This window comes from Paenibacillus sp. N3.4 (assembly GCF_008017805.1).
Lineage (GTDB): Bacteria > Bacillota > Bacilli > Paenibacillales > NBRC-103111 > Paenibacillus_E.
Genome location: NZ_VRTT01000036.1, coordinates 1 through 57,671 on the forward strand (window position 1 = coordinate 1; position 57,671 = coordinate 57,671).

35 protein-coding genes and 3 pseudogenes (1 of these 38 running past the window's edge) are annotated in these 57,671 nt (G+C 44.5%); 6 read left to right on the forward strand and 32 right to left on the reverse strand.

Translation table 11 applies throughout. The annotated features are described in order from the left end of the window. Positions 1-12: 12 nt before the first annotated feature. The 10 genes from FU659_RS18530 to FU659_RS18575 form a co-directional block, all read right to left on the reverse strand. The gene (locus FU659_RS18530) at positions 13-1,200 is read right to left on the reverse strand and encodes a HupE/UreJ family protein (RefSeq protein ID WP_147948934.1); all 1,188 of its coding nucleotides are present in this window, start codon (positions 1,198-1,200) and stop codon (positions 13-15) included. 91 nt (positions 1,201-1,291) lie between these two features. Beyond that, positions 1,292-2,212 carry an S-layer homology domain-containing protein gene (locus tag FU659_RS18535; protein ID WP_147948935.1) on the reverse strand — a complete coding sequence of 307 codons (921 nt, stop codon included), beginning with the start codon at positions 2,210-2,212 and terminating at the stop codon, positions 1,292-1,294. Between the two features lie 32 nt (positions 2,213-2,244). Next, positions 2,245-2,967: a cohesin domain-containing protein gene (locus tag FU659_RS18540; protein WP_147948936.1), complete on the reverse strand. Its 723-nt coding sequence runs from the start codon at positions 2,965-2,967 to the stop codon at positions 2,245-2,247. A 79-nt stretch (positions 2,968-3,046) separates the two neighbouring features. Further along, on the reverse strand, positions 3,047-6,358 hold the full coding sequence (locus FU659_RS18545) for a DUF4073 domain-containing protein (RefSeq protein ID WP_147948937.1): 3,312 nt from the start codon (positions 6,356-6,358) through the stop codon (positions 3,047-3,049). Continuing rightward, on the reverse strand, positions 6,355-10,734 hold the full coding sequence (locus tag FU659_RS18550) for a CehA/McbA family metallohydrolase (RefSeq protein WP_147948938.1): 4,380 nt from the start codon (positions 10,732-10,734) through the stop codon (positions 6,355-6,357). Before FU659_RS18550 ends, FU659_RS18545 begins: the two co-directional genes overlap by 4 nt. 480 nt (positions 10,735-11,214) lie before the next feature. After that, the gene (locus tag FU659_RS18555; protein ID WP_147948939.1) at positions 11,215-11,805 is read right to left on the reverse strand and encodes an S-layer homology domain-containing protein; all 591 of its coding nucleotides are present in this window, start codon (positions 11,803-11,805) and stop codon (positions 11,215-11,217) included. A gap of 98 nt (positions 11,806-11,903) precedes the next feature. Continuing rightward, positions 11,904-13,718, reverse strand: a complete 1,815-nt coding sequence (locus tag FU659_RS18560) for a cohesin domain-containing protein (protein WP_147948940.1) — start codon at positions 13,716-13,718, stop codon at positions 11,904-11,906. Between the two features lie 69 nt (positions 13,719-13,787). Beyond that, positions 13,788-15,020, reverse strand: a complete 1,233-nt coding sequence (locus tag FU659_RS18565) for a cohesin domain-containing protein (protein WP_147948941.1) — start codon at positions 15,018-15,020, stop codon at positions 13,788-13,790. Positions 15,021-15,085: 65 nt separating this feature from the next. Further along, positions 15,086-18,511: a DUF4350 domain-containing protein gene (locus tag FU659_RS18570; RefSeq protein WP_147948942.1), complete on the reverse strand. Its 3,426-nt coding sequence runs from the start codon at positions 18,509-18,511 to the stop codon at positions 15,086-15,088. A 41-nt stretch (positions 18,512-18,552) separates the two neighbouring features. Beyond that, positions 18,553-20,394, reverse strand: a complete 1,842-nt coding sequence (locus FU659_RS18575) for a hypothetical protein (protein WP_147948943.1) — start codon at positions 20,392-20,394, stop codon at positions 18,553-18,555. A gap of 547 nt (positions 20,395-20,941) precedes the next feature. Between FU659_RS18575 and deoB the strand changes: the two genes are divergently transcribed. Genes deoB through FU659_RS18595 form a run of 4 tightly spaced genes read left to right on the forward strand, consistent with a single transcriptional unit; the run spans position 20,942 to position 25,097 of the window. Then, positions 20,942-22,120, forward strand: a complete 1,179-nt coding sequence (gene deoB / locus FU659_RS18580) for a phosphopentomutase (protein ID WP_261807904.1) — start codon at positions 20,942-20,944, stop codon at positions 22,118-22,120. A gap of 10 nt (positions 22,121-22,130) precedes the next feature. Then, a complete protein-coding gene (locus tag FU659_RS18585) occupies positions 22,131-22,949 on the forward strand; it encodes a purine-nucleoside phosphorylase (RefSeq protein WP_147948944.1) in 819 nt (272 codons plus the stop codon). A gap of 20 nt (positions 22,950-22,969) precedes the next feature. Next, positions 22,970-23,794: a purine-nucleoside phosphorylase gene (locus FU659_RS18590; protein WP_147948945.1), complete on the forward strand. Its 825-nt coding sequence runs from the start codon at positions 22,970-22,972 to the stop codon at positions 23,792-23,794. Between the two features lies 1 nt (position 23,795). Further along, positions 23,796-25,097 carry a pyrimidine-nucleoside phosphorylase gene (locus tag FU659_RS18595; RefSeq protein WP_147948946.1) on the forward strand — a complete coding sequence of 434 codons (1,302 nt, stop codon included), beginning with the start codon at positions 23,796-23,798 and terminating at the stop codon, positions 25,095-25,097. 53 nt (positions 25,098-25,150) lie between these two features. On the opposite strand, the gene FU659_RS18600 is transcribed toward FU659_RS18595, so the two are convergent. From FU659_RS18600 to FU659_RS18655, 14 genes and pseudogenes are all read right to left on the reverse strand, one after another. Continuing rightward, positions 25,151-27,361 carry a bifunctional 2',3'-cyclic-nucleotide 2'-phosphodiesterase/3'-nucleotidase gene (locus FU659_RS18600; RefSeq protein WP_147948966.1) on the reverse strand — a complete coding sequence of 737 codons (2,211 nt, stop codon included), beginning with the start codon at positions 27,359-27,361 and terminating at the stop codon, positions 25,151-25,153. Between the two features lie 1,038 nt (positions 27,362-28,399). Next, a complete protein-coding gene (locus FU659_RS18605; RefSeq protein ID WP_147948967.1) occupies positions 28,400-29,410 on the reverse strand; it encodes a LacI family DNA-binding transcriptional regulator in 1,011 nt (336 codons plus the stop codon). A 93-nt stretch (positions 29,411-29,503) separates the two neighbouring features. Continuing rightward, a pseudogene (iolB, locus tag FU659_RS18610) lies at positions 29,504-30,321 on the reverse strand (5-deoxy-glucuronate isomerase). Positions 30,322-30,337: 16 nt separating this feature from the next. After that, the gene (iolG, locus tag FU659_RS18615) at positions 30,338-31,381 is read right to left on the reverse strand and encodes an inositol 2-dehydrogenase (RefSeq protein ID WP_147948947.1); all 1,044 of its coding nucleotides are present in this window, start codon (positions 31,379-31,381) and stop codon (positions 30,338-30,340) included. After that, on the reverse strand, positions 31,378-32,259 hold the full coding sequence (fba, locus tag FU659_RS18620; RefSeq protein ID WP_147948948.1) for a class II fructose-1,6-bisphosphate aldolase: 882 nt from the start codon (positions 32,257-32,259) through the stop codon (positions 31,378-31,380). Before fba ends, iolG begins: the two co-directional genes overlap by 4 nt. 38 nt (positions 32,260-32,297) lie before the next feature. Next, positions 32,298-33,743, reverse strand: a complete 1,446-nt coding sequence (locus FU659_RS18625) for a CoA-acylating methylmalonate-semialdehyde dehydrogenase (protein WP_147948949.1) — start codon at positions 33,741-33,743, stop codon at positions 32,298-32,300. Between the two features lie 59 nt (positions 33,744-33,802). Beyond that, a complete protein-coding gene (iolC, locus tag FU659_RS18630; RefSeq protein ID WP_147948950.1) occupies positions 33,803-34,813 on the reverse strand; it encodes a 5-dehydro-2-deoxygluconokinase in 1,011 nt (336 codons plus the stop codon). Next, positions 34,810-35,733: a myo-inosose-2 dehydratase gene (iolE, locus tag FU659_RS18635; protein WP_147948951.1), complete on the reverse strand. Its 924-nt coding sequence runs from the start codon at positions 35,731-35,733 to the stop codon at positions 34,810-34,812. The genes iolC and iolE overlap by 4 nt, the downstream gene beginning before the upstream one ends. A 21-nt stretch (positions 35,734-35,754) precedes the next feature. Continuing rightward, on the reverse strand, positions 35,755-37,620 hold the full coding sequence (iolD, locus tag FU659_RS18640) for a 3D-(3,5/4)-trihydroxycyclohexane-1,2-dione acylhydrolase (decyclizing) (RefSeq protein WP_147948952.1): 1,866 nt from the start codon (positions 37,618-37,620) through the stop codon (positions 35,755-35,757). Positions 37,621-38,053: 433 nt separating this feature from the next. Beyond that, positions 38,054-38,221, reverse strand: a complete 168-nt coding sequence (locus FU659_RS36420) for a hypothetical protein (protein WP_222708576.1) — start codon at positions 38,219-38,221, stop codon at positions 38,054-38,056. Positions 38,222-38,496: 275 nt separating this feature from the next. Continuing rightward, positions 38,497-39,285 (reverse strand): SWIM zinc finger family protein, encoded by a 789-nt coding sequence (locus FU659_RS18645; RefSeq protein WP_147948953.1) that lies wholly within the window; start codon positions 39,283-39,285, stop codon positions 38,497-38,499. Positions 39,286-39,310: 25 nt separating this feature from the next. Next, positions 39,311-39,997, reverse strand: a complete 687-nt coding sequence (locus FU659_RS36425; RefSeq protein WP_222708577.1) for a DEAD/DEAH box helicase — start codon at positions 39,995-39,997, stop codon at positions 39,311-39,313. Further along, a complete protein-coding gene (locus FU659_RS18650; RefSeq protein WP_222708578.1) occupies positions 39,997-41,997 on the reverse strand; it encodes an SNF2-related protein in 2,001 nt (666 codons plus the stop codon). Before FU659_RS18650 ends, FU659_RS36425 begins: the two co-directional genes overlap by 1 nt. 360 nt (positions 41,998-42,357) lie before the next feature. Continuing rightward, a complete protein-coding gene (locus tag FU659_RS18655; protein ID WP_147948954.1) occupies positions 42,358-42,984 on the reverse strand; it encodes an SGNH/GDSL hydrolase family protein in 627 nt (208 codons plus the stop codon). Positions 42,985-43,121: 137 nt separating this feature from the next. On the opposite strand from FU659_RS18655, the gene FU659_RS18660 reads away from it, so the two are divergent. Both FU659_RS18660 and FU659_RS18665 read left to right on the forward strand, forming a co-directional pair. Next, positions 43,122-43,769 carry a LacI family DNA-binding transcriptional regulator gene (locus FU659_RS18660; RefSeq protein ID WP_147948955.1) on the forward strand — a complete coding sequence of 216 codons (648 nt, stop codon included), beginning with the start codon at positions 43,122-43,124 and terminating at the stop codon, positions 43,767-43,769. Then, entirely contained in the window at positions 43,700-44,164 is a 465-nt protein-coding gene (locus tag FU659_RS18665) for a substrate-binding domain-containing protein (RefSeq protein ID WP_147948956.1), read from the forward strand. Before FU659_RS18660 ends, FU659_RS18665 begins: the two co-directional genes overlap by 70 nt. A 33-nt stretch (positions 44,165-44,197) precedes the next feature. On the opposite strand, the pseudogene FU659_RS39345 reads toward FU659_RS18665, so the two are convergent. The 8 genes and pseudogenes from FU659_RS39345 to FU659_RS18700 form a co-directional block, all read right to left on the reverse strand. Then, positions 44,198-45,604 (reverse strand): annotated as a pseudogene (locus tag FU659_RS39345) (Ig-like domain-containing protein); the annotation flags it as partial. A 21-nt stretch (positions 45,605-45,625) separates the two neighbouring features. Then, positions 45,626-49,654 (reverse strand): annotated as a pseudogene (locus FU659_RS18670) (discoidin domain-containing protein); the annotation flags it as partial. A gap of 192 nt (positions 49,655-49,846) precedes the next feature. Then, on the reverse strand, positions 49,847-51,406 hold the full coding sequence (locus FU659_RS18675) for an extracellular solute-binding protein (protein ID WP_147948958.1): 1,560 nt from the start codon (positions 51,404-51,406) through the stop codon (positions 49,847-49,849). 95 nt (positions 51,407-51,501) lie between these two features. Then, positions 51,502-52,380, reverse strand: coding sequence for a carbohydrate ABC transporter permease (locus FU659_RS18680; RefSeq protein WP_261807905.1), 879 nt, complete (start codon positions 52,378-52,380; stop codon positions 51,502-51,504). 18 nt (positions 52,381-52,398) lie between these two features. Further along, on the reverse strand, positions 52,399-53,361 hold the full coding sequence (locus tag FU659_RS18685) for an ABC transporter permease (protein WP_147948969.1): 963 nt from the start codon (positions 53,359-53,361) through the stop codon (positions 52,399-52,401). Between the two features lie 164 nt (positions 53,362-53,525). Continuing rightward, positions 53,526-55,340, reverse strand: coding sequence for a cache domain-containing sensor histidine kinase (locus tag FU659_RS18690; protein WP_147948959.1), 1,815 nt, complete (start codon positions 55,338-55,340; stop codon positions 53,526-53,528). A gap of 22 nt (positions 55,341-55,362) precedes the next feature. Continuing rightward, the gene (locus FU659_RS18695; RefSeq protein WP_147948960.1) at positions 55,363-56,973 is read right to left on the reverse strand and encodes a response regulator; all 1,611 of its coding nucleotides are present in this window, start codon (positions 56,971-56,973) and stop codon (positions 55,363-55,365) included. 246 nt (positions 56,974-57,219) lie between these two features. Further along, positions 57,220-57,671, reverse strand: partial view of an FAD-dependent oxidoreductase gene (locus FU659_RS18700; protein WP_147948961.1) — the final stretch only. It continues 952 nt past the right edge of the window; only the last 452 of its 1,404 coding nucleotides appear in the window; its start codon lies off the right edge, out of view; it ends in the stop codon at positions 57,220-57,222.

Sequence of the window (57,671 nt, forward strand, 5' to 3'; positions counted from 1 at the left end):
GCCAATTTATAATTACGCGAAGAGCCTTTCTACCAGCCAAATCCCGCCTAATACAAGCACGATACCGGAAGCAGCTACAACAGCCCGTCTCGATAATTTCCAACGATGGAAGAAATACAGCAGCGGTAATAATATCGCAACGATAGAAATTTGCACCGCTTCGATCCCCAGATTAAAACTGATCAAATCTACGGCTAATTCATTTTTGGGAATGACCATTTCCTTCATAATGTCGGCGAATCCCATTCCATGAATCAATCCAAATAAGAAAGTCAACACCCAGCGGTGACTGACATTTTTACGAATCATGTTATCCAAAGCCACATAGCAAATACTAAGCGCAATGGCAGGTTCTACAATGTAGGCTGGCACATTAATGATCCCCAGCACGGTTAGCGTCAATGTTAAGCTGTGAGCAACCGTAAATGCGGTAATCATGGTAGCATATTGTTTAAATGTTTGTCTGGCAATAAGCAAAGAAAATAAAAAAAGCAAATGGTCGTATCCAGATAAAATATGATTCATTCCAAGTTTGAAAAATGACAACCATCCTGAAGTCGATTGCGAATTGGTACTATTTGCATCGCTAGCCGATTGGTCATGATGATTCGCAGCTTGCGCTTGTTGAATATCTTGGTACAAGGTTGCATACTCATCAGATGTCATTAACATAAGCCAGCTGCGGTCTTTTCCGGATAAAGCTGCAGTGCTCTTTTGAGGCCCGTACTCAATGGTCAGCAAATCGACATAATTGGTTTTCACATCATTTTCATATAGTTTATCCGTTAAGGAAATGGCATCCGTTTCAGCTGCGGCGGGATACAATACTTTTAAAATCACCTTCGTCGCATCGCCTTTACGATCAAGAACAAAGCTCTCTACTTGCGTCCAAGCTTTCGGTTGATCGTTGATCTTCAAGGTAACATTCGCCTTGATCATCGCTTCCATCTTGTCTTTCATGGCGTCGAATTCTTCCTGTTCAATCATATGATTGTTGTTGAGATCTCCACCGACCAATTCGATCACGGACAATTCATCTAATGCATATGTCATTTCTATTTGCGTTTTCGTCATTGTCAGCGTCGTATAGGCAGCGCTGTAGGCATGAGCTTCAACCATTTGCTTGAAAGGAAGCACAAACAGAAATGAGAACAGCAGCAACGACAATGCGATACGAAGCAAAGGTTTAAACGAAAACATGATATTCCCCCAGTATACAAATGAATGGTTGTTAAGAATGAGAATGCCATTCTTACGAATGGCATTCTGTTTCTTTATTTATCTTAAACTTTTATTTCAGCAATAAATTGTAAATCACTTGAGCTGCTTCTGCGCGTGTTGTAATGCCCTTCGGCTCGAACACACCCGCTGTGCGTCCTTGAACCAAAAGAAGTTCAGCCGCTTGATTCACATACGAGATTGCCCAAGTCGAAACTTCAGCTTCATCTGTAAACGTTGCGCTGGCATTACCGGATGTTTGATTGCCATGAATGGATCCATAAGCCCTCATCATCATTGTAACCATTTCCTCACGGGTAATTTGTGCATTTGGATCAAATACTGTTTCGCTCTTACCGTTTACTACTCCTGCTTTTACCGCGATGGCAATTGCTTCCGCATACCAATCGGTTGACTTCACATCCGTAAATGAAAGCTGTCCGGTTGCGGTAAGCTTCAACGCTCTTACGAGCAGTGAAGTGAATTCTGCGCGAGTTACGTTGCGTCCTGGTTCAAACGTTGTTGCGCTCGTTCCGTTCACAATTTGTTTCGCTGCCAATTCCTTGATGACATTAGCTGCCCAATGACCGCTCGGAACATCGGTAAAGCCCTTTGTCACTTCCAGAACAGCATACTTACTGAAGTGGCTGATTTGCGCTACCATTTCGCCGTTGTCATATTGTCCGCCGATGTATTCCAGCTTGCCATCATCTGCCAAATAATAAACTGCGGCTTGTTTCGGATTTACCGAAGCGCCCACTTTCAAGCGAAGCGTCATCGGTTGATCGAATTTCGACAACACCGCTCCTGTAGAACCATCCGCAAGTGTAATCGACAGCTTGAAATCGTAAATTTCACCGGCGAGCTTAATGTCCGCTTGCGCCTCGCTTTGTCCTTTGACGATAGCATCCTTCGCGGCAGACGCTGAGAGCGGCTCTAATTTCAGTGAAATTGAACTGTTTATTAGGGCTTCTGCCGATAGCTGGCTCGTCAATTGTTTGATTACATTAACAGGTATGTCTATGGTTAATTTATCTGTTTTAATCTCAAGTTGATTTTGTCCGAGCAGTTGGGCTGCGTTGGAAGGAAGTGCGATTTGCTTCGTATCTGCTGAAACTGGGATAGATACTTTACCATTTGCGCCTGTTTATTTAAATCCTCGGATGTTACAACATATTTCCCATCTTTATCGGGATCCGGGTTGTTGTTGTTTATAGGACCTGGACCACCACCGCCACCAGGTCCCGTAACAGCTTTATTCCTGATCTCAATCGTCTTACTAACGTTTGCCTCTTGTAAGGTTTTCTCATTTTTACTATTCACTAGCTTTACATTTTCAAGTTGAATCGATAACGATCCTTTTTTCATAACCTCAAACGTTAATTTGGCCAAAGATACCGTTCCGTTTTCACCCGGTTTTTCCCCATATTCAGCATGCAAAAATTTGATGTGACCATCTGCTTGTTCAACCGGTGTAGAAGTCGAAAAACCGGAATCATTAGCTTTCTCGCTTTCTTTAAACTTCAGCAGACTAGCATCATAAGCAATGGATAAATCGTAAGCATGCACATCGATTAGGTTGCTTCCCTTAATAACAACACTTACTTGATCACCTACGGTAGGTTTGTCGTTGGATACCTCTAGGGTATACGATGCTTCATTCACCGCGAAAACAAACTGTGGAAGCAGTAATAATAGGAGCAGCGACACTAACGCACTACATGAAAGCAGTTTACGTACATGTATCATTTAAATTGTCCTCTCTTTAAAGCTTTAGAGGATGGCATATCAGCCATCCCCCAAAGTCAAGGATGATAGTATAAAAACGTTACTTGGAAGAAAGAATTTTTCTGGATATGAACGCTAAATCAACAATATCTACCTTACCGTCATTGTTAACATCCGCTATTTTGTAGGTATCCCAGTTAGGATCCGTGGACATTTTACCATAATATTTTCCTGCAATGGCCAAATCGACTATATCAATTACTCCATCGCTATTCAAATCTCCCGGCTCACGCTTTATGACAGAAGAAGTAAAGGTTAGCACAGCATTATTCAATGCAGCAACAGCTTGATCAACTTCTGATTGTGCAACAGCTTGATTGTCATAAACCGCTTGAGCACTTGTAATAGCTAATAGCAATACGGCTTTCGTACCTGCAGGATATTGACCAATTACGGTTCCTTCTACTGCAGAAGCATACTTCGCCTGAGCATCCTTTATTGCCGCGCTTAATGCCGCCTTATCCACACTCGCAAATATCTGTAAGCTGTGTGAAACTCCGATTACATTCGTCGCTCCGCCATCCCCTTCAGTGATCCTTAAATTCGAAAGATTAATTGCTGTATTCGTCAATTCAGTAATCGATGATTTTGTTTTCCAGTGGAGCACCAATAAATCACCATTTCTTATGTCGGTTGCACCATAACTTGCAGCAATGAAACGAATTTGACCCGGCTTCAATTGTTGATCCACAATCTGGAATTGATTGTTTACCGAATCAGCAGCAATAAATTCGACTTGATTCTGATCATAAGTGAATGTGATATCCTGGGCATAAACATTGCTTGTTACATTCGATAATCCATATGCTAGATCGAACGAACCGCCGGCTATAACATGGCTGGATCCGGTTAATGTCGCACGTACGGAATCTAATGAACCGGATACGGTTATATCACTTGTTGCCTTTTTGCCGCCATCTGCCGCGGCCGCCGTAATTGTAGCTGTTCCGGCTCCGACTGCTGTAACTTTACCATTATTATCTACGGTTGCTACGTTTAGATTATTTGACGTCCAGATGATGGCTTGATTCGTCGCATTCACTGGTGCAACCGTCGCGAGTATGGTTTGTGTTCCTCCTACAATAAGAGCAATTGTTGTTGGAGTCAGTGTCACGCCTGTTACAGCAATCTCATTCGGCGTAAATATAAGCAGCGTAGATTGACCTGCAGGAATCGCTCCATTCGCTTTCACACGCACTTGCACGCTATGGCTGCCGCTTAGGTCCGGTGCCGCGGATGCGTTATATGCCGTCCAAGCCCCACCATCAATGCTGTACTCCATCGTCGAATTAATCCCTACAATGATGTTGTTCACATCGTCGGCTGTTACATTAGGAGCTGCAGGAGATTGTCCATTCGCAGTAAATGTTAATGTCGTCGATTGGCCTGCCGGAACTGCTCCATTCGCTTTCACTCGCACTTGCACAGTGTGGTTACCGCTTAAGTCAGGTGCCGAAGATGCGTTATATGTCACCCATATGCCGCTGTCAATGCTGTACTCCATCGTTGCATCAATACCTAAGATAACGTTATTCACATCATCTGCCGTTACATTAGGCGCTGCCGGAGATTGTGCATTCGCCGTGAATGTCAACGTCTTGCTTAGACCTGCTAAGACGTCTCCCATTGCACTCACACGAACCTGAACAGAATAATTGCCATTTAAATCAGGTGGAGTTGCCGAGTTGTAAGTTATCCAGCCTGCGTTATTGATGTTGTACTCCATCGTTGAATCAATACCTGTTACAGCCTTATTCAAATCATCTGCGCTCACATTTGGCGCTGACCGCAGCAAAATACCAGTAACGACAACATCATCAAGTCGGCTTGTTCCGGTTGTTGCTATAAGTGTACCGTTAACCGCATTACTCGAAGCCAAAAGCCACCTTACATACAAAGTAGATTGGTTATTAGCTGAGGCTGGTAAAGTCGCGTTATCCAAGCTGACAAAAGTGCTCGCAGTAGTTATTGTAATTGCGGCATTAGGAACGTTCGACCAAGACGTGCCATCCAAACTATACTGAAGCTTAAATTCTTTGGGTCCGGTACCTGAGCTGGTTTGTTTCGAAGTCACTTGGATATAGGAATATCCCGATGCATCGAATGATGCCAACCAGTACCTATCTCCTGACCCATCCCATCCAGAAGTGCTAACGGCTTTACTTCCGCTAGTTGTCGGATAACTAAATGCACCTGTTGGCCCCACAACGGATATAGGCTTAGCCGCAGCTTTTTTCAGACCACTTGAAGCATTAGTCGTACTGTCTTCAAAATCCCATTTCACCAAAGTCGGTGGCGTGATTATGTTGCTATTCGTCACCGCAACATCGGTCCATCCGATAATTTTGTTATTTCCATCCACAGATACAATGTAGATATGCTGGCTCGGACTTACGAAGATATCCGCATTAGCAACTAAAACTTTGTTATAATCCGTCGCCAATTCCCCTACTGCAGGTTGATACAATGAATTCACTGGACCAACTGCATATTTCAGCGTACCCGCAGGCACTGCTGTAGCCTTAGTTCCCAGCGCACTGCCTAATGCCCAGGTAAACCCAGTTAAAGCTGGTGCAGCTGTACTAAAATACAAATTCTTAATTTGACCTGCAAGCACACTACCAGTCGCTTTAACACGTACCTTAACATTATGCTCGCCGCTCAAGTTGGGAGGAGTGGCTGCAACATAAGGCGTCCAACCCAACTCATCGATATTATATTCCATGGTTGTATCGATACCCACGATAATTTTAGCGCCAATATCGGCTCTTACGTTAGGTTGCAAAGGTATTACATTAATGATGGCAGAAGCTCGGAAGCCTCCATCCAGCGTCTCCGCATTAATCGTTGTTGTTCCGAGACCCACAATTGATACAACACCGTTTGTTACCTTAGCGATTGCTTCATTGTTTGAAGACCAAATCACCGATGCAATCGTTGCATTAGCTGGCAACACAGTAGCTGCTAGCGTAATATCCGGATTACCTATCGATACTGTAGCTGAATTTTTATTTAGCTGTACGCCAGTTACCGGGATAAGAGCATCGGTTTTTATCAATTCCCTGGTATCACGAACACGAATCCGAGTACCTTCAGAAAATGCCCCCGACAGACCTATCGCAGATAGTTTATCTCCAACTTTAAGCTTTGGTATCGGTACTCCGCTTTGACTGGCAATATAACCATCAATGAAAACCAGTACATCTCCAGAACCATCATTAATAACGTAGGAGCTGTCATCAGGAATCGCCGTAACCGGACCAAATACTTTTACCAATAGTCCTAAGTTTTCATCAATAGTCGAATTCTTTGTCGAAACGGATTTCGGTTGAATCGGTGAACCCGAGCTCACTTTAACAATACTATTGGCAAATTTGTCAAACTCAAGTTCAAATTGTTCTCGAAAATTTTGATATGACCATAAGCCCTAATCGTATCTCCGACTTTCAAAGAACCTTCCGGAATTTCACTAAAGGCCATGATTCCGCCGGTTTCATCCTGTACATAAACGGCATCGTAAAACACCCCTGCCCCGGAAGTTACTTTACCTTGAACCACTACATCCGTATCAGGAGCAAGTTTACGGGCATCGCCGATTGTGGTAACCTTCGTATCTCGGTGTCCGAGCCATTTCATCGCGTTAAGAGCAAAATCCCCATTATTATTAGGGTCCGTACTCACTTTCAACTGATTATCATTGAAGATATTCATCCCAGCAATGAAAAGTCTACCACTGCCGATCTGTTCAGTGACTACCAATGGAATCTGCGAACCTCCTGCGCTTCCCGAACCAACCTTATAGGAAACACCTGCTGATGGCGCGCTTTGCTGAAACGTAGATTCATTACCGCGAACCAATATGGAAACATTGCCGCCATCCACAAGCGCGGCTTTTCCACCGGCAAGGTTATTTCGAGCAAGGCTCGTGCCGCTGTAAAAATCCATGACAGAAACAAAATCTGTCAAGTAATTGGCTAGAGGAACCGGGCGAGTTCTTACCGCATACTCATTGCCTGTAATCGTAGCCCAGAAATTCCCTGCTCTAGAATCATCATAAATCGTATCACCATTAAACAATACGGTAGACCCTACACCTGATAGTAAACTATTGAGGGCAGTACCATTGCTTTTTTCGGATACATAAACCGATCCGCCACCAGTTATAAAGTCTTTGACAGCATTAATCTCCCCAGTTGAATACGAAGTTGCCGGATGGGTCAACATAAGAATCTTAGTCCCTGCTAAAGCTGCTGAAGTAAGGGTTGCTCCCGTATTTTCAGCTAATGTATAGCCTTCTTTTCGCATCACTGAGGTAAATGTGGTTAGATTATTCGCATACTTACCCGTATCTGTCGTCGTATTCTCGTTTTGATGCGAAGAATCGATTAATACCTTGATTCCCAAGGACGGCTTAATCGTAAACGCCTGTTCGAACTTATTGTCTCCAATATTATTTCCGTCGCCTGCTGTCAGCACGACAATAATCTTGTGGTTCCCTGCAATTGGATTGGCCCACGTCACTTGAGCTGTAGCGGACTTATTGGTAGGAAGCGAGCTAATGACAGCTTCACCAATCTTATTCCCCATCTCTACGCTATCATAGTAAAAGCTTGCGTTGAGATTGTTGACATTAATAACACCAAGATTGCTGATGCTAGCCGTAAGAGTAGTTGGAACCGCACCTGTAATAGATCCTTCCGACGCAGTCACGCCGCTAACCTTCACATACAGATCATCAGTCGGAGACCAAATCGGAGCAGAGTAAATTCTATCTCCATCTTTTTGTGTCACACGTACAACAAACCATTGTTGCCCGCCTACGACATTGATCGTATTCTTCCAATTAAAAGATGTCTTCGATCCGGATGGGCTAATTGAATCAACAACTCTTCCGCCATTGCTGACGATTTCGATTTTGTCTATGTTATCGTTAGACGGTGTCTTTAAGTAGCTGTATTTAGGATCACTGCTGCTTTCTAAGACAGGATCGCTTACATTGATGTCAAATTGTAACGTCTTCGTATCAGTTGTAGAACCCATGTACCAACCGCTAGCCGAAACATCCAATTGAGCATTGGGATCTTCGCTGAAATAAACGCGCATTTTACGCATGGAATCAAGCAAAGATTCTTGGGTTAGATCTTTTGACACGATTACCGTACGTTTTTTCGTTTGTCCCCAAGTGGCATCATGGTTGTCTTCCCCGTAAGTAGGCGCTACATGCCATCCCAAATCAAGCGCGCTGAACAGTTTATCTTCTGCGTTCGCATATCCGTAATGACCGGAGCCATTCCCTACCTCGAGCATTGTAAAGAGCTTATCCACATTCTTGTCATATGGAATAAAGTTATCGAAAGCATTTGCTGACATCGCCGGATGATTAAACTGGGCTACGATATTATCGTAAGTCAGAACCCATGCGTAATAATTTTGCAAATTCTGATATTTGCTCCCATCTTCCATGCGATCAATAAAGTTCGATGTTCCAAAAACGTTGGAGTGCCCCCACGTCGTTGAAGTCATCTCAAAAGCAGGAAATACGACAAAACTTCCGTCTTTTGTATATTTTTTCGCTAAATCTTTCGTTAATTGCCAATCCGATCCACCTGAACGTTCAGGCATACCTTTGTGATCAACGGTATCTTTATTCACCAAAGCGGAATCGATATCGTGCGAATGGTCAGAGAAAGCAAAAAAATCGTAATTATTATTCTGCGAGGCCTTCAAAGCATCCTCTGGACTACCAGTCGCATCATGTGAGATATTCGTATGATTATGTGTCGTCCCACGATAATGATTACCGCCTGTGAACCTTTGTGCAACCGTGAATGTCCAAGAATAGGTTGATAAATTTCCAACCATATCTTTTGCTTCAACGGTTACTAGATTAGGACCTTCATCTAAATCATCCGCTGTAGTCAAAGTCAACCTGATTTGATCGTCTTTCACAATCGCTTTATTCGTGAAATCTTTATCGCCTATTTTTATTTTAGCGGTTGCTGCATTCACACCGCTTAAATCAAACATGGAAACAGAGATTGTCGGATGTTTGGTCTCGATGGTATCTCCTTTGGCAGGAAGTGCATTCGAGAATGTAGGTCCTTCCGTATCTTCGCCAACTTCCACCGTATATGGACCGGCTGCAATGGTTTTGCCATCTTCCCCTTTGGCCTCAATATAATAAACAAATGCCGGAGTCGGAACATTTGCCGCTGGAATCGATCCATTGTAATTCATTGCGTCAGCTGTATCCATAACAATCGATTTATACGCTGCATCATTAACAGCTTTGTAATATAAGGTTACAGAATCCGCATTTTTGGCAATTGCCGAAAAGGGAAGATTGACATCCGGAATACCTTTCGTCAAGGGGGTATGCGTTAATGCCAGTTCTCCTCTAATATCGGCGACGTTTCTGATTTGTAAGTAATAGCCGCTTGTATAAGGAGGGGTAATTTGTGATTGTCCAATTATACCTGTAAATGTATAAGATGAATTCAAAGCTAGCGTTGTATTAGGGTCAATTCCGGTTACTCCAAGAACTTTTACAATGGCTGTTTTTTCTGAATCATCAGCAACCGTTACATTGTAATCCGAGCCTAGTTTATTAATAGCCATTACTTTCCCGTAAAATTTAACTAAATTCCCTTCTAAAGGCTCTGCTGAATTAAAAGAAGTTAAATCAACAATACGGATGTTCTGTGGAGTAGGCGCTGCGGCAACTCCTTGGTCCGTAATGCTGTCCGCAATAAATCGCGTTTGACCTTTCGTGAATGCAACACGTCCAGAAATTTGTAATTTGTGGCCTTTTGTAATGGTTATAGAAGGTTTATTTAAACCGATGACATTTATTCCGCCACTGGAATCCTGCATATAAAAATTGGTACTTTCTGTTCCAAGCACATTGTTCTCAGCCGTTACTACACCGGTAATCGTAGCTGATTTCCCTAAATTTGTTGCCAAGCCAGTAGCATCGACTGTGTGAAGCACACCAATTGTCGTGCTTCCCAAATCAACAGTACTCGGACCAACTGGATAGGAGGAGTTTCTAGGATTAGGCGATGCTAAAACAAAATCATTCTTGTTGTTTTTAGAATCCCAACCGTTCCCATCACCAGATACATCTGGTTGCAAACCTGTGTTGGTTAAACGAAAATAAGACATTGTCGCAACACTTGTATTAGCGTCAGCAGGTGTAGTCCATGAATCATTTGTTCCACTTCCTCCATATCCGAGAAAGTCAACGACTGCAGCATCCGTACTGCCGCTAATCGCCGTCTGTTTGGAGGCAATAGCAAGTTTTGCACCACCAGCACCAAAATTCACTGAGCCAGTGACAATAACATTAGGGGTTGGCAGATCCAAACCCACTGTATTGGTTTGAGCTGTACACTGGATCAGGTAATAACCGTAAGCAGGAATCGAACCTGTTAATTTCGTTATCGTAGAGAAAGTTCCAGCCGCTGATGTGTTCTGCAACGACCATGTACTTACATCTACTGGACTACTGGTCGGGTTGTATAGTTCAACGAACCTGTTTTTATAAATACTGCTTCCGTTACCGATGAAAACCTGGCTTATCACTACATGGTTCGCTTTTCCAGATACTGCTGCTTGCGCTTGTTGCACATTGACTATCAAACTCGTCGGTAAAACCATTGTTAGCAGCAAAAGAATGGTTAGCGCAAGACTATACCATTTCTTGTTCTTACCTGTGATATGTAACAATCTATTTCCCCCTCACAAATTTCTTTTTTTGAATATTCAAACATTTGCAAAAATAACTGAAATTTGGTAAGTTTAGGAAGGCCTCCTTTTGCATGGAAAAAAACCTTGACAAAAGATGCCGCCATAGCCGTCTATCAAAGCGCCTCGCCAAAAGCCTATTGATAGCGGCTTGTTTTTGTTGAAATCAACTCCTTTGAGAACGTTTACTTGTTAAATAATCTCATGATTGGAAAAATTTCAAACTTTTGAAAAAAGTATTTTTTACATTTGATTATATTTTAACTATAAGACATATTAAGTTGATTGTAAACCGATTTTTCCGCCTAATCCCTTTACAATTCATTAATATTTTGAAAATTTGAACTACTTAAATTTTACATATGTTCATACTTATTTTTAACAGCGTACAAAAATGTCAAGATGCCAATCATGCGATTGGCACCTAAACTTTCAACAAGTGTTTTGAAACAAAACAGATGATTATTTATTCAATAAATTGTAAATGACTTGAGCTGCTTCTGCGCGTGATGTAATGCCTTGAGGTTCGAATACTCCAGCTGCGCGACCTTGCACAAGATGAAGAGCTGCTGCTTGATTGACAAACGCTACAGCCCAAGAAGAAATCTGCAGTTCGTCTGTAAACGAAGCACTTCCATTTCCATTGGCTGGGTTGCCGGTAACCGACGAATAGGCGCGCATCAACATCGTCACCATTTCCTCACGGTTAATTGGTGCATTCGGATCGAATACTTTGTCGCTTTTCCCGTTCACAATACCCGCTTTTACAGCAATAGAGACTGCTTCGGCGTACCAATCATCGGACTTCACATCCGTAAATGAAAGCTGTCCAGTTCCGGTTAGCTTCAGTGCCCTTACAAGCAAAGAAGTGAATTCTGCGCGAGTTACACTGCGCTCCGGTTCAAACGTCGTTGCACTTGTTCCATTCACTATTTGTTTAGCAGCCAATACCTTAATGACGTCTGCTGCCCAATGACTGTTCGGAACATCAGCGAAGGCCTTCGTCACTTCCAGTACGGCATACTTACTGAAGTGGCTGATTTGCGCAACCATTTCACCATTGCTATATTGTCCGCCAATGAATTCAAGTTTGCCACTATCAGCAATATAGTAGATGCCGGCTAATTTGGGATTTATCGAAGCATCTACTTTTAATGGATCGTTATCGGCTGGTCGAATTTCGTGAGTACCGCAGCCGATGAACCATCTGCATTGGTGACGGACAGCTTGAATTCGTATATTTCACCAAAAAGTTTAATATCCGCCTGGGACACACCTTGTTCTTTGGTGATCAATGCTTTGGCCTCAGATGCAGACAGCGGATCAAATTTCAGCGAAATCGTGCTGTCTTTCAATGCTTCTGCAGATAATCCACTCGTTAATTGTTTAATTAAATCAACAGGTATGTCTAAGGTTAATTTATCCGTTTTAATCTCAAGTTGATTTTGTCCAAGCAGTTGGGCTGTATTATAAGGAAGCGTGAGTTGTTTCACGGCTCCTAAAACAGGAATGATGACCTTGCCATTTTCCGCCGGCGTGTTCATTTCTCCAAGCGTTACGATATGGTTACCATCTTTATCTGTGCTTGGTGTGTTGTTGCTGCCTGACGAACCATTGCCAGTTTCGGTGCCTGAGCCTCCGTTGTAGCTTTTCGCTGGCACTTTCACCTGAATGCTCACAGTGCTCGCTTTCGTATTATCGGATGTTCTGGTCACTTCCAAAACGAGATCAACCGTTGTTGCTACACTTGGCGGAACTATCATTCCGTCTGTTTTAATAACGGTTGCGTTACTTGAACTCTTGATCGCTATGGTGAAACCTTCTGGTACCATCGGCAGCGTTAACACAGTTCCATCTTTGACAGGTTCCTTGATCGACGTAATTGCCTTTGCAATATCCGCAGCCTGTGTCGATTCAACTACGCTTTTCGCAGGTACTACTACTGAAATACTTGAACTACTCGCCTTGGTACCATCAGATGTTCTCGTTACTTCCAATACAAGATCTACCGTTGTTTCTATTATAGGCGGAACAATTGTTCCGTCTGTAGCAATAACAGTTGTGTTACTTGAACTCTTAATCGCTAAGGTGAATCCTTCCGGTACCTTAGGCAGTGTTAACACTGTTCCGTCTTTCGCAGGTGCGGTGATCGTTGTTATTGCCTTTGCAATATCCGAAGCCGTTGTCGATTGCGTCGTGCTTTTCGCAGGCACTACGACCGAAATGCTTGGACTACTTGCCTTTGCACCATCAGCTGTTCTTGTTACTTCCAATACTAAATCTACCATTGTTTCTAGTATAGGCGGAACAATCGTTCCATCATTTGAAATAACAGCTGCATTGCTCGAACTCTTAATCGCTAAGGTGAAACCTTCCGGTACGCTCGGCAGTGTTAAAACCGTACCGTCTTTCAGAGGCGCGGTAATCGACGTAATTGCAGAAGCAAGAGTTTTAACCGATTTGGCGATATTTATAGATTTCTTAACCACTGCCGTTTGTACGGGTACGGTAGCGTTCAATTGGCTATCCACGAGCTTTACATCTTTCATTTCAATTGAGGCTGTTCCTGACTCCTTCGCTATAAACGTTAACGTGAACAAACTTTGATCCCCATTGACGCCTGGTACTGGTCCAACTTTCGAAAAGGCAAATTGAAAATGTCCATCTGTTAAACCATCGATTACGGGAACTGAAAAACCATACATAGAGGCACTTGCACTTTTAATTTGATATTCTAACAAACTAGGATCAAAATCAAGGTTCACTTCATAAGCAAACACATCGGTAAGGTTAATCCCCTTCACCTCTACTTTAATCTCATCGCCTACAGAGATTGGTTTGTCGTTTATAACTTCTAGGGAGAAGGAAGCAGAATTCGGATTCGCTGAAGCAAACTGAGGAAGCAGCGAAAATAACAGCAGCGATGCTATCAGAATATAAGAAAGTAATCTATGAATCCTTATCATTGTAAATTTTCTCCTTTCTGTTAAACAATAGGAGGAGGGCATTGCTGCCTTCCTCCTATTGTTAAGTTATTATTTAGATTCAAGAATTTTTCTGGCAACTATCGCAAGATCTTGAATGTCAACCTTACCGTCATTGTTGACATCTGCAATCTTGTAAGTATTCCAGTTTGGATCTGCGGACGTTTTGCCATAATACTTCGCTACAATGCCCAAATCTGCGATATCAATTTCTCCGTCTCTATTGACATCTCCAAGTGCCGGCTTAATAACAGAGTCCGTAAATGTTTGCTTCGCGGCATTCAGTACCACTACAGCCTGATCAACCTGCTGTTGAGTAGCCATTTCATTATCGGAAACTATTTTTGCGTTGTTAATGGCTGCAAGCAGGGCCGCTTTCGTCCCAACAGGATATTGGTCGATTTTGGTGCCTTCTACTGCTGTATTATACAGATTTTGCGTGCTAGTCATTAATGCGTTCAAGGCCGACTTATCTGAGTCAACTGGTTTAATAACAGAGTCCGTAAATGTTTGCTTCGCGGCATTCAGTGCCACTGTAGCATCATCCACCTGCTGTTGAGTAGCATTTTGATTATCGGAAACTGTTTTGGCATTGTTAATGGCTGTAAGCAGGACCGCTTTCGTTCCAACAGGATATTGGCCGATTTTGGTGCCTTCTACTGCTGTATTATACAGATTTTGCGTGCTAGTCATTAATGCGTTCAAGGCCGACTTATCTGCAGCCATGAGGATCTGTAGATTGAAGGAAGTACCCTTTACTTGCGTTCCCACTTCTCCATTAGATACTTTCATATTTGAGATGGTTATCGATGTCGTCTGAGCAGCTTTATTTTTGGCTTTCCAATGGAGAACCAACAAATCGCCACTTGAATTAACAGCATTTGTATCTCCGAAGCTTGCACCAATGAAGCGGATTTCACCTTCTTTTTCCTTTTTGTCAACAAGCTGGAATCCGTTTCTCACAGAATCGGCGGAAACAAATTCCACCAGATCAGGATCATAAGTAAATGTAATATCCTGTGCATAAAGACTGCTCGTGACATTCGTCAATCCAAAAGTAAGATCAAACGAACCGCCAGTGATCACATTATTCGTTCCTTTTAATGCGGTGCCTAAGCTATCGCCTTTCTCCGTCACTATCAACTCTTTGGTATCCCGAACACGAATTCGAGTTCCGTCAGAATACTTACCTGCAAGTCCCACAGCCTGAAGCGTATCTCCTACTTTTGCACTCGGTGTCGGACCTGATTGGGTAGCAATATAACCGTCTGTGAATACAAGCACCGGCCCGCTGCCGTCGTCAAGTACAAAGGAAAGTCCGCCATCCTCTACAGATTGAACTTTACCTTCTACTTCACCAGAAGTCCTTGATTGGTTTCATTTGTAGAATCTTTGGTACTTGCCAGTTTTGGCGTAATCGGCGTTCCTGTTGTTTTATTCAACTTAATGAAACTATCAAGGAATTCGCCAAACTCCAATTCTTTATTGTTTTCGAACGTTTTAGTATGCCCATAAACACGAACTTTATCACCTAATTTAAGCGAACCTGCCGGAATCTGATTAAATGCCATGATTCCTCCGGTCTCATCTTGAATGTACGCAGCGTCATAGAATACACCCGCCGCGGAAGTGACCGTACCTTCAATTACTGCATCCTTTTCATCAGGTAAATTACGAACATCCCCAATTTTGGAAACTACCGTATCTCGACCTGCCAACCAGTTATAAACGTTTAACGTAAATCTTGGATTGCCTTTGTATTCAAAGGTAGCATCTTGTTGTTTGTCGTTAAATACGTTCATACCTGAAACGATGACGCGACCTTGCCCAACCTTCTCAGATGCGATCAACGGAATTTGCGCACCATTATTGCTGTTGGTATCCGTGTTGTAAGTGACCGCTCCGGCTTTAAGGTTGCCTTGATAGGTCGTTTTATTTCCTTTAATCAACAGTGTGACCTTATCACTGTCCGTCAACTTCGTTCCGTCAGCTTTAGATAAACTTGCGCCGCTGTAATAATCAAGCGACCTTACAATGTCTGTAACATAGTTATTTACAGGTTCTGGATAAGCCCTTACAGCAAATGGACTAACCTTAGGATCCCCCCAGAAGTTACCTGTTTTACTATCATCAAATACGCCATCATTATTCACTCGAATATCTGATCCAAGGGCTTGTAAAAGCGGATTATTAATCGTTGGATCTGTGCTGTTGTTACTTTTCCCAGTAATCAACAAGGATCCGCCAGCTTTTACAAAATCCACAATCGCGGTTTGCTCAGCAGTTGTTAAAGCTGTTTTAGGATGCGAAATCATCAGCACTTTAACCCCTGCTAATACTGCGGCAGTAAACGGAACTTTATTCTCTATAAATGAGTAGCCTTCCGTTTGCAAAATCTTAGTCATGATTTTGAATTGATCTTTATACGTCCCTGAATCTCCGGAAGAATTCTCGTTTCCGTGCGCACCATCAAGCATGACTGTGATGCCTAACGGAGGCTTGATTTTGAACGGCTTTTCAAAGGTGTTATCTTTCGTGTCATCACCAGCAGGAGGGTCCACGACTGCAATAAATGTAATATCACCACTGACTGGATTACTCCAATTAAACGTCGCATATCCCATCGTTTTAGCCGCTAAATTAGCGATTGTAAAATCACCAATTTTGTGAGCAGCATCTGCTTGATTGTAATAAAGATGAACGTTCAAATTGCTTGCAACTGTTTTTCCAAGATTGCTTACGAGCGCTTTAATCGTTGCAGGGCTTCCGCCTGTGATGGCATCGCCAACAACTTCAATTCCGCTCAAGCGTACATCTGGATTCACTTCTTTGGTCCAGATCGGTGAAGAGTAGGCATGATCGCCGTCTTTTTGTGTTACTTTAACGACAAACCATTGCTGTGCTCCAACAACATTTATTGTAGTATCCCATGTAAAGGAAGTAGAATCTGTGGTTGGAACCAGTGTTTTAACTACTCTACCACCATTCGTGATAATTTCTACTTTGGCAATGTTGTCGTTGGACTTGTAGTCTTTCGGTAAAAATTTATAGTCTGGATTTGTTGGTGATTCAGCCAGTGAATCACTGCCTGTGATATGGAAATCAAGTGTTTGTCTGTCAATAATTGAACCCATATAATAACCATTTGCCGAAACGTCCAAGGTCATGTTTGGATCTTCCGTAAAATAAACATGCATGTTTTTCATGGACTCTAACAATGATTCTTGAGAAAGATCTTTGGCAACGATGACTGTACGCTTCATCGTTTGCCCCCAAGTAGCATCATGGTTATCCTCACCGTAGGTAGGAGCAACATGCCATCCAAGATCCAATGCATTAAAGAATTTATCCTCTGCATTCGCATATCCATAGTGACCTGAGCCATTTCCTACTTCAAGCATGGTAAACAGTTTATCCACATTTTTGTCATACGGAATAAAATTATCAAAAGCGTTTGCCGACATAGCCGGGTGATTGAACTGTGCAACGATATTATCGTAAGTCATTACCCATGCATAGTAGTTGTTTAAGTTCTGATATGCTCCGCCATTAACTACACGGTCAATGAAATTAGACGTACCGAACACATTGGAGTGACCCCAAGTTGTAGATGTCATTTCAAAAGCCGGGAAAACAACGAATTTATCGTTTTTCGTATAGTCTTTGGCAAGCTTTTGTGTAAGCTGCCAATCACTTCCGCCTGTTCTTTCTGTCATACCGCCTTTATTGATCACATTGTCTGAAGTAGCTTGACTTGCGTCAATATCATGTGAGTGGTCGGAGAATGCGAACCAATCATATTTATATTTTTGAGCTTCTTGCAGCGCTTTTTCCGGATCACCCGCTGCATCATGGGAAATACTCGTATGGTTGTGTGTCGTTCCGCGATAATGATTCCCGCCTGTGAACGGCATAATGACTTCAAAATCCCATGAGACAGCACTTGCGTTACCTATCATATCCTTCGAGATGACTTGAACGGTATGGGTTCCAATCGTAAGATCCGTTTGAAGTGCAACGGATACTTCATTATTTAAAATAGTGACTTGCTGAGATGGTATTGTTGCACCATCTACTTTTACAATAACTGAGCTTGTATCCACACCACTTGGATCAGACAAGCTTACGGAAATGTCAGGAAGCTTACTTTCCGTTTTTTGTCCTGGGGATGGAATCATTTTTGAATACGCAGGACCTTCTGTATCCACAACCACAGAAACTTGGTTAGGAGAAATGGAGTTTCCGGATGATTGAACTTGTGTTCCTGCTTTTGCTTCAATGTAATATTCAAATCCAGCTGCCGGTACAGATGCTTTCGCTAGATTAGCCGTATAATTCGAATTGTCCGTTGAAATCATAGGGACTTTCGTATAATTCGAATCTCCCTTGGCTCTGTAGTAAAAGTCAACTGACTGAGCATTTTGGGCAATGGCATTAAAAGCAAGATCTACATCTTTATACACTTGCTTGATTGGATCATGAGAAAAACCTAATACTCCAACAACATCTGCTTTACTTCTCGGGAAAACTTGATAGCCGGATGTGAAAGGTGCTGTTGTTTTGTTTTGTCCTACAACTCCCGTAATGGTATATGTGCTGCCCACAACTAAATCTGTAGCCACATTTATACCAGCGCCAAGTGTTGGAGCTGCAGCAGTGATGACACGAACAATAACAGACTTGTTATTGGCGTCAACCAAAGTGACATTATAGTTGGCTCCTGATGCGACAGAGCTCGCCACTTTACCTGTAATCGTAACAAGTAAACCTTCCAATGGCTCGGCAGTCGCATAGCTGGTTAAATCAACAATGTCTGTTACTTCGGATCAGGTACAGGTGCTGTACCTAAATTAACGCTTGCTGTAGGTGTAAATTCCAATAATCCGGCGTATGTTTGCAAATATCCGGTAAGACGAACTTTTACGCCTGGATCAATTTGAAAACCTGGCGCGGTACCCGAGTAAATATTAACCCCGCTCGTATCATCTTGAATGTAATAATTGTTGTTCGTGGCTCCAATAACATTGTTTTTAATTGTAGCCACGCCTTCAATCGTGTATAACACATTTTGATTGACAGGGCTCGCTAACGTGTTCAGTCCAGTCGCATCGTTAACTCTAAGGTCTTTAATTTTAGTAATTGCAAATAAATCGATGGCTACTTTATCGCTCTCACTATTGATGCCATCCTTAGCAGTAACATAAACCTTTTTTACGGAATCCGTATTGGTAAACGTCATGCTGAATGAACCATTTGCTGCAGCCGTTACAGTGTTTACTGAAGTTGGCGAATTGGCATCCAGATAAAGGGAAACGGTAGAGTTGGCTGCTACTGCACCAGCCGAACCTGAAACAGTTGTTAACGTACTGAACACGATATTATTGATAACCGGATTACCTGTTTTCATCGGTATTGGTTTAATATCGGCATCTTGTACCGTTACATCAACCCAATCGGTTATTTTGCTTTGAGTATCCACTCTTACGATGAAAATATGCTGACCGCTTGTTACGGCAATATCCGTAGCTGCTGTCAGGTTATTCGTGTAAGCAGTTGGCGGGTCTCCCGCATACGGCTGCTTTTGTGACCCTGCCGCGCCTACGACATATTTCAACGTTCCACTTGGGACAACTGATGCTTGTGTTGTTCCGTTCGCTGTTCCTTTCGCCCATGTAAATCCTGTTAATGCCCCAGCTGCTGGTGCAGTTGCAGGTTTAATGTTCGTATCCTGAACCGCGATATCAGCCCAATCAGTAACTTTATTTTGTGCATCAATTCTAGAAATATAGATGTGCTGCCCGCTTGTAACTGGGATGTCAACACCTACTGTAGGACCATAAGTATTCGATGTTACCGTATCACCAACATTAGGTTGTGTTTGTCCCGCCGCGCCTACTGTATATTTCAGCGTTCCGCTTGGAACAACAGTGGCTGCCGTCGAGCCGATTGCACTACCTTGTGCCCAGGTAAAGCCTGTTAAAGTAGGGGCTGGTGTTGCTGGTGCTAACACACCCTCTGTAGCATTGACAATAATATCGTCTATCCTATTTGTACCTGTAGTTGCCACTGTTTTGGGTGCTGCATCTGTGCTGTTAATGGCAACTGTGGAAGTATTAAGCCATCTAATATAAACCATCGGTTGGTTTTCGGTCTGAGAAGGTAACGGGAGATTACTTACCACCCCTGTAGTCCAATCAGTTGCTACATTAAATGATCCATTCGGGACATCGGTCCAGCCTGAAGTACCATTTAAACTATATTGAACTTTAAATTCTCTGGGACCAGTACTTGAGCCGTATTGTTTTGACGATAGTGTTATTTTCGAATAACCCGTTGTAACAAATGATGCTAGCCAATATCCACCGCCAGCCCCGCCACCTGCCGGCCAGGTATTTGCATTGATAGCTTTGTCCGCTCCACCGGTTACACCGGCTTGATAGGTGGATAGTATTGCTCCATTAATTGATACATCGCTGGCGCTACTCGATAGTATTCCACCGGTAGGTGTTGGCGCCGAACCATTGAAATCCCATTTAGCTAAAGTGACCGTATCTCCTGGAGCAGCGTTAGCGGCTAACGGTACCATCATAGTGAAAAGCATAACAAAAACCATAGCTAAGCTATACCACTTTTTATACTTCCCTATCTTTTTAAACATCAGGCCTTACCTCCTTTATAAAATCGCACAACAAAAAAACCATCACAAGAAACGCCGCCATGACCTCTATCAATCGCGCCTCGCCAAAAGCCTATTGATAGCTGTGTAAATCTACACGGTATTATTTTACAACCTACCCCCTCAATAGAATTGCATCAATCAAGACCCAAATGATAGCGCTTTCCCCTTCAAAAGGTAAATCTTCTCACAACTGTAAAATATTCGAACATTTGCAAAAGATCGATTTTACAATTGATACTATCAATATAATTCATTGTTCTTTCGAAGTAAACAATTTTTCAACTTCTTAATCCCATTTTAAACTTCATTTGTTTACTGTATGTTAGCATAGCATTAAGGGATTGTTAAGACTATTATCAGTAAAGTTTTAATATTTGGAATTCGGCCTTATCGAATAATGTAATCTATGCAAGATACCAATAATCTTAAGCTAAATTCGATTTTATTGAAATTTAGACCAAAATAATATTTACATTTGTTCATACGATCAGATATGATGAGAATATGTGAAGAAGGAGGTTACACATTGCCAAATTTCCAACGCATTTTTCTTATAGTATTAGATAGTGTAGGTATTGGAGAACTTCCTGATGCTGACCAATATAGCGATATTGGCGCTCATACTTTGGGACATATCGCCGAAACTATGCATGGTTTGCACCTACCGAATATGGCTGCTCTCGGACTTGGGAATATTGAAGACTTAAAAGGAGTTTCCCCATCTGCTTCACCCAAAGGGCATTATGGCAAAATGAATGAAATATCTGTAGGCAAAGATACGACGACCGGACATTGGGAGCTTATGGGGTTAAAAGTTGAGGTACCGTTTCAAACCTATCCCGAGGGATTTCCCACTCCGCTCATTCAAGCTTTCGAACAGCGAATTGGGCGAAAAGTGATTGGCAATAAACCTGCATCAGGTACAGAGATCTTGGATGAATACGGCAGACTTCACCTGGAGACGGGAGGCGTCATTGTGTATACATCCGCTGATAGCGTGTTGCAAATCGCTGCGCACGAAAACGTTATTCCTCTTGAAGAGCTCTACCATATTTGTGAAATAGCCCGGGAACTTACGCTCGTGGATGAGTATTTCGTTGGACGTATCATTGCCAGACCCTTCCTAGGTGATCCAGGGTCCTGGGAACGCACCTCGAACCGCAGAGACTATTCCGTCAAGCCTCTCGGACCGACCGTTATGAACGCCCTGCATGAAAGCGATTTCAGTGTTATTGGAATCGGTAAAATATCAGACATCTACGCAGAAGAAGGCATCACCCAATCGATAAAAACGAAGTCCAACATGGATGGCGTAGACAAGCTTCTCCAAACGTTGGATACCGATTTCAAAGGTCTCTGCTTCACGAATCTTGTAGATTTCGACGCTAAGTATGGACATCGTCGCGATCCTCAGGGATATGGAGAAGCACTGGAGCAATTTGATGCCAGACTTCCCGAAATCTATGAAAAGCTTCGTGAAACTGATCTCTTAATCCTGACAGCCGATCACGGCAATGATCCTACGCATCATGGAACGGATCATACCCGAGAATACGTGCCTCTTCTCGTTTTTCACCATGGTATAACCGAAAGCCGTTCATTAGGTATTCGGGATTCCTTTGCCGATGTAGGAGCCACGATTGCTGATAATTTCAAGGTGTCTATGCCCTTGCACGGCGCAAGCTTCTTATCCATTACGAAATGAGGTTTCAACCATGAATCATACAAAGATCCTAGAAGCGGCTGTACATATCCTCCCCCTAATCACGAATATCAGACCCTCTATCGGTTTAATCCTCGGTTCAGGACTGGGCGCGCTTGCCGACGAAATCGTTAACGGAGTTTCGATTCCTTATGAGAGTATTCCCCATTTCCCAGTCTCAACGGTAGAAGGACATGCTGGGCGACTCGTTATTGGAGAATTAATGGGCAAGCAAGTCGTCGCGATGCAGGGCCGGTTTCATTACTATGAAGGCTATTCGCAGGAAACGATCACTTTTCCGGTCCGGGTCATGAAAGCGCTCGGCGTTAGGCAAATGATTATCACCAATGCAGCAGGTGGTTTGCATACCGGATTAAGTCAGGGGCAATTGATGCTTATTAATGATCATCTTAATTTCTCATTCGGCAATCCTTTGATCGGTCCAAATGACCCTCATCTTGGCGTACGCTTCCCAGATATGTCGAAGCCGTATTCGCCCAAGCTCATCGAATTGGCCAAAAGAGTAGCTCTAGAGCAAAATCTTACTGTTGCTGAAGGCGTCTATGCTATGATGTCAGGCCCTGCTTATGAGACCCCTGCGGAGATCAGAATGCTTCGTAAGCTAGGCAGCGATGCTGTGGGCATGTCAACCGTACCTGAGGTCATTGCAGCTCGACATGCTGATATTGATGTTCTAGGTATTTCCTGTATCACCAATATGGCTGCCGGTCTGCTGCCTCAACCTTTATCTCATGATGAGGTCATGGAAACTGCTGCCTTAGTAAAAAATTCTTTTTTAAGATATATGAAAGCCATCGTAGCTAACCTATAACATTCTATGGAGGTTTATTTATGGATAATTGGTTAATAAAACTGGACGAAGCCGCTTCTTATATTCGTGAACATATCACCGTAAAACCGGAAATCGGGATGATTCTCGGCTCAGGATTGGGTGTACTTGCAGATGAAGTCGAGAATCCGATAGCTATTCCTTATGAGAAAATCCCCCATTTTCCTACATCTACAGTTGAAGGCCATTCAGGGGAGCTCGTCATCGGACAACTGCAAGGCAAAAACGTCCTTGTGATGAAAGGACGCTTTCATTTTTATGAGGGCTACGCGATGAAGGAAGTTGTTTTCCCCGTATATGTCATGAAACGCTTGGGGATTGAAATTCTGATTGTCACTAACGCTGCAGGTGGAATGAATCCTTCATTCGCTGCGGGTGATCTCATGCTGATTACCGATCACATCAATTTCACGGGTGACAATCCGTTGATAGGGTCAAATATCGCCGAGCTTGGACCGCGTTTCCCAGACATGTCGGAAGCCTACAATCGTAAGCTGCGAGGTATGGCCGAGGCCAAAGCCGCCGAATTGAATATTCCATTGCAGCAAGGCGTATATGTCAGCATATCGGGTCCAACTTATTGCACACCGGCTGAACTGAAGATGCTGGCTGGTATCGGCGGAGACGCAATCGGCATGTCAACAGTCCCTGAAGTTATAGCCGCCAATCATTGCGGCATACAAGTGGTCGGCATTACCTGTATCACGGATATGGCCATCGGAGAGCATCTTGAGCCTTTAACACATGAGCAAGTCGTGCGCGTTGCCGCTGAAGCCAGACCTAAATTCATTGCACTTATTAAACAAATCACAGGCGGGGTGAACTAAGATGAGAATGGTCGATCTAATTGCCAAGAAAAGAGATGGTGGCGTCTTAAGCAAGCCGGAGATTGATTTCATTATTGAGGGATACACCAAGGGAGAAATTCCGGACTACCAGTTGTCCGCATGGGCCATGGCTATCTATTTTAAAGGAATGACATCGGAGGAAGTCGCTAACCTGACGATGGCGATGACCTTATCGGGGGACACCGTTGATCTATCCCAAATTGACGGCATTAAGGTAGATAAACATAGTACCGGAGGGGTTGGGGATACGACAACCATTATCCTCGCTCCTCTGGTTGCGGCAGCTGGCATTCCAGTAGCCAAAATGTCCGGCAGAGGCCTTGGCCACACGGGAGGAACAATCGACAAGCTGGAAGCCATTCCGGGTTTTCATGTCGAGCTGTCCGCGGAGGAATTCATTCATAACGTGAATGAGTTCAAAGTAGCGGTTATCGGCCAGAGCGGCAACTTAACGCCTGCGGACAAAAAACTGTACGGTCTCCGTGATGTGACGGCAACCGTGAATTCAATCCCGTTGATCGCCAGCTCGATCATGAGCAAAAAGATCGCCGCTGGCGCAGACGCCATTGTCTTGGATGTAAAGACAGGCGCTGGCGCCTTCATGAAATCACTTGATGATGCTAAGGCACTCGCTTCTGCTATGGTGGACATCGGTCGCGAGCTCGGCAGACATACCGTCGCGATCATCAGCGACATGAGCCAGCCGCTCGGCTACGCCGTAGGCAACTCCCTAGAAATTAAGGAAGCAATCGATACACTTCGCGGAGAAGGTCCAGAAGACTTAACTCGCTTGGTCCTGACATTGGGTGCGCACATGGTCGTCCTGGGCGGTAAAGCTGACAACTTCGAGCAAGCTTACAGTTTGCTCGAAGAGTTAATTCGTAGCGGCAAAGCACTCGAGACACTTAAACAGTTCGTTACAGCGCAAGGCGGAACCAGCGATGTTATCGACGATCCGAGCAAATTGCCTCAAGCCAAATATCAGATACATGTAACCGCACCTATTGACGGATATATTCATGCGATTCAAGCCGAAGAAATTGGCGTGGCCGCTATGCAATTGGGAGCCGGCAGACCCACCAAGGAGTCATCCATTGATCTGGCCGTTGGCGTCGTGCTTACGAAGAAAGTCGGGCATCCGGTTCGGCAAGGAGAGACCATTGCTATTCTCCATGCAAACCAAGAGAATGTCGCAGAGATCGCTCGGAAAATTGAGCAAGCTTTCCTCATTCAGAGCGATATCTGCGAAGAACCTGCCTTAATTTATGACATCGTCCAATAGCTTCAATGCAAAAAGTCTGGTACACCGCATCGGTGCACCACGACTTTTCTGCTTTATTTCTTTCCTGGAATTAAGATTTGTTGGCCAATAAAGATCAAATGCGGGTTTTTCAAGTTGTTGTAGGCTGCCAATTCTCTCCAATCTAGGCCATAGCTTTTCGCAATTCTCGAAAGAACATCGCCTGACTTCACGATATAAGTTTCATCCGAGGCAGCTGCATCAGTAGATGGAGTTGCTGCTGGTTGAGCCGGTACTGGTTGCGTTGGTGCTGGTGCAGCCGGAGCATCCGTTGACTTGGTTGGCTCTGGTTTTACGGAGTCCTTATCTGGTACAGAGGATTTTGCCGTCTTCATGGCAAACTTGGCAAATCCGCTCTCTTTATCCGTGCTGAGATAGGTCAGATAGTCAAGCTTCTCGGCGAATGGAATGGCTTTCGGTGAAGATTCAAACGTTACTGTAGCCTTGCCCTTGATTGGCGCTAAGGACCAGTTGTTATCCGCGGATGGATTAACCGTTCCATGATCACGAATATAGTCAATGACGATTTGACGATTCTCGTCCGGAGAACTGATCACAATTGTTTTACCGTTTGCGCCATCAAAATTACCGCCGCCGCTTGCGCGGTAGTTATTCGTAGCAACGATAAATTTCTGTTTAGGATCTACGGGCTTGCCATTGTAGCTCAAATTTTGAATACGGTTTGCTTTTGCATCCTTTATCTTCCCGGCTGTATCGTACTTTGTTGGCTGTGTGACATCAATTTGATAAGTTACACCGTCAATAACATCGAAATTATACGTTGGAAAGTTGAGATTGACTAAAGGCTGTTCACCTTCTTTATTCGGATCAATTTGGTTAAATTGTCCCGCTGACATTTCTAACCAATTTTTCAACTGCTCTCCTGTAACCAAAACAGCATTGAGTGTATTCGGATACACATAAAGATCAGCCATATTCTTCACTGCAAGGTTCCCAGCTGGGATATCCGTGTAGTAGCTGACGCCGCCGCGGCCACCGGCTTTGAACGGAGCTCCGGCCGAGAGTACAGGAATGCCGTCTAATTCCGTACCTTGAATGTGTTCTTCAACGTACCATTTTTGAGCGTTAGTTACCAACTGAATCGAAGGGTCATCTTGGATCAGAGCAAAATAACTGTTAATTGGTGCTGTCGAAGTACCTACTGGACCTCTCACATAATCCAAAGTCGCTTCATGCTCACTTTTGACGCTATTGAGCACTGATTGATCTGCGTCGACAAACGGCTTTTTATTCACTTTATCGTAAATCGGAATTACACTGGATTGTGAATCCGCAACCTTCCACTTGCCATCAACCTTTTGCAAACTAAGATCGATAACCCCTAAATTATCTCCCCAAAAACCTGGTTCGACTGCAGCAACACCGTTAATTGTTCCTTTCTTCATATCGACGCCTGCTTTTGCCAAATCTACCCCAGTTGGTCCAGCAAATTTATCCGCAGGGAAAACAACGTGTGCATGTCCGAATAGAATCGAATCAATACCAGGAACTTTACTTAATAGATAAGCCGCATTCTCTTCGCCACCTGTCGATTCAACGGTCCCAAAGCCAGTATGGGCGATCGCAACAATGATATCCGCGCCTTCTGCCTTCATTTTAGGGACGAATTTATTAGCTGATTCAACGATATCCTTAGCGGTGACTTTTCCTTCAAGGTTAGCTTTATCCCACTGCGTAACCTGAGGAGGTACGAAGCCGATCACGCCGACTTTCAATTTTTGCTCTTGTCCTTTTTCATCTACAAAAGTACGATCCAATAGAATATAAGGTGTAAAATAATTTTTGCCACTTTTGTCATCTATGTACACGTTGGAATTGACATATGGAAATTTAGCGCCTTTTAGACTGCGCTGCAAGAAATCAAGACCATAGTTAAATTCGTGGTTTCCGATATTCCCTGCGTCATAGTTAAGTAGATTCATAGCTTTATATACAGGATGAGTCTCGCCGTCTTTTAACGGCTTGATTTTTGCCATGAGATCGCCAAGCGGATTCCCTTGAAGGAGATCGCCATTGTCGAAAAGCAGGCTGTTTTTGGCTTCTTTTCGATACTTATTGATTAAAGTTGCTGTTTTCGCTAAGCCAAACTCGTCTGTTGAGCTGTCTTTGTAATAATCGTAATTCACAATGTTCGCATGAATGTCCGTCGTTTCCATGATACGTAATTTTAGCTCAGGACCTTTCGCTTCATCAGCTGAAGCCATGGTCATTGGCGCAACTAGCATTGCGCATGTCAAGGATGCTGTTAAACCATTACGTAAATAAAGCGCTTTCTTTTTCAAATGCAATTCCTCCTTGAAATTAATTAACCTACGTTCATTAAATGACAGACGAAACCTTTATTTCTTATACTCTCTATTTCCCATCGACAACCTCCCACTCATAAAGGAATAAATTCAAATCAACCTCTCCTTACAACTGGTTCATTTGTAAAATATAGTTTTTACATTTGATACACTAAATATAAGACAAAGTTATTGTTATTGTAAATACTTTTCCAAAAAATTAACCAATATTAACCTAATTAATCCTCGACTAGCGAATCCCCTTCGATAATATACTTCATAATCGTCAACGAACTGAAATTTATTTAAAATAAAAAAGTAACAATTGTTCATATATTAAAATATTATCAACACTTTACCAATATGTAAAAATATCTGAAGCAAAAAAAGGAGATTGTTCCGATTACTGTTAAAATAACCTCACTATGAAAGTAGGAGGAAAGCAGTATGAGGGGCAGGAGAAGCCTTGTCCCATCAGCCTCGGCTAATGCCGAGAGGCTACTGAATAGGTAGGAGGGTGGTTGGACAATAGGTTGATGTAGTTTGCATACTTCGTAATATTCATTACGATTTACTGACAGCTGCGTCTCTTGCATTTCTCCTAACGGGTGCTGCGTCTGCGTGGGCAGACATCTATGAGAATCCCAATGTGAATGGTTATAGCACGACTAACACGTATATTAGCAGCACGAATTTAAATTATGGAACGACCACAAATAACCAAATCGTTGATTTTTGGAATTTTACGAATGATTCGAATACCACGCATACGGTTACTTTTTGTTCACTTCAGGTTCCACCGAATGGGCCAATCCCTAATAATTTAGTGTTCGTGTAGACCAGATCCACATTGGAGATACAGCAGAAACTGTCTGCGTGTTTACAGCCTGACTGTCATAGTAATAATCCTGCATATGCATATTCGAAAGCTCCATGTCCTTCATCCCCGTCTGAATCGATGGGTTGGCAGAGGCATCCCTAAGCGTTTGCTCGGACAGACGTCGATTCCCGAACAACTAACTCCGGCCGAAGCACAATCCGTTGTTTCACCATCTGCTCCTGCTCCAATTCTTGAATTAGGAGATCGACCACCAGTTTCCCCATATGCTCCATCGGTTGAGCAATGGACGTCAACGGTGGATCTGTAACGGAAGCTAGAATTGTATTGTCAAAACTAACAATCGAAAGGTCCTTTGGAATTTGAATCCCCAGTTCTTTAGCAGCTTGGAGTGCACCGACCGCCAACATATCGTTGCAGCAAAATAAAGCGGTAGGACGATTCGCTTGTTGAAACAGCTCCAATGCTTTTCTTTTGCCGTCTTCCATTTTATAATCGCAAATCCTCAAATTTTCATCGATGAAGGAAAGCCCTTCGTCTTTCAGAGCTTGCTTGAAGCCCCTCACCCTTTCGCGGCTGCTGCTAACCTTGCTGCTTTCCGACAATATCGCAAAGCTGGCGTGGCCAAGCTCAAGCAGATGTTTGGCCGCATGTGCCCCGCCAAAAAAATCATCGACGACAACAGTGTGAACCGATTCCGAAGAGACCTCCCTTGCGATCATCGCAACCGGAATCGATTTGGCAAGAAGTCGGCTCAATATCTCCGTGTTTTCAATCCCCGTGCCGATAATAATCCCATCTACACTTTTTTGCTCCAGCAAGGCCAAATATTTCTCAGCTCGCTCGTCTTGATTGTCGGTACTGCAAATGATAACGCTATAACCGCGATGACGTCCCTGATCCTCAACGGCGCGGGCAATCTCCGCAAAAAATGGATTCGAGATATCAGGGAGAAGCAGTCCAATCGTAAATGTCTTTTTTCCTGTTAATGCAGCCGCTATCACACTAGGCTGATATTGCAGCCGCTCCATAATTTTAAAAATTTCGTCGCGTCTCTTTTTGCTAAGCTTGCCCTTGCCATTAACCGCATTGGAAACGGTGGCAATCGAAACTCCGGCTTCTCGAGCCACATCATAAATGGTAGCCTTCATCATTAATTCCTCATTCATTGGCAATGCTGAAAAGGGATGATTCCTCATCCCCCTTCAAGCATTTAGGATACTAATAGAATATATCTTCCCCTATTATTTGTCGATTGGTTTCGACATCACCCATGCGTGTGCAGGATCGTTATGGAATTTCCAAGTTCTTACAGGCCCTGCCATTACGTTTAGATAGTAAACGTCATATCCTGCGGCGCAGATACTGGATGATAGCCTCGTGGCACCAGCACCGCTTGCCCATCGCGTACAATCAAGGTTTCGTCCAAATCTCCCTCATCCGTATAAACCCGTTGAACGGCAAAACCTTGCTCCGGCTTTACATGATAATAATACGTTTCTTCCAGAAGCGATTCGTCCGGCAGCGCATCTCGATCATGCTTATGAGGCGGATAGCTCGACCAATGGCCATTCGGTGTGAACACTTCTACAACCAATAAGCTGTCTGCCGCTTCCTTTTCAGGTAAAATATTATGAACGAGTCTTTCTATGTTTCCATATCCGCGAACTTCTACGCCAACTTCACTCGGTAAAATCAGTCGCGCTTTATGATTCCCTTTTCCGGGAGCCTGGCAAACAGCCAATTCCAGATTCGTCAGAGCGGTGACCTCATAATAATCGTCATTGGGCACATACACGGAATAGGGAGGTGTTTTTTCAAATACATCCATTCTTTTTCCAATTTCGTTCCATGTTTCTTTTACGGTAGAAACATTTGCTTTTCCGCTTATTAAAACCAGACATACTTCCTGATCTCCGGTCTCATTGCGCAAAGATTGTCCTGCTTGCAGGTTAAATACTTGAAATCCGACATAACTCCAATCTGCGGAATCAGGAGTAATCTCAAGGACATTGCCCCTATCATCGGGTATCGTTTTTGCCGGTACAATTAAATCCGCCATCGCAGTGCTAACCTCCCTAGGCTTTTACAGACTGTTGAATCGAAAGTTCAAGCGCTTCGGCCAGTTTTACAGGTCTTTTCAGCTGTACGGACAAGTTGGCTGCTAATGCCGTTAACTCTGCTTGAAATCCGTCATTCCCGTCTACGGGCACTTGTTGATCTTGTAAAATGCATGTGATGAACAATTTCGTTTCTTCCACGTAAGCTTCGTTATATCTTTCCAAGAAAAAGTTCAGTGGTTTATCGCGCGTAATTCCCTCAGCTGTGCTGATTTCTGCTGTATTCGGGTGATCGTTCGTAATGCCCACGCTGCCTTTTGACCCAAATACTTCTACACGTTGATCATAGCCGTAAACCGCTTGACGGCTGTTATCGATGACGCCGATGGCGCCATTCTTAAAACGAAGCGTTGCAATTGCTGTATCCAAGTCCCCATGAGTTGCGAAAGCAAGATTAATCAGTACGTTCCCATGAGCATATACCTCTTCAATCTCGCTGCCTGACACATAACGTGCCATATCAAAGTCATGAATCATCATATCCTTGAAAATGCCGCCGGATACCTTAATGTAATCCTCATGCGGAGGATTGGGATCACGGGACGTAATTTTAATGATATGCGGTTCGCCGACAGTCCCGTTCTGTACAAGCTCACGCACACGTTTGAAATTGTGGTCAAACCGTCGGTTAAATCCGATTTGCAGCTTAACACCCGCATCTGCAACAGCTTTAAGCGCTTCTTGGGTTTGGCGAATATCCATACTGATCGGCTTTTCACAGAAAATGTGCTTGCCAGCGGCAGCGGCTTGTATAATAAGCGGAACATGAGTATCCGTAGATGAGCAGATAAATACCGCGTCAATATCAGGGTTCGCCATAATGTCATTGCTGTCGGTTGTTATTTGATTAATTCCTCTCACAGCAGCCCATGCTTCCAATTCAGGTCCCGCGAACAGGTCGCTTATTGCAACAATTTGCACCTGCGGCAACCGAAGCAAATTATCCGCATGAATTTTACCGATTCTGCCTGCGCCTATCATACCAATTCTGATCGTCTTCATGATCCTACATGACCTCCCGCTTTTCCTGAGCTTCCAAACAACTTCATTTTCTTTTGCACCATAGCTTGAATCGCCTTCCCCGCAGGGATTAAATAATTCCGCGGATCGTACGCATGAGGATTCTCGTTAAGGAAACTGCGGATGGCTTCCGTACACGCCATTTGATTATCTGTATTCACATTAATCTTGCAGCTTCCGAGCGAAATGGCCCTGCGGATTTCATCGTCCGGCAGACCGCTGCCGCCGTGAAGCACCAATGGTAATCCAGTTTGTCTCTGAATTTCACCCATTCGGTCGAATCCAAGCTTAGGCTGGCCGCGATATGGACCATGAACAGAGCCTAGCGCTGGCGCAAGACAGTCGATGCCAGTCTCACGCACGAATTGAACGCATTCCTCTACCACAGCGTACATGCCCTCGGCTTCGTCTACGACCAGATCGTCTTCCCGCCCTGTGATTCTTCCAAGCTCTGCTTCTACGGAAGCGCCCAGCACATGAGCCACCTCTGTGACGCGTTTGGTCACTTCAATGTTGTGCTCCAGAGGATGGTGAGAATCATCAATCATCACCGAGGTAAAACCGGCATGCAGCGCCTGAATGCAGACCTCATACGTTGAACCGTGGTCCAAATGCAGCGCTACAGGCACGGTAATGCCATAATGCTCGATCAGCGACTTGACCATTCCTGCGATAGTGGGAAGTCCGCCCATATACGGAATATAAGCTTCGCTTACTCCCAGAATGACGGGCGACTGTTCCTCTTGCGCAGCACGAAGAATCGCTTGCGTAAATTCCAGATTGTTCAGATTAAACTGTCCGACTGCATAGCCTTCATCCAATGCCTTAAGCATCATTTCTTTCATAGAAACTAGTGCCATATGGGTGAACTCCTTCATATTCCGGCTTTATATCCCGACTACCAGCGGGTTGTAACCATTTTCTTGCGCGTGTAGAATTCCACACCATCCGTGCCGTTCGCATGGAGGTCGCCGTAAAACGATTTTTTCCAACCGGAGAATGGGAAAAAGGCCATTGGTGCAGGTACGCCAAGATTAACACCTAACATGCCCGCATCAATCGTTTCGCGGAATTGACGGACATTTCCGCCGCTTTTTGTGAACAAGCAAGCGCCATTAGCCAACTCCGAACGATTGGCAAGATCGATAGCCTCTTCCAGGGTGTCCACTCTGACGATGGACAAGACAGGAGCAAAAATTTCGTCTTCCCAAATTTTCATGCCGCCTTGTACGTGATCAAAAATAGTGGGTCCCACAAAGTATCCCTCTCCGCTTGACGCAGCGTCTTTACGCCCATCACGAAGCAGGATTGCGCCTTCGTTTTCACCGATTTCAATATATTTCAATGTCCGTTCTTTATGTGAACCGCGAATGACAGGGCCGAGGAAGATTCCGTCTTCCGAGCCGTTTCCAATCGTGATTTGATTAGCAGCTTCCATCAGCCTGTTCACCAGCGTATCTCCGATCTCGCCTACAGCGACAACTACGGAGCACGCCATACAGCGCTCGCCTGCCGAACCGAACGAAGCATTGATGATCTCTTTAACCGTCAGATCCAAATCCGCATCCGGCATGACGATGGAGTGATTTTTCGCACCGGCCAACGCCTGCACACGCTTGCCGTGGGCAGATGCCGTTTTGTAGACGTACTCCGCTACAGGCTGAGAGCCTACGAAAGAAACGGCTTTAATTTCTTTATGCTCCAAAATGCCATTCACGACTTCATGAGCGCCGTGAACAATATTGAACACGCCATCAGGCAATCCGGCTTCTTTGAACAGTTCCGCAAGACGGTTAGCCAGCAGCGGGGTGCGTTCGGACGGCTTCATCACGAACGTGTTGCCGCAGGCAATAGCGAGCGGGAACATCCAACAAGGGACCATCATCGGGAAGTTGAATGGCGTAATGCCGCCGACAACGCCAACCGGATATCGGTACATACCGGATTCCAAGTTAGAGGCAATATCAGGCAGCTGCTTGCCCATCATGAGCGTTGGAGCACCAGCCGCAAATTCCACGCACTCGATTCCGCGCAGCACTTCACCATAAGCTTCGCTGTAGCTTTTGCCGTTTTCCATCGTGACCAGCCTCGCCAACTCTTCCCAGTGGTCGACAAGCAATTGCTGGTATTTGAACAAAATTCTCGCTCTGCGCGGAACCGGCGTACGGCTCCATTGCACAAAAGCTTGCTTCGCGTTTTCAACAGCGCGGTCTACATCTTCCTGAACGGACATGGGCACATAGGCCAATACTTCTTCCGTAGCTGGGTTAACTACAGGCTCGTTTTTTGTGGATACGGAATCAACCCAAGCGCCACCGATCCAATTTTTCAATAGTTGTGTCATTGTGGTGTTCCCCTCTCAGTTATGTGATTATTAGCTGATCTAGTTGTCCGAAATTTTTTCTAAGAAGCGGTAATTTCACCGCGGTTGCAGCGTGCAATATAGTCATGGACCTGATCTGCCGAAGGCATTGCGTCTGAGCAGCTATGGCTGGAAATGACGATACAAGCTGCCGCGCTTCCAAATTCCATTGAGGTTTCAAGCGTCCAGCCCTGCATCAAACCATACAGGAAGCCGGCAGCGTAAGAGTCCCCTGCTCCGAAAGTTTTGATCACCTTTGCGGGAAAACTTTTTGCGCGGAAGCTCTCGCCGTCTTGCGTGTAAGCGATCGAGCCTTCTTTGCCATGCTTGATGATCACGATTTTTGCCGAATAATCAAACCATTTGGCCGCCGTGACACGATCGCTATGTTCGGGATTTTGTTCAAATCGCTCCATCATATCGAACTCTTCACGTGTTCCCAAAATAATGTCGCATTTTTCCGCAGCCAGATTGTAATAAATCGCTGTTTCTTCCGGCGAAGTCCATGTATAAGGACGGTAATCCAGGTCAAACACAATGACAGCGCCTTGCTCTTTGGCATAGTGGAGAGCTTGAAACACCGCTTCCCTGGACGGACTTTTGGCTAGTGCTGTTCCCGAAATCAGGAACATCTTCGTTTGTGCAATCAACTCTTTCTGAACCTCTTGCGGCATCAGGTTGAGATCTGCAACATTGTCGCGGTACATCAAAATGCTGCAATCAGATGGCGTTTTAATTTCCGTAAAAGCAAGCCCTGTCACGGCCCCTGTGTAATCCGTGACCACATTGGACGTATCGATGTTATTGCGCTGCAAGTAATCAGCAATAAATCGGCCCATTTGATCATTGGCAATTTTACCGATAAAAGAAGTTTTCATTCCCAGCCTCGACATCCCGATGGCGATGTTAGCCGGAGATCCCCCTACATACTTTGTAAAAGTGCTTGTTTCTTCCATGGGGCGATTAATTTCGTTCGCATTCAAATCAATGCAAAGTCGTCCGATTGCTGTAAAATCCACAGGCTTATCCGCGGGAAAGGATACATATGTCATAGCTCATTTACCTTCTTTCCTTGATTAATAAGGAGTTCGATGTGCGCAAGCGCATTTTTCGCATATTCATAAGCCGGATGCTCCGCTGGATCTTGCTCGCCTTCCAGAATCGCCCACCCGTTATAACCTTGTTGTATCAGCTCGGAAAAAATAGGTTGGAAATCCAGACATCCGTCCCCCGGAACTGTAAACACACCTCTGCGAATGCAAGTAACAAAGTCCGCATGCTCAGTGCGCGTTTGCTCAAGGACATCTTGACGAATATCCTTCAAATGGATATATGCGATCCGGTCATAATACTTACGCAAAACCGTTAGCGGATCTCCGCCTCCGTAATACGTATGACCGGTATCAAAGAGAAGATACACAAGATTGGGATCTGTCAGCTCCATGAGCTTGTCAATTTCTTCAGGGCTTTCCACAACCGTGCCGCCATGGTGATGGTAAGTCAGCTTTAAGCCATGCTCCTTGGCGATGGCTCCGGCAGCGTTCAGTCCTTCAGCCAGGCTTTGCCAGCCCGCTTCGTCCAGATGCAGCACTTCCTTCTCGTTAGGCGTGCGGCGCGGATCAAAATGCAGAGAACCTCCCACCTCGCACGTACTAATGACCTTGCTGCCCATTTCTTTTAAGAACTCCACATGCTTGCGGTATGCCTGTAGTTCGCTCTCCCTGTAGGACGGGTCTGAAAAAAGGACCGATTTCCACTGAGAGACCAATTGTATGCCTTTTTGGGCTAACTCTTTCTTCAACACCGCAGGGTCCGTCGGATATTTGCGTCCCATCTCCGTACCTGTCAGTCCCAAGGCTTCAATCTCATTTACGATTTGCTCAAAAGTCGTATCGTTACCATGTTCCTTCACATCTTCGCCAACCCAGTTTATCGGATGAATCCCTAATTTGAACGGCAACTGCTGTAGCATGCAAGTCCTCCTCTTTTCTCGTTAAATGCTTCTTGCGCTCTGAACGCGAGCCTTCATCTTTTGGCTGGCTTCAACGACATTTTCGCTTACGGACACTTCCGGCACACCTACATGCCACCATGACTCGTAACCTCCTGTATTCGTGCCGGGAACAACGGATATTTCAATCAACGTTGTAACCGTTTCTTGTTTAGCCAGAAGCAAGGCTTCCCTCAGCTCCTCTGCCGTACCCACTTTGTAGGCCTTCGCCCCTAAGCTGCGAGCATGTGCCGCAAAATCAATTGGCATATAGCCGCCCGTCAGTCCATTCGTTTCCTTGGAGCGGTAACGGAACTCATTGCCGAACCCGTCGCTGCCATGTCCTCTTTGCAGATTGTGAATGCATTGGAAGCCATGATTGTCGAACAACAGCACCGTAATCTTACGGCCTTCCTGCAAGCTCGTAACCAGCTCGGAGTGAAGCATCAAATAACTGCCGTCTCCCAACACCGCATAGGTGTCGCGTTCCGGCTCAGCAAGCGCTGCTCCAAAAGCGCCGGCAATCTCATAGCCCATGCAGGAGAAACCATATTCCATATGGTACGTTTTGGGCTGTTCGGATCTCCAAAGTCGGTGCAGATCCCCGGGAAGGCTGCCCGCTGCGGCTACTATCACCGCTGAAGCTCCGATGTTCTCGTTAATGACACCTAGCGCCCGAGTCTGAGAAAGCCCCTCCGAATGCTCCATAGCATACAAGCGATCAACCTCATCGTCCCACTGCTTTTTCAATGAGCTGATCTCCTCAGCCGCATACCCGCTTGCATAACCCGCTGCTGTCAATGCAGCTAGCAGCTCCCGAAGCCCTTCCTTCGCATCTGCTGTGACCGAAACACCATTTAGCTTCGCTGAATCAAAGCTGCTGATATTCAGATTGACGAACTGCACATCGGGATGACCAAACGCCGACTTCGAGGATGTCGTGAAATCTGAATACCTTGTCCCGACGCCGATGATTAAATCCGCATCTTTAGCAATCAGGTTTGCTGCCAAAGTGCCGGTTACCCCAACAGCCCCAACTTGCAAGGGATGATTCCAAGGCAATGAGCTTTTACCCGCCTGCGTCTCTGCTACAGGAATACCGAATGCTTCGGCAAATGCCGCAAGCTCCTTGGAGGCTACCGCATACAGCACGCCGCCGCCTGCGATAATGAGCGGCTTTTTCTTTTCCAAGATCAGCTTAGCGGCTCGCTTAACGGCATCCGCTGCCGGTGGACGGCGATCGATCGTATGCACTCTTTTATCAAAAAAGGAAAGCGGATAATCGTAAGCCTCAGCCTGCACATCTTGCGGCAAAGCCAGTGTAACCGCTCCCATCTCGGCCGGGTCTGTGAGCACACGCATGGCTTGAAGCGCAGCCGTCATCAATTGCTCCGGTCTGACAATGCGGTCCCAATACTTACTTACCGCTTTAAAAGCATCCGTTGCCGAAATGGTATAATCACCGGGCACTTCTAATTGCTGCAACACAGGATCCGGCTGTCTGGAAGCAAAGTTGTCTCCCGGCAGCAAAAGCACCGGTATCCGATTGACCGTCGCCGTTGCCGCCGCCGTCACCATGTTCAAAGCGCCCGGTCCAATCGAGGTCGTGCAGGCATAAATCTGCTTGCGGTTGTTTTGCTTGGCAAAAGCAGCTGCAGCGTGAACCATCCCTTGCTCGTTTTTACCCTGGATAAAATTCAAATCCCCAGCGCTTCGTTCCAAAGCTTCACCGATTCCAGTCACGTTGCCATGTCCAAAAATCCCCATGACGCCCTGAACGAACTTTATTTCATGCCCATCTACCGAAATAAATTGTTGATCCAAAAACTTTAACAATGCCTGTGCCATCGTGAGACGAATCGTAGCCATATTCAATGAAGCCTCCCTTTGCAGAATAAATTATGAAAGCAGATGTGAACGTACTCCCAGATTGTGATCGTACTCCCAGATAATTTTAGGTTAAGCGCTTTACCTTAACTTAAAAAAATAATACTGCTAACTAATTATTTAAAATATGTAGATCTTTTCTGTCATGTTTTTGCTTTCAAACCCATGAGGTTAAGAAATGGATTAAGCGCTTAATCTCATATTACAACATGATTGTCATTCCTTCAATACTGTTTGGGAAAAATTTTGGCACGCTCTATTGGCTCAATAGATAAAAAACGGCTAAACACAAAGCTGCTCGCATGTTTTGCCGTTTTTTATGTTGGAGCTATACGCCTAGGAAGATGAAAGGACTGAGGAGCCGTTATTGTCGTCTTGAGTACCCTATAGGAAAACTCAACGGACACCAGCGCCGTTATTCAAGCGAAAAGGAGCCGATGTCTATAATTTCAACGCCCATAACGGAACGTGTGTCCACAAACATGCGATTTGCAAGGTTGAAAGAGCAAATAACGTCTGCTGAGTCCGTTTGCTTATCTAATCGTTCTATCAACGCAATCAAGACGGGCGGATCAGAATTCACATGGTGCCATTCGTACCTTGATTGATAAAAATCAAGCTGATTCTAACGATGAGCCTGTTTTTAACCAAATTCAGATGTTTCTAAAGCCCTAAGAATTCAAAAAATCGCTCAATCGGTTTTTATCCCGATTTGAAAGATTTTGAGTTTATTGCCCGAATAACAGCTGTATTGTTTGTTGATCTTTGGATGAACTGAAGGCTGCGGCCAAGATTCTTTCGATGCTAGCGCCAGATCTCTTACACAGAATCAGAAGAACAGCTCATGTAATAGAAACACTACGTTTTCCGCCTTGATTTCTTCTTCACTTCTCCATCATTGTTTTCCTTCACTTCTCCCAAATCCACATCGATGCCGAACACGTCGGAAATGTCCACGTCAGCCATTATGCGACGCCCTCTTCCTTGGGATTTTTCAAGCAAGGATTTTGATTTCTGAGTGATGGATAGCGTAATGAGATCTTCCATTTTGATGCTTCGCAATTCAAAAAACAAAGTAGACTGCTCGTCAAATCGAGCACCAACACCATACAGTGTCGCAGCCACATGTTTGCACATTTTCGCTGAATCTGGACAGCTGCATGATAAAGATATTTCTTTAGGGGCGGGAAACAAACCTTTTCCCTTTAGCGTAAAAAGTTCAGAAAGGGCTTTAGGCAATTTACCCGCTATAAGTTCCTGCAAGGAATCGATTTTCCCCACACATTCCTTGACCACTGCTTCCCAAGTTTCCTTAGAGAGAGGAGCTATCGTAATTTCCACCGTATATGGCTTTGTTGTGCTTCCTTGAACAAGGGCCGTTATTTTTCCCTGCGTAATTTGCAGATCAAGCACGGCTCCATGCCGAACATAGCTGCGGCCCCGATCTATTCGATTGGAATAATCAGAGTAACTCTCCAAATTATCGCTCCATGACTTGCCCCACCACGTTCTCGTTATCGTTCTTCCTGCGATGAGTACAGGCGCTAAATTCGGATTTTTCTTTTTCAGCTTCTCAATCGCCTTCTCAGCCTTTTTCTTCCTCTCTGCAACAGGAACATACTCCGGAAATGAATTGTAAAATGCCATGACGTTCTCTCCTCTCTCTCTAAAATTATAGTGAAAGCTTCATTAAATCCATAATTTGCTGATTATCCATTTCCGTAATCCAGCTTTCCTGTATATCGGGGACAACTTCATTAGTAAGCTTGATTTTATCTTCAATCATTTTGTCAATCTTTTCTTCAACCGTACCCTTGGTTATAAATTTATGGACAATCACATTTTTCTTCTGGCCGATTCGGAATGCCCGATCCGTAGCCTGATTTTCAACTGCCGGATTCCACCATCTGTCAAAATGAATGACATGATTGGCAGAAGTCAAATTCAGTCCTACGCCGCCTGCTTTAATGGAAAGCACCATAAAAGGTACGTAGTCCTGCCCCTGGAATTGGGCAACGAGCTCTTTCCTCTTGCTTACCGCCGTTTCACCATGAAGGACAAGTCCCTTATGCTCAAAAATCTGTTCAAGAAAGGTGCGAAGCGACTCCGTTATTTCCTTGAATTGCGTAAAAATAATGACCCGCTCACGCTTCTCATAGATAGTCTCACAAATCTCCCTCAACCGCGCATACTTCCCGCTTTCTTCCTCCGCATAGACCTGCTGGCCAAGGTATTGATCGGGATGATTGCATATTTGTTTGAATTTCATCAGCGATGCGAGGACAAGCCCCTTGCGATCTATCCCTTCGGCAGCTTCAATCTTCTGCTTCAGCTCTGTGACAAGCTTATTGTACAGCACTACCTGTTTTTGGATAAGGTCGAGTAGGTCTTCATTTCAACCTTATCTGGGAGATCAGAAATAATCGTTTTGTCCGTCTTAAGCCTTCTTAAAATGAACGGGCTTACCACTTTTTTAAGTCTCGTATACCCATCGATAGAATCTCGCATGTTTTTGGCAAATTGCGTGAACTCCTTGGCCGTACCGAGCAAACCTTTGTTCAAAAAATCAAATAATGACCATAAATCGGATAAACGGTTTTCTATCGGTGTTCCCGTCATCGCGATTTTATAAGAAGCCTTTATCTGCTTTACTAGCTTCGTTTGCTTCGTGCCCGGATTTTTAATAGCCTGAGCCTCGTCCAAAATCAGCGTATCCCAGCTACGCTCTGTCAGCCATTCGTATTTCAACAGCATACCATATGTCGTAATAAACAACTCATGCTCTTCAAGGTTTCCGTCATTCTCATCTATGGCCTTATTTTCGGACGGGTGGTACACATAATATTTTAAAGAGGGAGCAAATTTCTCGATTTCGCTCATCCAGTTTCCGATCAGTGATGCCGGTACAACAAGCAGCGTTTTCTCCTTTTTATGGACCCTTATAAAATTAAGGAGAGCAATAACCTGCACGGTTTTACCCAAACCCATATCGTCAGCCAAACATGCTCCCAGACCAAGTGTCTTCATATAATGCAGCCAGCTTACTCCCCGCTCCTGATACGTTCGCAAGTTGGCATGAAAATCATGGCCCTCAGTGGTGATAGGCTCAATTTCTTCCGGATTCGCAAGTCGATTCATCACAGAATCAAGCCATTGTCCATTGGTTATTTCAAGCTCTACGGCTTCCTCGGATATGTCCAGCATCTTTGCCGCGTTCAATTGCAGCCGCATGGCCTCAACCACTGTCATCCCCGAATTGCCAATCATCTTCTGCGCTTGCTCGTAAGCCTTTAACGCTTCCTGAAGCCGCTTGTGATTGACTTCTACCCACTTCCCTTTAATAAAAGCAAGTCCCTCTTCCTCGGATAGAAGATGCTTCAATTCCTCAACCGTAACAGCTTCTCCTGCTAGCCAGAGCTCTGCTTCAAACCCGATCAAAGCTTCCATAGATACATGCGATGGCTGTTTGCCGCCTACACTGACACTTACTTTCAATGCATCCGATTTATTTTTCCACCATTTTGGAATGCGGCACAAAATACCGGCTTCCTCGTACATCAATACTTCCGTTAGAAACGTATACGCCTCGTTCGCAGTCAGGCCGATTGGATGAAAGATATCACCCGAATCCAGAAGCTCAGATATAAACGCACTGTTCTCAGAAGCCTTGCTCACTGTTGAAAGCAATTCTAGCAGCTTACCGCTATTCTCTCCGTATTCGATTAGCGCGTTTTTCAATGGCAAATGTCTGAACTTTCCTTCTGTTGGAGCATCGGCAGCATAGGTGGATAGGAAAGAGAAGGGGTACTCGCCCTCTTTCTTATTTTCGACCAAATGAAAATAAACGCGTCCAGGTAGATGCATAGTGGCATCGCTGGAGGCGTACAATTGAGCAATACTCCCGTCGTGGCTCTCCAATCTAATTGAAAATGCGCGATGGAGAGCATCCCATGCCTCTTCCACCCAATACACATCCAAATATTGTGAGCCGATTAAGAAAGGGGCCTTTTGCAATAAATACTGTTTGTCCTCTGCTTCAAGTTCAACTACGCTATGCTGACGGAGCGATTCAATATCCGGTTGTTTAGATAGCTTCCTCACGAACATAGCTGCAATCGTAATCAGATAACAAAGTGAATCCGACAAAGCCTCGGATTTCTCCCTGAATCCAAGCCAAAAGAAAAAATCCTCAGAATGCTCGCTATAACGCTTATATATCTCATCCTGCACGGCCATTTCACTGCTGCTTGGGCTCTGCGGCACAGCTTGCCAGTCAAGATGAAATAACCCATTTGGTTGAATAATTACAATAAGCTGTTTATTGGGTGAAGCTATATGATCTTCCTTATGAGTTAACAACCTAAATCCCATCCTATTCAAAAAAAATATAAGCTGTGATTCTCCAGCTCTATCTTGCTCCTTTCATTATGAACGTTTATTTACATTTTTTCAAAAGTAATTGTACTGCTCAGTGGTATGAAAAATGACCCAATATCCAGCAGTCAGGACGCGGAAGCTCGTCGTCTTTATGAGATGAGGCAAAAGGCATGGATATAAACTCGGTTTCAGGACTTACATTTCGAAAGTGATACGAAGTATTTGATTTGGAAGTATCGCAAACCGCCCTACTTATCAGTTCATCTCCTTCTTGTTGATGTATGGATAGTGTTCGTATGATTTCCAGCCGTGTCTCATCAGCCAATGCTTTGTCCCTTCTGACTATAGTCGCGCCAAAAAGCTGCTTGCCATCGAAGCAATACGCGCATAGCCCTGCTCATTAGGATGCAAACGATCTGAAGTGAGAAAGGATAGTGTGAAGCGGTTGAACCCACTTTCTGCATATAAGTTCAGCACAGGCAGAGCATATTCAAGGCCTATGGCCTGAATGACCTCGACATAATCAATCAGTCGATGGCCAGCTTGGTTGACGGAGTGTATGTCAAAGCCGTCTTTATCACGCTGCAGAGGCGTCCATAAGCTCAGAAGACATGCGGGATTTTTCGTAAGAATATCCTCGACTAATTCGATATATGCCCCATAGAACGTATGAATATCTCGATCTTCCTTCCGTCCTATGGGTTTGTCCAAACGGAAATCATTGGTACCCGCAAAGATAGTAACACAATCATAAATGGGCTCCATCTTTCGTCCTATTTGCACGGTTGCGCCATAATCCTGGTCACCACCTGCCGTAAGCGGGCATCCGCTTTGTCCTGCATTCGTAATAACGGAGAAGCCTAATGCTGCACCTACCAAGGGCTGATAGCCATTAGCTGCCGTAATACTATCACCCAGTGTACACCAGCTTTTGCCATACCATCGTCGTTCATCATTTCTATGTTCCATGTCTCTCTTTCCCCCTAATAATTCGCCTTCTCCATTATAAGCTGTAGTGACCGATGGTTAAGTTTAATTTTTGTTTAATGAATAATTAGAACATGATACGATGCGTATATGAATTCTGAATAAAGAGGGGGACATTCATGCCTATACGTAAGCAGGTCACATTAAAGACGATCGCCAAGGAGCTGGGACTAAGCGTGCAGACGGTCAACAAGGCTTTAAAAGGAAAGCCGGGCATGTCTGAGACTACCCGGCAGCTTATTGTCGAGACTGCGGAAAAGCTGGGCTACTTCACGAAAGACCAAGTTCGCAGCCTGAGGGCTGAACGCATCGTCTCTTATCCGATTGAACGGAAGCGATTTTTACTCGTACAAACCGAACAATCGGTTAGCTACAACCGACTGTTACTCGAAGGCTTGCACGAACGCTTCGCTTCCTTCGGCCATCATATTGAAATCTGTATGCTTCCTGGCGCTATCAGAGAAACTGAGATGTACGACTGGATTGAAGTGAAGGGACTGGAGTTTGCCGATGGCTTATTCATTGCTCCCAGTATCGTCCCCAAAGCTTGGGAGCCTGCACTTCTTCGACTATCCGTTCCTAGGATACTGCTTAGCTATCCCCCACTAGGAACTAGAGTGGACAGTGTCATCTGGGACATCTACGAAGCAACCTATCAACAGTCGCCTATCTGCAATCCATCGGTCATCACCGTATTATGTATGTGGGTGATACGCATTCCCAAAGGGGGTATATTTTACGTTGGCAAGCCTTCCTTCACGCCATGAATGAATGCCACACGGAGGTCGACCCTAGTGTCCATTCGACCAGCCAACGGAGCACCCACCCCCAGTGGCTGGAGGAGCTTAGTGATAGGCTTGTTCACTACGCTCCCACAGCTATCATCTGCGGAGTCGATGGAGAGGTTGCCGCCGTATACCAACTCTGCTCCAAGCTTCAACTGAGCATTCCTCAAGATGTTTCCATAATAGGTATCATGAACGAACAACAGGAGCAGCTGCCGTTATTTACCCGTCCTCTGCTGTCCATCCGGGAAACCGGATACCGGGCAGCCGATCGGATGTTATGGCGTATCGCTAATCCTACCCTTCCCTATGAGCACATCCGTATTCAAGGTGAATTGTTCATTGGGAGCACTACGGCTGCTCATCAGCTAAAATGATTCCTTTTCGATAGTCGATGTGATAGGTTACCTCTATTTCGTTACTTTCACTATCATCTTATCACTCGAGGTAACGCCACCCGCATTGACCAATTCACTACGGTACTCATACACACCAATCGCTCTTCCAGCAATCGTCGTCACGACGCTTTGAGCACTTGGAGAAGCTGCATGCAAGCTCTTCGTTTCGATCAGTATGCCATTTTCGTATAGGCGATATTCAGAAGCATTGGTGCCCCACCACATGTTCATCGTTACCTTGTAGTTTCCATCTCCGTTCCAATTATCTTGAGATAGTACCGGTATACCTGGTGATGCGTCCGTAATATTGACCACAAGTGGGTTGCTGCTTGTCGTTCCGAAGGAATTAATAAGTTCACTTGTATATGTGTAAGTGCCGTTCGCTTTGCCTTTTACATCCACTTTAGTCACTTGTGCTGCCGGAGACGCGTCTGTCAAAGTATTCGTACTAATAAGTACGCCATTTTCGTACAGCTTGAACACGGAGCCGTTATTCCCCCACCACATGTTCATCGTGACTATATAGTTACCATCTTTTAATCCAGTTGCATAACCGCTATTATCTGACAAAACTGGTTTACCAGGTGCCCCATCCGATAACGGCTTCACAACCGTAATAGTCACAGATTTGGTCTGTACGGTTTTTCCATTTAGGGTGACGGCAGCTGTAATTTGTGCAGTACCTTCTGCCAAAGCACTAACTTTACCTTGGGTATCCACAGTAACTACTGTTCCATTACTTGTGTTATAGGCAACTACTGCACCGCTGAGATCAGCAGACGATCCGTTGCTTAATGTCCCAGTTAGGTGTGTAGCCGTCGTTTCACCCGGCTTCAGCGACACCACGTCAGCAATAAGGGTAGCTTGACTGAACGTAACGTTTGCATTCACGTTGAATGTTTGTGTTGATTGCACCAAATTGCCCGCTGCATCCATTACACGATATTGTACCGTATGTGTACCTAGGGCCAGACTACCTGCGGTGATGATTTGCCCACTGCTAATCACGGCGCCATCCAAAGTCAATGTCTGTGTTGCCACACCGGAGAGTGCATCTGTACTGTTCAAATCAAATCTCAGCGTATCCGCATCTGTCACGTCCGCAACTGCGTGACCGGACTGCGTTAATACAGCCTCCGGCGCTGTTTTATCCAATTTCACTTGCAACGATTTCGCCGCTTCCACATTCCCTGCGGCATCTGTAGAGAAATATCTGATCGTACTCGTGCCTTCATTTTGAATGACAATTGGGGCCACGTAAGCAGCAACAGTCCCACCGTTGATACTATATTCGGTTCCCACTACACCCGCTGATTCACCTATAGCCGTCAAGGTAACCATCACATCTTCTTTAAACCAGCCCTCGCCATTCGGAGCACTAGATAATGCCGCGGTCGTCACAGGCGCCACCGTGTTAGCATTCCTTTCGATGATGAATGAAACCGTCTGAATGCTCCCTGAATTGCCTTCCTGATCTACCGATCTATAGCTGATAGGGTAGAGGCCATCCTGCTTAAACGTGATCGGCCCCGTGTATGCCAGCCACGTATTCCCACTATCCAGACTATATACAGACTGTGTAACCCCCCACAATGTTTGCGGAGCAGACAATGTAACCGTTACTGGATTCCTGTATCGCCCATTGGGTCCATCCGGCTGTGAAGGAGATAAATTCGCTGTCGTAGTAGGTAAATCTGCGCCAATCACTTCAATTTCCAACAATCTGGCGTCGGTATAGCCCGCTGCGGCTGAGGCTTTCGTTATGTTCATTTTTATTTTCTTGGTGGTAATGGGCGTACTCCACTTCAGAGAATTGTACAAACCACTGTTGGCATCATAGGTGTTATTGGTTACAGTCGCTGCGGTTGTCCAATTGGCCCCATCCCAATACTCCATCGTATAGTCTTTGATTTGAAATCCGTTGCCCCCGATCAGCCCGCTCCAGACGTTGATGCCCTTAATTAACTTATCCTCCGGCCAATCCATCTGAAAGTAGTGCGGTTCGCCACTTAAAGAAAGCCATCTGCTGCTGTTGTCATTTTTAATTCCATCTACTGCCTTATTTGCACTAAATGAACCATTCGTCGAATCAACAGTTAATACAGCGCTTGGCGCAATATTTTTATATCGATCTGTACCGAATACTTCGATTTCTAACAATCTGGCGTCCGTATAACCGGCTGCGCTAGAGGCTTTCGTTATGTTCATCCTTAATTTTTTGGTAATAATCGGATGATCCAATTCCAATTTGTTGTAGGAACGAACATTGGCGTCATTTTTATTATCGGTAACAGCAGCAGCCGTCTTCCACTTTTCTCCGTCCCAGTACTGAATCGTATAATCTTTGATTTGGAACCCGTATCCTCCGATTAGTCCACTCCAAACTTGAATACTACTGATCAATTTGTCGGTTGGCCATTCCATCTGAAAATAATGCGGCTCTCCGCTTAAAGATAGCCATCTGCTAGCGTTGTCATTTTTAATGCCATCTACCGCCTTATTCGCACTGAACGAACCATTGGTGGAATCAACCGATAATATAGCGCTTGGCGCGATATTAATTAACGGCTCTATTGGATAAGCAATCGATAGCGGAGAAGTATATGTGCTCTCTCCACTGTCATTTAACGCTGAAATCACATAATAATTATGGAGCGCCGGATTTGCGCTGGTATCTTTGTAGGTACTTCCTGTTACTCCTGTCGCTACAGTCGTATAAACGCCTATTAGACTCGTACTTCTTTTGATGGCATAACCGGTCGCAGTATCCAATCTTACGGACACACGGTCGAAATCAGCTTGCTGGTTGTTCGTGTAAAGACCTATTTTTCCGGAAAGAAGGGGATGACTTCCATCCGTCACTGAAGCTATTACATTTGCGTCCCTATATAGGGTCAACTTATCGCCCGATACTTCAAATCTGAATTTATAATTCGTATTGGCTCCAAGAATAAAATAAGGATCCGTTATTTGCTCGGATGAAGCCAAAATCGCCTCTGCCCCTTGAAATCGCTTAACAATTTTATACTTTTTCTCTTGAGAATCGTAATACGCATAATAGTAGTTATTGTTGTCCACATATCTTGCGGCCACGCCATAATTGCCTGTAACGGAACCGGTTGCTACGATTCCAACTTCAACAACATAGTCTTTCCAAGTGCTGTCTCCTGCAACGCTCATTCCATAACCGGAAGAATTGCTGCTTCGGTACACGTTGGTACTGCCAAGACCGCCTTCCGTACTATGAACAATCCCCCATTCACCGTTTAATACAGTCCATAAACCGTCTCCTAGTTCAAAGTTTTCATAAAAACGCTCTGAATACGAGGGGCTCCAGCTTAAATTGACTCCCGTTCCGGTTGCGAAAGCTTGAACGGTATGAGGAGAATAGGGCATATTCCCCCTAGGGACCGCGCTATATTCGCTGGAATTTAAGCCTTCTCCCATGCCGTTATACGCGGATACCGTAAAATAATAGGCCGTATCATTGGTTAATCCGGTCACTTCGTAGCCTATGGAATTGCCAACGTCTTTCGTAGTATAGCTGCCAGATCCTGTTCTAACCTTCACATAATACCCGGAAGCGTTGGTTGAACTATTCCAATGAAGTACGACGGAACCTTCCTTTGCTTTCGGGCTTTCCAGCAATGGTGCGCTTGGCTTTACAAGCTTGGCAGCGACTTCATTCGAATTAACGCTTGAGCCTGATCTATTCTTAGCACTTACCGCAAAGTAATAGGTTGTCCCGTTGGATAAGCCCGTCACGGTATAGTTCTTTGACTGTCCTGCATCTATCGTATTTGTATAAACGCCAGCTGTCGTCCCATACTTCACGACATATCCAGTTGCAAGCAAAGAATCAAGCCAAGTTAACTTAACCTGACTATTACCAACAATAGATTGAACAATACGAGTAGGCTGCGGCAGTTGTCCTCCGGAACCATCCCATTCTACTCTCATCACGCTGTATGGAGGAATCGTTACCGGATTAAGTGTGCCTTCGGTTTTAATAGCGATAGCATTAGGGGCTTCAGGTGTATTTTTTATTTCTGGGTCAATAGATGAGATAAACGTTTTCGTCATATTGGACGCTAAGGGAACTCCATTCATGTTGATTGTTGCGGTATGAGTACTGTCCGATTTGTTTGTGATCACGACATAATTTTTATTGTTTTTCCCCTTATATGCCTGCGAATATAATGCAGGTATATTGCTGCCGGAATACTTGTTAACCTCTGCCCCTCCCGAAGTCGTTGTTTTCCATAAGTGGGAACTGTTATTGATGGCTTCATAGGCGATTTGCAAACCTAAAGCGGCACCGCTTTTATAAATGCCGAAATCGTAACCTGTGGTATCTAATGTCGTCTTTTTTTCATTAGCATCTCGCATGGCGACAACATAGTTATTGGTGGGCTGGGTGCCAAACTGCATCATCGCATGAAGAAGTACACGTTTCACATTGGGATGGCTCGACAATCTTGTCGTATATTCAGCGGCGAATATGCCATTATACAGCGTTTTTATCATCCCGGACGTGGACAAACTGGTCATGGTTGAAGGAGTCGTATTAAACTCGCTTATCGTTACAGGCATATCAGGTCTTCCTTTGGCAAGGAAATAGGAATCGATATACGAATTCGTACGCTCGGCCAAGGCGGAATTCAGGTCTTTGCGCGCTTGGTCGAACGTTGAATACCGATCGCCGCCCCGATAGAAATGATAGGATACGCCGTCCCAATATTTATTCGGATAAGCAGCCAGTTCTTTATCCCATTCGGGTTTTTCGCCTTGAGAAAACATGACGTTAATCTGTGCTCTCGAATCTACCGATTTGATTGCATCATAATACGGTTTCATTTTGTCCGCATAATCCGTTGCAGTCGGAAAAAATTTACTGAATAAAAAAGCTTCGTTGCTCAGCTCGTAGGCGCTAACTTTAATATTATTATCCTTGCAATATTTCGCAATCGCCATTGCCGTTTCTGGCGTATCGGTGAATCCATTGATAATAATCATGGTTTCCCCATGCACTTGATCCAGGAAATATTTCCAATCCTGAAGTTGATGTTTGTCCGGCTTGGCTCTCAAGATTTGCCCGTCGTTAACGGCAGCATTAAATGTGGGCATTTTCCCGAAAAATTGGGATACCCATTCGTCATCGTCATCCCCTCTCCTTATGTCGAAATAGTCACTATCCGTCCCGGAGGGAAATCGGAACACACGGCCATTCAAGCCATTTGCCAGATCGATGGCCGTCTGATCGGTGTATAAGATGCCATAAGTTTGAAAATCCCCATTATATCCCCCGAAGTTTTCACTTAAGCTTGATTCAACATTCGTATCTATTTGTATAGTGGCCGTATAATCCGCGGCATGAACGAGATTTCGTTGATCGATGAATATTGCCGACAGTAGAGCGAGAGAAATGAATACGCTTACAATTTGTTTGATAAATTTTTTCCGTTCCATATTACATGCCCCTTTTCATTTATTTAGGTTACAGTTGAGAGTGGAAGAAGATACGCTGTTGTATCTTCTCCCACTCTTTTTGTTCGTAGATAAGAAAGTATAAGTTTTATACTTTGCTTCTCATCTACCTTGACAAACGCGGTCGTCCTAGAAGGACGACGAAGTCGTTTATCCTTGTATCGTGTTACTCTGTTACTTCTTAGCCGCAGCGTACCAATCGTTGACTTCTTTATAACTTGTTTCTCCGCCTGAGGATTTGAATTTGGCGATGAAAGCATCTAGACCGTTCAATTGCTCGGCACCGAAAACCAGCTTCATCGTATAATCCCCCACCAAAGTATTCAATTGCTGGAAGCTTTTCGAGAATTCAGGCAGATAAGGAGCAAAACCTAAAGGATCTTCTACTTTCGTATTGGCTGGCTCTTTTTTGTTCATAAAGCTCCAAGCTTCGAACAAACGCATATCCTTGCGAACACGTGCCTGCCAGTAGATCGGATAGTTCTTGTCGTCGGAGCCCGTTAAGAAATTATTGGCCGCATTGCGCTCTTCGGTAAAGATAGGTTGAATAGGCGTATAAGTACCATCCTTCAATGTATAGTGCTTATTTTCTTCACCAATGGTCATGTTGATAAACGTTTCCTTTTCAAGCTTAGCATTCATCCACTTAATCGCATCTTCCGGATGCTTGGAAGCTTTAGGAATGTAAGTCAGTCGGTCAAAACCCTTGGATGCAGCAAGTCCCGCTTTTCCATCCTTACCTTTCAATGCAGGAATATAGCTCGCTTTCGCCGTGGGAATATTTTTCGTTAAAGCATCGGAAATAGTGGGAACGTCAGACCAGTTCAACAGGATCATGCCTGCTTTTCCACTTGTGAATTTTTCTTTAGACGTAGCATCTTTGTTGGCTGCATACTCTTTATCCAACAGTCCTTGTTTGAATAGGCCAGTAACATAATTCACATAATCTGTATATGCAGGGTCCAAAATACGCGGTGTCATCTTGCCATTCACATTATTCCAGAAATTTGGCATTCCAAATGCGCCAGCAATATTATCGATGAAGGCGATCTCACCTTTTACGGTCAAAGGTATATTTTTGTCTCCATTTCCGCCTGGATCCTTCTCTTTGAAAGCTTTAAGAACCGCTGTAAGCTCATCTAATGTAGTCGGCGCATTCATATTTACCTTTTCAAGCCAGTCTTGGCGAATATATAAGCTTGCGTTTACATTCGGAATGCTTTTGGTGGGGATCGCGTACAGCTTTCCATCCACCTTGGCAGCTTCCAAAGCATCAGGATCTATAACTGCTTTAATGTTAGGTCCGAATTTGTCAATTAAAGGTCCTAATTCGAGTAATGCCCCTTTTTTTGCATAGTCGGAGTATAACGCTTTGAAATCGGTGCTTCCCAATGTAGTAATCGCATCATAAGGCTCACCGGAAGCAATCAATATATTCAACTTGTCCTGGGGCTTGTCTTGCGGCAGCATATCATACTGAACCTTATAACCCGTCTTCTGCTCCAAATATTTGGCTACCGGATACGTATTATAATCATCCTTCTGCCAAATTTGAAGTGATTTCAATTCAGATTTGGGTCCTGTCGTTGCCGTTGAGACCGCTGCTGATGGGGTACTAGCTGGGGTTACACTGCTAGCTGCCGGTTTTCCGTTAGAGGAGCAAGCGACCAGAGATGTTACAGATAATCCTCCTGCCAGTGTTGCCATCATCCATTTTTTATAGTTCATTACCATGTGTAGACCTCCCTATTTATTTGTGTACTATATCATTAAACCCTTGATGTGCACATCGTGGGCGTTAATGCAAAGCAGCAAGGAAATTCAAGTCATCAGCCTTTAACAGAGCCAATCAATACACCTTTGACAAAGTGCTTCTGCAAATAAGGATAGACGAGAAGCATCGGTATGATCGAAGCAATAACAGTTGCAGAGCGAACACCTTCTGGGGATACATTCATCAAATCGTCAGCACTCTTGTTCACAGCCGAGGAGCTGTCTGCATCCATAACGATGTCACGAAGGTACAACTGCAGTGGCTTTAAGCCTGCATCGTTAATGTAGAGCATCGGATTAAAGTAATCGTTCCAGTAATATACAGCGTAGAATAAGGCGATCGTTGCGAGAACAGGACCGCTAAGCGGAATGACGATGCGAAACAAGATCGTAAAGTTACGGGCGCCATCCATCTTGGCCGACTCTTCTAATGATTCCGGAAGTGATTCATAGTAGCTTTTAATCACTAGCATATTGAATACGCTAATTAAAGCTGGAACAATTAGAGACCATAGGCTATTGATCAGATGAAGCTCTTTCATTAGCAGATAGTTAGGAATAATCCCGCCATTAAAGAGCATGGTGAAAATAAACAGCAGCATAATGAAAGAAATGCCTGGCAGATTTCTTTTTGATAAGGGATAAGCTGTTAAGGCTGTTAAAGCAATCGCAAGCACGGTTCCAACAACCATAACCAGAATAGAAATACTTATGGAAGTAAGAAATTGACTGGAGGATACGACGTATTTCATCGTTTGCAGTTGAAAGCCTACCGGGAAAATCCCCACCTTGCCGGATATGACGGCTGACTCATCGCTCACCGATTTGGATAGTACGTTGGCTAGTGGCAGCAGGGTCGCCGCTCCCATGAGAATAAGAAACAGGTAGATAAACAGATCCAAGGAGCGATCACCCATCGTTTTTTTATGCAACATTTACACCTCCTACATGATCTACCATATGCTGCGCTTAATTAATCTTTTGCTTAGCTCATTACCGGATAGGATCAGGATCAAACCGACAACGGAGTTGAACAAACCTACTGCCGTGCTAAAGCTATAATCCTGCTGACCAAGTCCTTGGCGGTACACGAAGGTGCCGATCACATCCCCTGACGCATATACAACTGAATTATACATCGTCAATATTTGCTCGGTTCCAGCTTCAAGCAAGTAGCCTAACCGTAAAATAAAGATCAGGATAATCGTTGGCAATATACCTGGAAGTGTAATGTGAATCATCTGTCTGATCCGTCCAGCGCCATCTATGGATGCTGCCTCATACTGCTCTTGTTCTATTCCCGCAATAGCTGCGATAAAGATGATGGCATTCCAACCGGATTCCTTCCAGCCTGCTGTAAAAACAACAACACTTCGAAAAAAGTGATTATCGAGGAAAAAGGAAATCGGCGTCCCCCCCAGCGACTCGATCACATTATTGACCAGCCCTCCTGACGGAGAAAGGATATTCATGAATAGCCCGGAAATTATGACCCAAGACAAGAAATGCGGCAGAAAAATGATCGTCTGGATCGTCTTCTTGAACAAGGCTTTGCGAACCTCATTCAGGAAAAGTGCTATGATGATGGGGATCGGGAAAAGCAGGACGATTTTGTAAAAGCTGATTAACAGCGTACTATTGAACACCTGATAAAACTCCTCCGAGTGAATAAGCTTCTCGAATTGATCCAGCCCGACCCATTTGCTCCCCATAAATCCATCGAAAATGTTGAAATCCTGAAAGGCGATAATGACGCCATACATCGGTGCATATTTGAATAACAGCAAAAATATCAAACCCGGAATCAATAATAGGTATAGATCGTAATTACTTCGAAATAGCTTCCAGCGGCCCTTACTTATTGACTTCGTCTTCGTGTGAGCTGTTTTTTGCTGTTCAAGCTCTGCCGGTATCATACTCAAGTCGGCTCACCTCCGTGTTCTTATATTCGTATTATAAAGAGTGGCGCCATCCATTTGTAGATGGTAATATTTTGGTTTCAGGTAGTATCTTAAGGTATTTACACAATACGAAGAGACTGCCCCGCAAGTAGAAAACCTACCGCTAGGACAGCCTCTTTTTAGCAACGCTTTTTCATTATAAAACGCACCGAAACTGTAGTGCCTTCACCGAGCTTCGAATGAATATCCAAACCATAGGCTTCCCCTGCAAACAATTTGATTCTTTCATTTACATTATATAAGCCATAAGAGCTGCCCGATCCGTCGGATCGCAGGACTGGCAGCGGCTCGGTCAACAAACTGCGGGCAAACTCTTGCTCCATGCCAATCCCATCGTCCGTAACGGACAGGACCAGATCTTCACCTTCCCTGCCAGCTCGGATACGGATCATTCCCGATTTCCCCTTAGATTTACGTATCCCATGCAAAAGCGCGTTTTCGACTAGGGGCTGGAGCGTCAGCTTCGGCATTTCATAACCATCAAGGTCTTCTTCTATATCAAAATAAAAGGTGAAACTCTTAGGAAATCGTGTTTGCTGAATTTCCAAGTAAACCTTTGCCAAATTAAGCTCATCGCTTATGCTTACTAAGTCTCTGCCTTTGTTCAAGCTAAGCCTAAAATATTTGGCCAAGCCATCAATCATCTGGCTAATATCATGAGCATTACGTCCAATCGCAATCCAATTAATGGTATCCAGCGTATTGTATAAGAAGTGTGGATTGATCTGTGCCTGCAGAGCACGCAGCTGAGCTTCCCGCTCCTGTACCTTGGATCGATAGGTCTCCTCCATCAAATTATGAACTCTATGTATCAAATGATCCACACTATTCTCCAGATGAGCATCGGAGGTTCCGATCCGGTCATCCAAGCTGTCAATGCCTTCACGCTTAATCGTCATGATGACCGTCTGTATCCTGCGTTTCATCCCACGTACAATCACAGCGAGCAATATGAATACAAGCAGCAAAACTAGAATCGTTACACCAAATAAAGTCGCTACGCCTGAAAACTGATTCAACACAATCACGCGAGAGGTTATCTCCGTTTTGGGTACCTCTGCCACTAGCCGCCAGCCTGTTGAAAGAACGTTCGTGTAAATCACATAACGAGGATTCTTATCCTTCATCAGAGGAACGATTCCTTCGTCGCTTTGCCCTAATGCCTCCAACAACTCAGCTGATTTCAATGTGGTCCCCAGTAAATCCTTTTCGTTGTTGGATATAATCGTTCCATCGGGAGCTGCCAAATAAATATGGCCTTCCTTGGTCAGCTTCATTTTGGACAAAATATGTTCGATCGTTTGCTCAGCTACATCAATCAATAAATACCCCGAAATTTGTTCGTAATCGTCAGGGTCCCTCAGAATTCTGGCTCCCGAGAACACATAGGTGGATTCAGTGCCTATATAAGATTCTAAATAAGCGCCTGTCCACAGTATCGTACCTCCTGCATCCCTAACTTGTTGATACCAAGACCTATCCTTCAAGGTATCCAGCGCAAAAAAATTGACTTTTTCGCCCGCATACAATCGATTCCCATTCACAAACAATCGAACTCGGAATACATTTGGATTCGTTTGGGCATTATCAACCAAATATCGCAGCTCCTTGAGCGAATCCAACTGCTGCCCAACCGTTGCCGTGCTGCTTAAATATTGATGCAGCTTGGGGTTCATAAATATGATATTAGACGTATCCCTTACGGAATTAAACTGATAGTCCAAATTAATGCTTGCTTGCTTAAGCGTCTGCAGCATCGTGTGGGTCACTTCTTCTTCAAGAATCTCTGAGGACTTCAATGTGTATGAATACAGAAGGACCGAAGCTGGAATGAGAATGAAAATAACATAAACCAACAACCAAAGCTTGGCAGCTATGACTCCTTTCAAAAGCAGCAAGCCATAATTCCAGCTTCTTTTCAGGAGCCGTTTCATCCAACATCACCGCCCTTTACATCTACTGATCACGAAACGAGCTCGGTGTTACCCCCGTATACTTTTTAAATAGTTTACTAAAATAGCTCGGATCGGAATAGCCGACCGTGTAGGAAACTTCATAAAATTTATTGCGGGGATCGCTAAGCAGCTCCTTCGCTTTCTCGATCCTCACCTTTGTCAAATATTCGTTAATCGTTTCCCCTGTTTCCTGTTTAAATAAAAGACATAAGTAGGTTGGAGATAAGAAAACTTCATTGGCGATAACGCCAACCTGCAAATTTTCTGCATAACGCTGATCCATCAAGAGACGGACTCTTTCGATCACATTTTTTGGTTTTCCACTTCGCTTATCACCGATCCGTTTAGAGATATCCAGCAGATGATCCTCTACTAGCTTTCTTAAATCGATGATCGTTTCTTGCTTGAATACCCGCTCCCAAAGCTCGGCCTCTTTATCTCCTAATTCCGGTGCAAGTATGTTTAATTCCACCATAAGCCGACTTGCCAGCAAAAATAATTGCAGACTGACGTTTCTGCAATAGGTAAAACCTTCCTTTCTGTTGCGGGAGAGGGGTTCGAACACCTCATCCAGTTCTGCAAGCAACTTGTCCTCATCCGCTGCTTTCAGAACGGACATGATGCGCTCTCCCTGCAAGGCATTAAACCGATAGGAGCTATCCTTATCCTGTTCTAGATGATCTATCGATATAATATGATTTTTTCCTAAATACCATCTTTGATCCGCGGCTTCCCTAGCTTGGGTGTACGATCGAGGCAATGAACTTAACTGGGAAATACACTCGCCAACGCCGATGGTGACACTAATTTTCAACCAACGCTGTAGATTGTCGCGAATCTTCTCCGCTAATGCAAACAACTTCTCTTCTTGCACGTCCTCTTCACCCATTTTAAGGATGCCTACGAATTCGCCAATTCTGTTTTCAAAAGCATACCCATGCATACATTGCTCAATCAATTCTTGCACAATATTTTGAACAGAGTAGGAAAGCAACTGCTGATCCCTCTCAGGACGTGAGGAAATAACCTCAGCGCTATCATCTATGTTCACCACAATCGTCCAATAATTGAATTCCACAGGCAAATCAAGCCCCAGGAAATCAAGCTTTTCCTTTATACGCCCCGGGTGTGTAACCCCATCGCGAATCAAAGACATGAGGAACTTCTCGCGCAGTAAAGGCATGCTCTGCGTAAGCTTAACCTGCATATCTGCGATATATGTGCGTTCTTGCTCCGCCTCTTGCAGCACAGCCACTACGCGCTCAATAACTGTGGCCAGCTCCTGCATATTCACTGGCTTGAATATATAGTCCACCGCATTGACCTTCAGCGCAGACTTGAGATAATCCACATCATCATGACCGCTGACAAACACAATTTGGGTGGTTGGAAAACGCACCTTAATTTCATTGGATAACCGGATCCCATCCATATGGGGCATACGCACATCCGTAAGCACAATATCCGGTCTGACCCGCTCGATGACCTCTAAGGCAACATCCCCATCATCAGCCTCATCTACGACCTCAATGCCGTACTGACTCCAGTCAAAATAGGTGCTTAGTCCAAAGCGAACGGTATCCTCATCGTCTACGATAACTAATCGATACATAAGTTTATTGACCTCCTATCCCTTGCTCATTTAGTATAACTGGAAATGCAGCTTTAACCTATGAGAAAACCTCTATCGAGGCCATTCAATGATGAACGACCACGTTTGGAGGTTGGTTTTATCGCCAATAAGAAAGCCGTTTACGGGAACCGCAAACTCATGCTTTCTTATGTGGTAAAAAAACAAAAGGATCGACTCCCCCGCAAAGCTTAACAGGAGGTCGACCTTCATCATGATTAGCAGCACCTAGCATTCCTCTTCAAATTCAATATGACTGGAAAGAGCAGCTTGATCATGCTCTGCATAACCCGGCCGCTCCCCAAGCCAAGCGCCTTGCTCGATTAGCCTGCGCTGAAGTCCGGATACGGATATTTCGCGGAATCCTCCTCCGTCCCTACTAGCCATGGCCGCTGCCGTACCTGCCGCTTGCCCCATCGCGAAGCAGTTAGGCATGACACGGAGCGAGCCCTGTACTGGACGATCGGATGAGACGGAGCGTCCTGCTACAATCAGATTGGATTTACCTTGTGGCAGCATACAGCGATAAGGGACGCCATGTGATTTTCCTTTTGGCAAATACTTGATGGTCATTGTGCTGCTGGCATTTGCGAGATGAATATCAATGAAGTAGGCGTTGCGCGCAATATCATCCTCAAACGATCGCATCGATATGTAATCCTCCACGACCAGTGTATAGT

Excerpts from the sequence above, each read along its gene's own strand:
- FU659_RS18530 (WP_147948934.1), bottom strand. The coding sequence starts at position 1,200 with ATGTTTTCGTTTAAACCTTTGCTTCGTATCGCATTGTCGTTGCTGCTG.
- FU659_RS18540 (WP_147948936.1), bottom strand. The coding sequence starts at position 2,967 with ATGATACATGTACGTAAACTGCTTTCATGTAGTGCGTTAGTGTCGCTG.
- FU659_RS18555 (WP_147948939.1), bottom strand. The coding sequence starts at position 11,805 with ATGGTTGCGCAAATCAGCCACTTCAGTAAGTATGCCGTACTGGAAGTG.
- FU659_RS18560 (WP_147948940.1), bottom strand. The coding sequence starts at position 13,718 with ATGATAAGGATTCATAGATTACTTTCTTATATTCTGATAGCATCGCTG.
- FU659_RS18575 (WP_147948943.1), bottom strand. The coding sequence starts at position 20,394 with ATGTTTAAAAAGATAGGGAAGTATAAAAAGTGGTATAGCTTAGCTATG.
- FU659_RS18585 (WP_147948944.1), top strand. The coding sequence starts at position 22,131 with ATGAATCATACAAAGATCCTAGAAGCGGCTGTACATATCCTCCCCCTA.
- FU659_RS18590 (WP_147948945.1), top strand. The coding sequence starts at position 22,970 with ATGGATAATTGGTTAATAAAACTGGACGAAGCCGCTTCTTATATTCGT.
- FU659_RS18595 (WP_147948946.1), top strand. The coding sequence starts at position 23,796 with ATGAGAATGGTCGATCTAATTGCCAAGAAAAGAGATGGTGGCGTCTTA.
- FU659_RS18600 (WP_147948966.1), bottom strand. The coding sequence starts at position 27,361 with ATGCTAGTTGCGCCAATGACCATGGCTTCAGCTGATGAAGCGAAAGGT.
- FU659_RS18605 (WP_147948967.1), bottom strand. The coding sequence starts at position 29,410 with ATGAAGGCTACCATTTATGATGTGGCTCGAGAAGCCGGAGTTTCGATT.
- iolG (WP_147948947.1), bottom strand. The coding sequence starts at position 31,381 with ATGAAGACGATCAGAATTGGTATGATAGGCGCAGGCAGAATCGGTAAA.
- fba (WP_147948948.1), bottom strand. The coding sequence starts at position 32,259 with ATGGCACTAGTTTCTATGAAAGAAATGATGCTTAAGGCATTGGATGAA.
- FU659_RS18625 (WP_147948949.1), bottom strand. The coding sequence starts at position 33,743 with ATGACACAACTATTGAAAAATTGGATCGGTGGCGCTTGGGTTGATTCC.
- iolC (WP_147948950.1), bottom strand. The coding sequence starts at position 34,813 with ATGACATATGTATCCTTTCCCGCGGATAAGCCTGTGGATTTTACAGCA.
- iolE (WP_147948951.1), bottom strand. The coding sequence starts at position 35,733 with ATGCTACAGCAGTTGCCGTTCAAATTAGGGATTCATCCGATAAACTGG.
- iolD (WP_147948952.1), bottom strand. The coding sequence starts at position 37,620 with ATGGCTACGATTCGTCTCACGATGGCACAGGCATTGTTAAAGTTTTTG.
- FU659_RS18645 (WP_147948953.1), bottom strand. The coding sequence starts at position 39,285 with ATGGCATTTTACAATTCATTTCCGGAGTATGTTCCTGTTGCAGAGAGG.
- FU659_RS18655 (WP_147948954.1), bottom strand. The coding sequence starts at position 42,984 with ATGGAACATAGAAATGATGAACGACGATGGTATGGCAAAAGCTGGTGT.
- FU659_RS18660 (WP_147948955.1), top strand. The coding sequence starts at position 43,122 with ATGCCTATACGTAAGCAGGTCACATTAAAGACGATCGCCAAGGAGCTG.
- FU659_RS18665 (WP_147948956.1), top strand. The coding sequence starts at position 43,700 with ATGTATGTGGGTGATACGCATTCCCAAAGGGGGTATATTTTACGTTGG.
- FU659_RS18675 (WP_147948958.1), bottom strand. The coding sequence starts at position 51,406 with ATGGTAATGAACTATAAAAAATGGATGATGGCAACACTGGCAGGAGGA.
- FU659_RS18680 (WP_261807905.1), bottom strand. The coding sequence starts at position 52,380 with ATGTTGCATAAAAAAACGATGGGTGATCGCTCCTTGGATCTGTTTATC.
- FU659_RS18685 (WP_147948969.1), bottom strand. The coding sequence starts at position 53,361 with ATGATACCGGCAGAGCTTGAACAGCAAAAAACAGCTCACACGAAGACG.
- FU659_RS18690 (WP_147948959.1), bottom strand. The coding sequence starts at position 55,340 with ATGAAACGGCTCCTGAAAAGAAGCTGGAATTATGGCTTGCTGCTTTTG.
- FU659_RS18695 (WP_147948960.1), bottom strand. The coding sequence starts at position 56,973 with ATGTATCGATTAGTTATCGTAGACGATGAGGATACCGTTCGCTTTGGA.